The organism is Nocardioides sp. (assembly GCF_047606145.1).
Lineage (GTDB): Bacteria > Actinomycetota > Actinomycetes > Propionibacteriales > Nocardioidaceae > Nocardioides.
The window spans coordinates 1-57,671 of the sequence record NZ_JASGET010000011.1 but is presented as its reverse complement, the minus strand read 5'-3'; the positions used below and the strand labels follow the sequence as shown (position 1 = coordinate 57,671).

44 protein-coding genes (1 of these 44 running past the window's edge) are annotated in these 57,671 nt (G+C 71.2%); 17 read left to right on the top strand and 27 right to left on the bottom strand.

What is annotated here, in order from left to right:
- Positions 1 to 1,139, bottom strand: partial view of an MFS transporter gene (locus tag QM638_RS01585; protein ID WP_415140179.1) — the 5' portion only. It extends 190 nt beyond the left edge of the window; the window shows 1,139 of its 1,329 coding nt (coding positions 1-1,139); its start codon is at positions 1,137 to 1,139; the stop codon falls past the left edge of the window.
- Between the two features lie 156 nt (positions 1,140 to 1,295).
- Here QM638_RS01585 and QM638_RS01580 point away from each other — a divergent pair, with 156 nt between their 5' ends.
- Positions 1,296 to 2,924: a helix-turn-helix domain-containing protein gene (locus QM638_RS01580; RefSeq protein ID WP_415140178.1), complete on the top strand. Its 1,629-nt coding sequence runs from the start codon at positions 1,296 to 1,298 to the stop codon at positions 2,922 to 2,924.
- Between the two features lie 48 nt (positions 2,925 to 2,972).
- Here QM638_RS01580 and lepA read toward each other — a convergent pair whose 3' ends face one another.
- Positions 2,973 to 4,853, bottom strand: coding sequence for a translation elongation factor 4 (lepA, locus tag QM638_RS01575; protein WP_415140177.1), 1,881 nt, complete (start codon positions 4,851 to 4,853; stop codon positions 2,973 to 2,975).
- A gap of 80 nt (positions 4,854 to 4,933) precedes the next feature.
- Positions 4,934 to 5,926: a hypothetical protein gene (locus QM638_RS01570; protein ID WP_415140176.1), complete on the bottom strand. Its 993-nt coding sequence runs from the start codon at positions 5,924 to 5,926 to the stop codon at positions 4,934 to 4,936.
- 99 nt (positions 5,927 to 6,025) lie between these two features.
- Between QM638_RS01570 and QM638_RS01565 the strand changes: the two genes are divergently transcribed.
- The 4 genes from QM638_RS01565 (at position 6,026) to rpsT (ending at position 9,299) form a co-directional block, all read left to right on the top strand.
- On the top strand, positions 6,026 to 7,615 hold the full coding sequence (locus QM638_RS01565) for an alkaline phosphatase D family protein (protein ID WP_415140175.1): 1,590 nt from the start codon (positions 6,026 to 6,028) through the stop codon (positions 7,613 to 7,615).
- Positions 7,616 to 7,693: 78 nt separating this feature from the next.
- Positions 7,694 to 8,620, top strand: a complete 927-nt coding sequence (locus QM638_RS01560) for a phosphotransferase (RefSeq protein WP_415140174.1) — start codon at positions 7,694 to 7,696, stop codon at positions 8,618 to 8,620.
- An 89-nt stretch (positions 8,621 to 8,709) separates the two neighbouring features.
- Positions 8,710 to 8,901, top strand: a complete 192-nt coding sequence (locus tag QM638_RS01555; protein WP_415140173.1) for a hypothetical protein — start codon at positions 8,710 to 8,712, stop codon at positions 8,899 to 8,901.
- Between the two features lie 137 nt (positions 8,902 to 9,038).
- Positions 9,039 to 9,299 carry a 30S ribosomal protein S20 gene (gene rpsT, locus QM638_RS01550; protein WP_415140172.1) on the top strand — a complete coding sequence of 87 codons (261 nt, stop codon included), beginning with the start codon at positions 9,039 to 9,041 and terminating at the stop codon, positions 9,297 to 9,299.
- A gap of 127 nt (positions 9,300 to 9,426) precedes the next feature.
- On the opposite strand, the gene holA is transcribed toward rpsT, so the two are convergent.
- The 4 genes from holA to QM638_RS01530 form a co-directional block, all read right to left on the bottom strand.
- The gene (gene holA / locus QM638_RS01545) at positions 9,427 to 10,410 is read right to left on the bottom strand and encodes a DNA polymerase III subunit delta (RefSeq protein WP_415140171.1); all 984 of its coding nucleotides are present in this window, start codon (positions 10,408 to 10,410) and stop codon (positions 9,427 to 9,429) included.
- A gap of 91 nt (positions 10,411 to 10,501) precedes the next feature.
- A complete protein-coding gene (locus QM638_RS01540; RefSeq protein WP_415140170.1) occupies positions 10,502 to 12,814 on the bottom strand; it encodes a ComEC/Rec2 family competence protein in 2,313 nt (770 codons plus the stop codon).
- 35 nt (positions 12,815 to 12,849) lie between these two features.
- Positions 12,850 to 13,926, bottom strand: a complete 1,077-nt coding sequence (locus QM638_RS01535) for a helix-hairpin-helix domain-containing protein (protein WP_415140169.1) — start codon at positions 13,924 to 13,926, stop codon at positions 12,850 to 12,852.
- A gap of 168 nt (positions 13,927 to 14,094) precedes the next feature.
- Positions 14,095 to 14,964 (bottom strand): DegV family protein, encoded by an 870-nt coding sequence (locus QM638_RS01530; RefSeq protein WP_415140168.1) that lies wholly within the window; start codon positions 14,962 to 14,964, stop codon positions 14,095 to 14,097.
- A gap of 477 nt (positions 14,965 to 15,441) precedes the next feature.
- Between QM638_RS01530 and QM638_RS01525 the strand changes: the two genes are divergently transcribed.
- From QM638_RS01525 to QM638_RS01510, 4 genes are all read left to right on the top strand, one after another.
- Positions 15,442 to 16,602, top strand: coding sequence for an ROK family protein (locus QM638_RS01525; RefSeq protein ID WP_415140167.1), 1,161 nt, complete (start codon positions 15,442 to 15,444; stop codon positions 16,600 to 16,602).
- A 188-nt stretch (positions 16,603 to 16,790) separates the two neighbouring features.
- Positions 16,791 to 18,251 carry a sugar porter family MFS transporter gene (locus QM638_RS01520; protein WP_415140166.1) on the top strand — a complete coding sequence of 487 codons (1,461 nt, stop codon included), beginning with the start codon at positions 16,791 to 16,793 and terminating at the stop codon, positions 18,249 to 18,251.
- A 28-nt stretch (positions 18,252 to 18,279) separates the two neighbouring features.
- A complete protein-coding gene (locus tag QM638_RS01515; RefSeq protein WP_415140165.1) occupies positions 18,280 to 19,302 on the top strand; it encodes a carbohydrate kinase family protein in 1,023 nt (340 codons plus the stop codon).
- Entirely contained in the window at positions 19,299 to 21,668 is a 2,370-nt protein-coding gene (locus QM638_RS01510; protein ID WP_415140164.1) for a glycoside hydrolase family 65 protein, read from the top strand. Before QM638_RS01515 ends, QM638_RS01510 begins: the two co-directional genes overlap by 4 nt.
- A gap of 120 nt (positions 21,669 to 21,788) precedes the next feature.
- Here the strand turns inward: QM638_RS01510 and leuS are convergent, their stop codons facing one another.
- The 5 genes from leuS to QM638_RS01485 form a co-directional block, all read right to left on the bottom strand.
- Positions 21,789 to 24,272, bottom strand: a complete 2,484-nt coding sequence (gene leuS, locus QM638_RS01505) for a leucine--tRNA ligase (RefSeq protein ID WP_415140163.1) — start codon at positions 24,270 to 24,272, stop codon at positions 21,789 to 21,791.
- A gap of 388 nt (positions 24,273 to 24,660) precedes the next feature.
- Entirely contained in the window at positions 24,661 to 25,095 is a 435-nt protein-coding gene (locus QM638_RS01500) for an imelysin family protein (RefSeq protein WP_415140162.1), read from the bottom strand.
- Between the two features lie 130 nt (positions 25,096 to 25,225).
- Positions 25,226 to 27,517: an alkaline phosphatase family protein gene (locus QM638_RS01495; protein WP_415140161.1), complete on the bottom strand. Its 2,292-nt coding sequence runs from the start codon at positions 27,515 to 27,517 to the stop codon at positions 25,226 to 25,228.
- A 66-nt stretch (positions 27,518 to 27,583) separates the two neighbouring features.
- Positions 27,584 to 28,849, bottom strand: coding sequence for an iron uptake transporter deferrochelatase/peroxidase subunit (efeB, locus tag QM638_RS01490; protein WP_415140160.1), 1,266 nt, complete (start codon positions 28,847 to 28,849; stop codon positions 27,584 to 27,586).
- Positions 28,846 to 30,102 (bottom strand): imelysin family protein, encoded by a 1,257-nt coding sequence (locus tag QM638_RS01485; RefSeq protein ID WP_415140159.1) that lies wholly within the window; start codon positions 30,100 to 30,102, stop codon positions 28,846 to 28,848. The genes efeB and QM638_RS01485 overlap by 4 nt, the downstream gene beginning before the upstream one ends.
- 177 nt (positions 30,103 to 30,279) lie before the next feature.
- Between QM638_RS01485 and QM638_RS01480 the strand changes: the two genes are divergently transcribed.
- Positions 30,280 to 31,899 (top strand): arylsulfotransferase family protein, encoded by a 1,620-nt coding sequence (locus tag QM638_RS01480; RefSeq protein WP_415140158.1) that lies wholly within the window; start codon positions 30,280 to 30,282, stop codon positions 31,897 to 31,899.
- A gap of 134 nt (positions 31,900 to 32,033) precedes the next feature.
- On the opposite strand, the gene QM638_RS01475 is transcribed toward QM638_RS01480, so the two are convergent.
- Entirely contained in the window at positions 32,034 to 33,095 is a 1,062-nt protein-coding gene (locus tag QM638_RS01475; RefSeq protein ID WP_415140157.1) for a DUF3533 domain-containing protein, read from the bottom strand.
- A gap of 271 nt (positions 33,096 to 33,366) precedes the next feature.
- Between QM638_RS01475 and cls the strand changes: the two genes are divergently transcribed.
- On the top strand, positions 33,367 to 34,827 hold the full coding sequence (cls, locus tag QM638_RS01470) for a cardiolipin synthase (protein ID WP_415140156.1): 1,461 nt from the start codon (positions 33,367 to 33,369) through the stop codon (positions 34,825 to 34,827).
- 14 nt (positions 34,828 to 34,841) lie between these two features.
- On the opposite strand, the gene QM638_RS01465 is transcribed toward cls, so the two are convergent.
- From QM638_RS01465 to QM638_RS01450, 4 genes are all read right to left on the bottom strand, one after another.
- The gene (locus QM638_RS01465; protein WP_415140155.1) at positions 34,842 to 35,900 is read right to left on the bottom strand and encodes an ABC transporter substrate-binding protein; all 1,059 of its coding nucleotides are present in this window, start codon (positions 35,898 to 35,900) and stop codon (positions 34,842 to 34,844) included.
- A 116-nt stretch (positions 35,901 to 36,016) separates the two neighbouring features.
- Positions 36,017 to 39,253, bottom strand: coding sequence for a glucan 1,4-alpha-glucosidase (locus tag QM638_RS01460; RefSeq protein ID WP_415140154.1), 3,237 nt, complete (start codon positions 39,251 to 39,253; stop codon positions 36,017 to 36,019).
- A gap of 140 nt (positions 39,254 to 39,393) precedes the next feature.
- Entirely contained in the window at positions 39,394 to 40,308 is a 915-nt protein-coding gene (locus QM638_RS01455; protein ID WP_415140153.1) for a LysR substrate-binding domain-containing protein, read from the bottom strand.
- A 34-nt stretch (positions 40,309 to 40,342) separates the two neighbouring features.
- Positions 40,343 to 41,479 carry a YeiH family protein gene (locus QM638_RS01450; protein WP_415140152.1) on the bottom strand — a complete coding sequence of 379 codons (1,137 nt, stop codon included), beginning with the start codon at positions 41,477 to 41,479 and terminating at the stop codon, positions 40,343 to 40,345.
- A gap of 160 nt (positions 41,480 to 41,639) precedes the next feature.
- Here QM638_RS01450 and QM638_RS01445 point away from each other — a divergent pair, with 160 nt between their 5' ends.
- The 4 genes from QM638_RS01445 (at position 41,640) to QM638_RS01430 (ending at position 46,050) form a co-directional block, all read left to right on the top strand.
- Complete coding sequence (locus QM638_RS01445; protein ID WP_415140151.1) at positions 41,640 to 42,002, top strand: thioesterase family protein; 363 nt, start codon at positions 41,640 to 41,642, stop codon at positions 42,000 to 42,002.
- Positions 42,003 to 42,135: 133 nt separating this feature from the next.
- Positions 42,136 to 43,185: an intradiol ring-cleavage dioxygenase gene (locus tag QM638_RS01440; RefSeq protein WP_415140150.1), complete on the top strand. Its 1,050-nt coding sequence runs from the start codon at positions 42,136 to 42,138 to the stop codon at positions 43,183 to 43,185.
- Positions 43,186 to 43,399: 214 nt separating this feature from the next.
- Positions 43,400 to 44,710 carry a DUF3500 domain-containing protein gene (locus QM638_RS01435; protein WP_415140149.1) on the top strand — a complete coding sequence of 437 codons (1,311 nt, stop codon included), beginning with the start codon at positions 43,400 to 43,402 and terminating at the stop codon, positions 44,708 to 44,710.
- 11 nt (positions 44,711 to 44,721) lie between these two features.
- A complete protein-coding gene (locus QM638_RS01430; protein WP_415140148.1) occupies positions 44,722 to 46,050 on the top strand; it encodes a HupE/UreJ family protein in 1,329 nt (442 codons plus the stop codon).
- A 43-nt stretch (positions 46,051 to 46,093) separates the two neighbouring features.
- Here the strand turns inward: QM638_RS01430 and QM638_RS01425 are convergent, their stop codons facing one another.
- From QM638_RS01425 to QM638_RS01385, 9 genes are all read right to left on the bottom strand, one after another.
- On the bottom strand, positions 46,094 to 46,789 hold the full coding sequence (locus QM638_RS01425) for a helix-turn-helix transcriptional regulator (RefSeq protein ID WP_415140147.1): 696 nt from the start codon (positions 46,787 to 46,789) through the stop codon (positions 46,094 to 46,096).
- 2 nt (positions 46,790 to 46,791) lie between these two features.
- On the bottom strand, positions 46,792 to 47,151 hold the full coding sequence (gene fdxA / locus QM638_RS01420) for a ferredoxin (protein WP_415140146.1): 360 nt from the start codon (positions 47,149 to 47,151) through the stop codon (positions 46,792 to 46,794).
- A 415-nt stretch (positions 47,152 to 47,566) separates the two neighbouring features.
- Entirely contained in the window at positions 47,567 to 48,421 is an 855-nt protein-coding gene (locus tag QM638_RS01415; protein ID WP_415140145.1) for a helix-turn-helix domain-containing protein, read from the bottom strand.
- Positions 48,422 to 48,571: 150 nt separating this feature from the next.
- Complete coding sequence (locus QM638_RS01410; RefSeq protein WP_415140144.1) at positions 48,572 to 49,468, bottom strand: TIGR03619 family F420-dependent LLM class oxidoreductase; 897 nt, start codon at positions 49,466 to 49,468, stop codon at positions 48,572 to 48,574.
- A gap of 73 nt (positions 49,469 to 49,541) precedes the next feature.
- On the bottom strand, positions 49,542 to 50,333 hold the full coding sequence (locus QM638_RS01405) for an alpha/beta fold hydrolase (RefSeq protein ID WP_415140143.1): 792 nt from the start codon (positions 50,331 to 50,333) through the stop codon (positions 49,542 to 49,544).
- A gap of 29 nt (positions 50,334 to 50,362) precedes the next feature.
- Positions 50,363 to 51,829, bottom strand: coding sequence for an aldehyde dehydrogenase family protein (locus tag QM638_RS01400; protein ID WP_415140142.1), 1,467 nt, complete (start codon positions 51,827 to 51,829; stop codon positions 50,363 to 50,365).
- A gap of 45 nt (positions 51,830 to 51,874) precedes the next feature.
- Entirely contained in the window at positions 51,875 to 52,267 is a 393-nt protein-coding gene (locus QM638_RS01395; RefSeq protein ID WP_415140141.1) for a nuclear transport factor 2 family protein, read from the bottom strand.
- Positions 52,268 to 52,321: 54 nt separating this feature from the next.
- On the bottom strand, positions 52,322 to 53,077 hold the full coding sequence (locus tag QM638_RS01390) for an enoyl-CoA hydratase/isomerase family protein (protein WP_415140140.1): 756 nt from the start codon (positions 53,075 to 53,077) through the stop codon (positions 52,322 to 52,324).
- On the bottom strand, positions 53,074 to 54,315 hold the full coding sequence (locus QM638_RS01385; protein WP_415140139.1) for a CaiB/BaiF CoA transferase family protein: 1,242 nt from the start codon (positions 54,313 to 54,315) through the stop codon (positions 53,074 to 53,076). The genes QM638_RS01390 and QM638_RS01385 overlap by 4 nt, the downstream gene beginning before the upstream one ends.
- A gap of 71 nt (positions 54,316 to 54,386) precedes the next feature.
- Between QM638_RS01385 and QM638_RS01380 the strand changes: the two genes are divergently transcribed.
- A complete protein-coding gene (locus QM638_RS01380; RefSeq protein ID WP_415140138.1) occupies positions 54,387 to 56,261 on the top strand; it encodes a helix-turn-helix domain-containing protein in 1,875 nt (624 codons plus the stop codon).
- A 42-nt stretch (positions 56,262 to 56,303) separates the two neighbouring features.
- On the opposite strand, the gene QM638_RS01375 is transcribed toward QM638_RS01380, so the two are convergent.
- On the bottom strand, positions 56,304 to 56,855 hold the full coding sequence (locus QM638_RS01375; RefSeq protein WP_415140137.1) for a TetR/AcrR family transcriptional regulator: 552 nt from the start codon (positions 56,853 to 56,855) through the stop codon (positions 56,304 to 56,306).
- 141 nt (positions 56,856 to 56,996) lie between these two features.
- Here QM638_RS01375 and QM638_RS01370 point away from each other — a divergent pair, with 141 nt between their 5' ends.
- Entirely contained in the window at positions 56,997 to 57,509 is a 513-nt protein-coding gene (locus QM638_RS01370) for a GNAT family N-acetyltransferase (RefSeq protein WP_415140136.1), read from the top strand.
- Positions 57,510 to 57,671: the final 162 nt, after the last annotated feature.

Here is a 57,671-nt window from a genome sequence, read left to right as displayed (position 1 = left end):
AGCGAGCCGATGCCGAAGACCCTGCCGAACCTCTCCCGGGCCGAGTGCCGAGAGACGAAGACGCCCAGGATGTCGGTCTCGCTTCCCAGCGCGAGCCCCAGCGAGAGCACCGCCACCGGGGCGGCCTCGACCCCGACTACGGCGAGCGAGGCGAGGCCGACGGCGCACAGCCCGAGCGCACCGGCGGCCACCCAGGCGACCGGGAGTACGTCGAGGAGCAGGCCGACGCACAGCCGGACGACGAGCATCACCGCCCCGAGCGAGCCGAGCAGCGCGACCGCCTCACCCTGACTCGTCCCGATCTCCAGGAGCAGGCCGAAGAGGATCTCGATGAGGCCGATCGTGGCCAACGCCATGAAGAAGAAGGCGACGAACATGACCACGATCGTCCGGTCGATGCCCGCCCGGGCGGCGGCGTTCGTGCTCACCGGGCCATCCGTGTCCCTCGCATGACCCGGGTGACCCGGCTGATCCGGGTGATCCGGGTGACCCGGACCACCCGCGTCGACCCGGCCGTCCGGACCGTGCGCGGCGTCCGCCCGGCCCGGCACGAGAGCGTAGGAGAGGATGCCGCCGACGGCGACGACGGCGGCGAGGGTGACATAGGCACCGCGGACACCGCCCGAGCCGAGCGCGGAGGAGGCCACTCCGGGCAGGATCATGGCCGCCAGCGCCGGCCCGGTGTTCATGATCCCCATCGCGATCCCGCGCATCCGATCGAACGAGCCGCTCACGATGCGCGCATAGCCGACGGCCACCGAGCCGGCGGCGGCGACATAGACCACGATCTGCGCCACGACATAGAGCGTGAAGCTGCCCGGGGCCAGCGCCATGACCGCGTAGCTGGCCGCCAGGACCAGCGAGGAGACCAGCGCCGGCATGCGTGATCCGACCTGGTCGATGATCCGGCCCGCGAACGGAGAGACGACGGCGAGCAACAGATTGCAGATGAGGAAGACCAGAGTGAGCGAGCTCGTCGTCCAGCCATAGTCGGAGCCGAGAGATTCGAAGAGCACCGAGTTGGTGTAGAGCGGGACGGAGCCGAGACCGACGGCGAGACCGACCATCGATCCCGTCAGCGGGCGCCATCCCGACTTCGCCTCCGCAATGCGGACGGCCAGTGTGTCGGCTGTGGTCATGGTGTGACCTTTCGGAAAAAGGTGGGGAAATCCTGAATCGGCGCCTGAGCCAGGATCTGGGATTGGAAAGATGCTAGAGACCGACCAAGAATCGCGGTATGTCATGCCAGCCATAACTTGCGCAATTTCGATGGCTCATCGGACATAATCGACGTCGTGACCGACAACGAACCGGGCCGGCATCTCGATGTGCTTCTCGAGGTGCTCGTCGACCGCGACACGCTCCGTGCACCGGACGGACTCGAGGCCGCCCTGCTGACGAAGGTCACCGAGATCGTGCGCTGCGACATGGCGGCGATCCGCCGCCCGGACCCGACGCGAACCGTGCTGCGGATGGGCCACATCCACGGCGCGTGGCGGTTGCGGCCCGAGCATCGCCGCGCCATGCGCGCCGAGCGGCTCGATCTGGCGACCCTCGACGGCAGTGTCGTGCGACCGGGGCCGCGCAGCCCGAGCGTCGAGGCGTTCCTCAGCGGCACCATCGACGTGGTCGCCGACATCGAGCAGGACCCATCCGGCTTCGTCATGCACTCCATGACCGCCGTGCCGCTGGTCCGCGGCGGCGGTGTGTCGGGCGTGCTGACGCTGTACTGGATGGACCGTCACGTCCCCGACCACGCCGAGCAGACCCTGCTGACCCGCATCGGACACCACGTCGCCTTCGTCCTCGACGTGGGTGGGCGGGTGGCGACCACGATCGAACGGGCGCGACTGCTGGCCGAGTCGGAGACGGCCGCCCGCGTGGATCAACGCGATGCCGAGAAGGCCATCGCACTGCTCACCGCGGGACTGTCCACCCTCGACGAGCGCGACGGCCTGTCGACGCTGTTGCGCGATCTGGACGACGGCTCACCGGACTTCGCGGCCCGGGTGACGGTGGACGGAGAGGTGGTGGCCGATCGGGGGTCGGGCGACCCGACCGGCTGGGGCCTCATGGTGCGGGCCGACGCCGAGGAGGCCGTCTTGGCCACCTCGCTCCCGGCCCCCTCGGCGCGATGGGCCGCGGCGGCCGACGTACGCCTGCGAACCGTCCTGGATCGGGCCGCGGCCGCCCGCGCCACCGATGGGGCGGCCACCGGCGAGGCGCTGCGCACCTTGTGCGAGCCGGGCACCTCGCGTGCCGCACGTCGCACCGCCGGCACCGACCTCGGCCTGGCCCACGCTCCCGCGGTGCCGGTCGTGGTCGCCTGTCCCGACGCGGAGACCGCCTACCACGCCATGCGCACCCTGCGGCGATCCTCGGCGCAGGTCCCCGCGATCGCGGTGGCCGATCACGTCGTCGTCCTGCTGCACGGCGAGGGCGGCGACCTCGACCGAGCGCTGAGCCGGCTCCAGCGTCTCCCGGGATGTCGCGGAGTCGGGGTGGCGCGCCGTACGGCGGATCCGGGCCAGATGGCGCGAGAGGTGGAGCGCGCGCAGACCGCCGCACAGCTCTCGGTCGCCCGCGGTACGCCGGTGCACGCCGACGAGTCCGGGAACATCCTCGATCTCGCCGCCCTCGTCCCGGGGCCGGCCGCCCGGGAGATCCTCGGGGGCGTCCTCGCTCCGGTCCTCGACTACGACCGCCGACGTCACACCGACCTGCTCGCCACCCTGCGCGCCCTCCTGGACGCCGACGGCAGCCCGACGCTGACGGCGCGGCGGATGCACCTGCACGTGAACACCGTCAAGCAGCGGGTGGCACGGATCGAGAGCCTGCTGGGCTGCACGCTCGGCGACTACCGCACCGTGACCCGGCTCTCGCTCGCGATCACCTGGCTGGACATGACCGAGACCGCACGGTAGCTCCGCGACCGTTCCGCGGCGACGGATCGGCCGGCGCCCCGGGTGCCGCTACTTCTTGCCCGACTTCTCCCCGGGCTGGGTGGTGGAGAGCGCGGCCACGAACGCCTCCTGGGGGACCTCGACGCGGCCGACCATCTTCATCCGCTTCTTGCCCTCCTTCTGCTTCTCCAGCAGCTTGCGCTTGCGGGTGATGTCACCGCCGTAGCACTTGGACAGGACGTCCTTGCGGATGGCGCGGATCGTCTCCCGGGCGATCACCCGGGCGCCGATGGCGGCCTGGATCGGCACCTCGAACTGCTGGCGCGGAATCAGGTCCTTGAGCTTGCCGGCGAGCATCACCCCGTAGGCGTAGGCGGCATCGCGGTGCACGATCGCGGAGAAGGCGTCCACGGGCTCGCCGTGCAACAAGATGTCGACCTTGACCAGGTCGGCGGCCTGCTCCCCGGAGAACTCGTAGTTCAGCGACGCATAGCCCTTGGTCCGCGACTTGAGCTGGTCGAAGAAGTCGAACGCGATCTCGCCCATCGGCAGGGTGTAGCGCATCTCGACGCGGTCCGAGGAGAGGTAGTCCATGCCCTGCAGCGTGCCGCGCTTGTTCTGGCACAGCTCCATGATGGTGCCGATGTAGTCCGAGGGCGACAGGATCGTGGCGGTGACCACCGGCTCCCGGACCTCGGCGATCTTGCCGTCCGGGTACTCGCTCGGGTTGGTCACCTCGATCTCACTGCCGTCCTCCATCACCACGTGGTAGACCACGTTCGGCGCGGTGGAGATGAGGTCGAGACCGAACTCGCGCTCCAGCCGGTCACGGGTGATCTCCATGTGCAGCAGGCCGAGGAAGCCGATCCGGAAGCCGAACCCGAGCGCACCGGAGGTCTCCGGCTCGAAGGTGAGCGCGGCATCGTTGAGCTGCAGCTTCTCCAGCGACTCGCGCAGCGTCGGGTAGTCGTCACCGTCGATCGGGTAGAGCCCGGCGTACACCATCGGGTTGGGGTGCTCGTAGCCCCCGAGCGGCTCGGTGGCGGGCCGGCTGTTCGAGGTGACGGTGTCGCCGACCCGGGACTGGCGGACGTCCTTGACCCCGGTGATCAGGTAGCCGGTCTCGCCGACGCCGAGGTGGTCCGCCTTGACCGGCTCGGGGCTGATCACGCCGAGCTCGAGCATCTCGTGGGTGGCGCCGGTCGACATCATCTTGATCCGGTCCCGGTGGGTGAGCCTGCCGTCGAAGACCCGGACGTAGGTGACCACGCCACGATAGGTGTCGTAGACCGAGTCGAAGATCAGCGCCCGGGCGGGCGCGTCCGGGTCGCCGACGGGCGCCGGCGTCTGGGCCACGATCTCGTTGAGCAGCTCCTCCACGCCATGGCCGGTCTTGGCGCTGACCCGCAGCACCTCCGCCGGCTCACAGCCGACCAGGTTGGCCAGCTCGGCGGCGTACTTCTCCGGATTGGCGCTGGGCAGGTCGATCTTGTTGAGCACCGGGATGATGTGCAGGTCCGCGCCCATCGCCAGGTAGAGGTTGGCGAGCGTCTGCGCCTCGATGCCCTGCGCGGCGTCGACCAGCAGGATGGCCGCCTCGCAGGCCTGCAGCGACCGGGAGACCTCGTAGGTGAAGTCCACGTGGCCGGGCGTGTCGATCATGTTGAGGACGTACGTCGTCCCCTCGACCGCACCGTCCTTGCTCGCGGTGACCGTCCACGGCATCCGCACGGCCTGGGACTTGATGGTGATCCCGCGCTCGCGCTCGATGTCCATCCGGTCCAGGTACTGTGCCCGCGCGGCCCGCTCGTCCACCACGCCGGTCAGCTGCAGCATCCGGTCGGCGAGGGTCGACTTGCCGTGATCGATGTGGGCGATGATGCAGAAGTTGCGGATCCTGTGCACATCGGTCTGGCCGGGGTCGGTCGAGCCGGGCTGCGGGGCACTCATGATGTCGCCATTGTCCACGCCCGGGGTTGGGGTTGTCGAAACCGGAGCACCGGGGTCGGCACCGGCCCGCGAACGCGTTCTCAGTACTGATGGAACCACGCCGTCAGATAGGTCGACTCGCCCGGACAGGTGACGTCCCGGTCGCGTCCGTCCTCGACCCACTGGACGAGCACCGGCGCGCCACCCTGGACGTCCCAGTCGCTTCCGCAGCGGCGCAGCGCCTCCGCCCGGCCGGCGCTCCCGGCCGGGCGCCACTCCGGCAGCCCCAGGTTGAGATCTCCGACGATCGCCTGCCAGGAGGAGGGGATCGAATAGACCCCCGGCTGCAGGCCCGCCTGCCGATAGCCGCGCACGGCACCACGCAGGACCGCCTGGTTGCCGCCGATCGCCTCACTCCCCCGCGGCCAGTCGAAGCCCGGGACGGTCTCCACGTCCAGCCAGATGATCGGACTGGTCAGGCCGGCCCTCCTCATCGTCCGCAGGTTGAACCTGGCCTGCTGGTAGCCGACGTTGGCGAGCCGCCCGGCGGTCGTCTCGCCGTCGAAGGGACCGTCGTCGCCATAGCGGTCCAGCTGGTCGTCGTACGGGTAGCTGATCACCGAGTACGCCGCCGCCATCAGCCCCCGCTGCCTGACCCAGTCGACCTGGTCGGCCAGGCACGGGTTGGGCGTGAAGCCGGGACCGTTGGTCAGCCCGAGGATGACGAACTCGGCGCTGTCCAACGGCATCGGACTGCCCTGGCCCTGCTTGCTCGGGATGCCCATCCCCCGGGGGCACTGCGGCCAGCTGACATCGCCGCCGGTGACCAGGCCGCGGTCGGTGGCGGTGGGCAGGTCGGGGACCGAGATGGAGAACGTCGGGCTGGGCGAGGCGGACGTGGCCTGGCTCGAGCCGGTCGCGCTCGCGCTCGAGGGGCTGGTGTTCGAGGGGGTGGTGTTCGGGCTGGTGCTCGTGCTGGACAGGCCGCTCGGAGTGCCGGCCGCACTCGTCTCGGCGGGCGCCGAGGAGTCGGTCGAAGCGCCGCAGGCGCTGAGCAGCACCACGAGCGCGACACCGACCGCGAGCCTGATCACGCCCGCCATTGTGCCCGGCGGTGAACTCGTCGGTTGCCGTTCGCACCCCGGTCATCTCAGATCACCGGATGTTGCGGTGGCTTCGCCACGGTGGTCGACATGCCTACTCCGTCTCGGTCCCCCTTCACTCGCCGCACCCTGCTCCGCGGCTCCGCCGTGGCCGGCTCCGGCCTCGCCCTGGCACCGCTGCTCGACGGCGCCGCCTCACCGGCCTTCGCGGCGCCCGCTCACGTCCGCTCGGGACGTCCCGTGCTCACCCATGGAGTCCAGGCCGCGGACGCGGTCTCCGGCCAGGCGACGCTGTGGTCGCGCGCCGACCGGCCGGCCAGGCTGATCGCCGAGATCTCCCGCGATGCCTCGTTCCGCCGTACCCGCCGGGTCACCGGCCCGGTGGTGACCGCCGACAGCGACCTGACCGGCCGGATCCCGGTGCGCGGGCTGCCGTCGGGCGAGCAGTTGCACTACCGGATCACCGCCGTCGACCTCGACGACCACCGGCTGGTCTCGAAGCCGGTCGAGGGCAGGTTCCGCACCGGCGTGACCAGCCGCAAGGACATCAGCTTCCTCTGGTCCGGCGACATCGCCGGTCAGGGCTGGGGCGTCAACCCCGACCTGGGCGGCTACCGGATCGCGGACGCGATGCGCGCGGCGAACGCGGACTTCTTCCTCTGCTCCGGGGACAACTGCTACGCCGACGGCCCGGTGAGCGAGTCGGTGACGCTGGCCGACGGGCGGGTGTGGCACAACCTGGTCACCGAGGAGAAGACTCATCAGGCGACCACGCTGGCGGACTACCGCGGCCAGTACAAGTACAACCTGCTCGCCGACAACTACCGGGCGCTGCTCGCCGAGACCACCCTGATCGCGCAGTGGGACGACCACGAGGTGCTCAACAACTGGTACCCCGGCGAGATCCTGGAGGGCGTCACCGGCTACCCCGACGGCACCGCCGTCGACGAGCTGGTGCCCCGAGCCCGGCAGGCATTCCGCGAATACGTGCCGGTCGGCGACGCCTCCCCGGACAGGCTCGGCCGGGTCTATCGCAAGCTCTCCTTCGGCCCGCTGATGGACCTGTTCATCCTCGACATGCGCACCCACAAGGATCCGAACACCGCCGACCTGGAGACCAGCGACGACGGCGGTCTGCTCGGGGAGGAGCAGACCGGGTGGCTGCTGCGCGAGGTGGGCAGGTCGAGGGCGACCTGGAAGGTCATCGCCAACGACCTGCCCCTCGGGCTCGTCGTACCGGACGGCGACCTGCAGGAATCGGCCTCGCAGGGCGACGACGGCGCTCCGCTGGGCCGAGAGCTGAACATCGCCCACATCTTGCGCTCGTTCCAGCGGATGGGGGTCAAGAACCACGTCTGGCTCACCGCCGACGTGCACTACACCGCCGCCCACCACTACGACCCCGAGCGGGCCGCCTTCACCGACTTCGACCCGTTCTGGGAGTTCGTCTCCGGGCCGCTCAACGCGGGCGCCTTCGGCCCGAACACGCTCGACGGCACCTTCGGGCCGGAGGCCGTCTTCGTCTCCGCCCCACCGACGCAGAACTACTCGCCGTTGGAAGGCGCCCAGTTCTTCGGCCAGGTCGACATCGAGGCCGCCACCGAGCAGCTCACCGTCACCCTGCGCGACGTCGAGGGTGCGGCACTGTTCACCAAGACACTCGATCCCGAACGCCGTTGAGCCTGAATCCGCCGATCGCCCCAGGCTGAGCCTGGCGCTGGTTGACCGGCACGGCCGGCGATGGCCGAAGATGGAGCGGTGAGTACGGCGATCCCGACGACCCTCCCGCACGGCAACACCGCCCGCCGGCTCGACTGGGTGCACCTGCCGGCGCCGGTGCGCACCGCGGTGGAGAAGCGGCTCGGTGCACCGGTGGTCCAGGCGGTCTCGCAGGACGCCGGCTTCACCCCGGGATTCGCCTCCGTCCTCACCGACGCCACCGGAGCCTCGACGTTCGTCAAGGCGGCCTCGGTGCAGGCGCAACGCGGCTCGGCGGCCTCCTACCGCGCCGAGGCGCGGCGGCTGAGGACACTCAACGGATGGGTGCCGGCTCCGCGGCTGCGCTGGGCCGAGGAGGTGGCCGACTGGGTCGTGCTCGGCATCGAGTACGTCGACGCGCGGCCACCGCGGCGCCCCTGGACCGAGCCGGATCTGACCGCGGCCACGACGATGCTCACCTGTCTCGCCGCCAGCGCCACCCCGCCGCCCTGCCTGGGACTCTCCGACGTCGGCGAGGAGCTCGCCGACCTGGCCGGCTCCTGGCAGGAGCTCGACCATCTGGCCCATGCCGAGGAGGCGACGGCGCTCGCCGACCGATTCGCCGAGCTGGTGGTCGGTGACACCTTGGTGCACACCGACGTCCGGGACGACAACCTGCTGCTGCGTGCCGACGGCACCGTGCTGCTGTGCGACTGGAGCGAGCCGATGCGCGGTCCGAACTGGCTGGACTCGCTGCTGCTGCTCGCCGCCGCCCGCGGGGACGGGCTCGAGGTCGACCCGACCACCCACCCACTGCTGGGCGCGGCCGAGGACGAGGCGATCGACTCGGCGCTCGCGCTCTTCGCCGGCTACGGGCTCGAACGCAGCGAGCTGCCGGCGCCGCCGGCGATGCCGCACCTGCGGGAGTTCCAGCGCTGGCAGGGCGAGACCTGCTGGGCCTGGCTGGCCGAGCGGCGCGGCTGGTGAACGCCCCTCGTGCCATCGGCGTACGGATCTCGTATCGCGACGTGCCTGCTCGAGTACGGGACTGGGTCGATGCCGTCCTCGGTTCGCCGGTGGCCGAGGCCGTGGGTCAGATCGGCGGCATGTCGCCAGGGTGCGCGGCCCGGGTGCGCGGTGCCGACGGCACGCGCGCATTCGTGAAGGCGGTCGGCGCCGACCTGAACCCCGACACTCCGACTCTCTTCCGTCGAGAGATCGGTGGCGTACCCTCGGCGGAGGCCCTCGATCGGGATACGACGATTTGAGCGCCCCGGAATCCCGCTGATAGCCTTGCTGACCGCGTGTTCGCAGTCAGGCCTCTCCCCTCTCACCGCCCCACGAGAGGCCCCGGGAGAGCGCGCCACGCACTGACTCATCCATCGAGCACGAGGAAAGACGCACCATGGCGAACATCAAGTCGCAGATCAAGCGCAACAAGCAGAACGAGAAGCGCCACGAGCGCAACAAGGCCGTCAAGAGCGAGCTCAAGACCGTCATCCGCAAGTTCCGCGAGGCCGCCGAGGCCGGCGAGAAGGAGACCGCGGTGGAGCTCAGCCGCTCGGCGTCGCGCAAGCTGGACAAGGCGGCCTCCAAGGGTGTCATCCACAAGAACCAGGCCGCCAACCGCAAGTCGGCGATCGCCAAGAAGGCCGCCTCGCTCTGAGCGACAGCACCGACGCACAGGCTTCGGGCCCGTCTCCCTCGTGGAGGCGGGCCCGTCTTCGTTCTCCCGTCCTGTTCCCCGGGCGGTACCTCCCCGGCGTGCCCATCGCCGCCCGAGACGACCGGCCTCAGGAGCGAGCGGAATTCCGCAGGGCGGCGATGGTGAGCACCAACCGCTCCAAGGTGTACGACGGGTCGCTGGCCGCGCCCTTGAGGTCGGCGTCGGCCCGGGCGACCGCGCGCAGCGCCTCGCCGATGCCGGTCGAGGTCCAGCCGCGGGCCAGTGCCGCCAGCGACCTCTGCTTCCACGGCGGCACCTTGCCATCACGCACCCCGGCCACCTGCTGGGCCACCGACCGGGTCTGGCCGGCGATCGCGGAGAGGACGTAGACCGGCGACGAGCCGGTCTCCAGCGCCCAGCGCAGTTCCTCGAACGCCTTGACCCGGTTCCCGGCCAGGATGGCGTCGGCGATGACATAGTTCTTCACCTCGGCGCGGCCGCCGAAGTAGCGCCGCACCTGCTCGTCGGTGATCCTGGCGCCCGGGAAGTCCCCGGCGAGCTGATGGGCCGCAGCGGCCAGCCCGCGCAGATCCCCACCGACCGCCTGGACCAGGAAGGCCGCGGCCTCCTCCTCGATCTGCGCACCGTGGGCGCGCACCTCCGCCGCGATGAAGCGCGGGAGCTCCGCGGGTTTGAGCTCCTCGGACTTGTGCTCGGTGACGGTCTCGAGCTTGCGCAGCTTGGTGAGCGTGCCGCTGCCCTTCACCCCGCCGGTGTGCACCAGCACCAGAGCGACGTCGTCGACCGGCGCCGCGGCGTAGTCGAGCAGCCCGGCGACCGACTCGTCGGGCAGATTCTCCAAGGCGCGCACGACCACGCATCTGATCTGGGAGAAGAGCGACGGCGCACTCAACTCACCGAGCGTGCCGAGGGTGAGGTCCGCGGCGAGCGCCTCGGACAGCTCAGCCTCCGGGTCGTGACTGCGCACGGCCGCCCGGACCGCGGCGACGGTCCGCTCTCCGAGATACTCCTCCTTGCCGGTCACCAGGGTGACCCGGCCGAGCACGTCGGCGGCGGTGGCGGCATGGGGTCGATTCCGGGTGGTCGCCATGATGCGGCCAAGCCTGCCACACGCCGCGGACAGTCGGGCTCCAACGGTCCTCCAGCAGTCCGGGGCGGTCTGCCGGGGACCTTCGCTCGGCTCAGTCCGTGACGACCCGCGGTCCCGCCGCACCGCCGAGCACCGCGATCGCTCCGTCGGTGTCGGTGCGATAGACCGCCGTGCCCGCGGCCGCCAGCGGATCCAGCGTCGACGCGGCCGGGTGCCCGTAGTCGTTGTCCGCGCCGACCGAGGTCAGCGCGACCCGCGCATGCAGCGACAGCAGCCAGTCCTCGTCCTGATACTTCGAGCCGTGGTGCGGCACCTTCAACACGTCGACGGTGAGGCCCGGCAGTCTCGACGCGAGGACGCGCTGGCCGTCCGGATCGACGTCGCCGGTGAGCAGCAGGGTCAGACCGTGACTGCGCACCAGCAGCACCACCGAACTGCCGTTGGTGTCGGTCCCGGCCGGCAGGGCTCCGCTGGGCCACAGCACCTGCAGCTCCACCGGCCCGATCCGGCCGGTGGCGGCGTACGGCGCAGGTGTCGGCTCGACGCCGGCGTCGGCCGCGGCGTCGGTGACCTTGTCGACCCCGCTCGCCGGCTGATACAGGGTGGTGGTCCACACCGCTCCCACCCGGCGACCACTGAACACCCCACTGGCGCCGGTGACATGGTCGGCGTCGAAGTGGGTGAAGACCAGCAGCGGCACGGTCGTGATGCCCAGGTCGTCGAGGCAGCGGTCCATCGGCTCCGGTGCCGGTCCGCTGTCGACCACGATCGCGGCGTGGTCCCCCGCGGAGACGACCAGCCCGTCGCCCTGGCCGATATCGCACATCACCATCACCCAGTCGTCCGGCGGCCATCCGAACCTCGACATCCGCACCAGCAGCACCAGCGTCAGCAGCAGCGCGCAGCCGACGCCGAGCAGCGGACGACGCAGCAGCCGGGGCCCGAGCCCCACCACGGCGACGCAGCCCAGCACCAGGAGGGCCAGCGCCACCGGTCCGCTTCCCCACCCGATGGCCGGGGTGGGCAGATGCGCACAGTGTCGGGCCACCGCGATGATCCACCCCACGCACCACCCTGCCGGAGTGGCCACCAGGCGACCGAGCGGCGCCGACACCAGTCCGCAGACGCCGGCCAGCAGGCCGAGCACCGTCGCCGGCGCGACGGCCGGTTCGGCCAGCAGGTTGGCGAGCACCGCCACCAGGCTGACCTGGCCCGAGATGGCCGCTATCAGCGGCGTGCAGGCCAGCTGCGCCGCCGCCGGTACGGCGATCGCCTCGGCCGCCCAGCGCGGCAACCAGTGACACAGCGCGTCGCGCCACGGCGGACCGAACAGGAGGATCCCAGCGGTGGCGAGCGCCGAGAGCGCGAACCCGAGGGACGTGGCCAGGCCGGGGTCGAGCAGCATCAGCGCGCACACCGCGGCACCGAGCCCGCGCAACGCCCGGCCGCGTCCGCCGCGGGCCATGGCGAGGAGCCCGACGGTGCCCATCGCCGCTGCCCGCACCACGCTCGGCTCGGTCCGGGCCAGCAGCACGAAGCCGACGATCCCGCCCGCGCCGACCAGGTAGAGCCATCGACCGCGCACCCCGCACCAGCGGGCCACGATCAGGGCGAAGCCGACCAACAGGGTGAGGTTGGTGCCGCTCACGGCGAGCAGATGGGTCAGACCGGTGGTGCGGAAGTCGTCGGCCAGGTCGTCGGCCAGACCGGTGTCGTCGCCGTCCACCAGCGCCGGGACCAGCGCCCGCTGGTCGGCCGGCCGGTCCGCGACCGCGGCCCGGATGGCCGATCGCACGGCACCCGCCGCCCGCCACCAGGGCCCGGGGCCCGCGACCAGCCTGGGCGTGTCGGCCACGAGCAGGGCGGCCACGTCGCTCTCGTCGGCGGTCACCAGTCGACCCGAGGTGACGACCGTGGCGCCGAGCGGCACCTCTGCCCATTCCGAGTCGCCGATCGCCAGGACCGGGGCACCGAGCCGGAAGTGCTGGCCACGACCGGTCAGATCGGTGACGCGGAGGGTGATCAGCACGTGCTCTCCGCTGACGCCGATGACGCTGCGCGCGTCGCTGCTGACGCTCGCGGTCAGGTGGACCCGAGCGCCGTGTGCGGCCAGGTCGGCGACCGGGTTGTGCTGCACCTGCGCGGCCCGCAGCCCGGCCACGGCGCCGGCGCCGAGCGCCATGATCAGCAGCGCGGCGGCAGTGCGCCTCGAGGCAGAGCTCGCGACCGACGGCTCGTCCCGGCGCCGGCGACTCCGGCCGATCGAGCGGCCCAGAGCGGCACCCAGCACGAGGACGATCGATGCGACGATGCCCCCACCCACCGGCCAGGCGGCCACCTGCGGACCCAGCAGCGCGCCGATCCATGCCGCCACGCCCAGCAGCGGCAGTCGCAGGTCCCGCATCACCGCTTCCCTCGCCGCCGCTCATCGACCGGGCGTCACGACACGGTCACCAGCGGAGTGAGCTTGGCCAGGGTGATCTCACCGATCCCGTCGACCTCCAGGAGCTCGTCGACCGAGCTGAAGCCGCCGTTCTCGGTGCGCCAGTCGAGGATGGCCTGCGCTGTCACCGGCCCGACCCCGGGCAGCGTGTCGAGGTCCGCGGCGGTGGCCGTGTTGAGATTCACCAGTGTGCCGGCTCCCGTCGCGGTCCCGGTCGAGGTGCCGGTCGAGGTGCCCGTCGAGGTGCCCGTCGCCGCGAGCTGCTGCCCGACCACTATCTGCTGGCCGTCGACCAGCACCGCAGCCAGATTCAGGCCATGGAGCCGTCTGCGGTGACGGACACCGCCGGCCTCCTTGATCGCATCGATCACCCGCGACCCGCTGGCCAGCACCACGATGCCGGGCCGCCGCACCGCGCCCTCGACGTCGACGGTCACCTGACCGCCGATCGAGGTCGCCGTCGGCGTGCCGCTCGCCTCGACCCCGGCACCCCCGGACGCACTTTCCGACATGCCGGCAGACACACCCGCGGCGGCGCCGCCGGCCGAGGACTCCTCGGCCGCCGGCGAAAGCGTCACCAGCGGCGCCGCGGTGCTCACCGCGGCCACCGGCTCGGCGTGTGCGCGCGAGCGGATGATCCACCAGCAGGTCACTCCGAGCCCGACCGCGATCGCCAGCGCGACCACGGTCAGCTGCCAGGCCCCGATGGCCGTCCGGTTGCGCTCGCGCCAGCGCTCCCGCCAGTACTCCGGCACCAACGCCGTGACGGAGAGCCGCCGGCGTGCGGCATGCCTGCCCGGCACCGGCACGCCGGTCCGCGGAGCATCGGTGAGCACCGCGCTCCGCTCCGGCGCGGCCGACCCACCCACCGCGCGCCGCTCGGGATCGGCGAACCTGGTGTGTCCCTCCCACCAGTCCCGCTCACCCTCCCCGGCCGGCGCCCCGGGGGCAGGCTCCTCCTCCGACTCCGCCCGGGCCGAGTCCGGCGTCGTCCACTGTGCGGCGAGCTCGGCGCGCAGCGACTCCAGGCGTCGCTGGACGTCGGGATGGTCGGGTGCGGATCGGGAGCGCATGAGGCGACGCTAGGCATCCGGGTGCCGTCGCACCGCCCGATCGCGCTCGCCTGTGGAGAACTCGCGTCCGGACCTGCGCTGTGGACCGAACCGGGTCGATCGGAGCTCACATCATCGCGGCTCCGCCGATCGCGGCGGCGCGAGCCGACCGGAGTCGGTGGAACCGAGTCACCCAGGGTCGAGCGCCGGGCTGACCACCACCGCCAGCAGCCCCGGCCCGACATGCGCGGCCAGTGCGGCGCCGAGCTCGACACATCGCACCGATCTCGACTCCAGCCCGGCGGCCAACCGCTCGTCCAGATGCTCGACCAGCGCACCGGCCCGGTCGGCGGCGCCCAGGTGGGCGACCACCACCTCGACTCGCTGGTCGCCGGCGAAGTCGACCGCCAACTCCTCCAGCCGGCCCAGTGCGCGCGCCGCGGTGCGCACCCGCTCGTGCACCACCACCTGCCCGTCCTCGATGGCCAGCAGCGGCTTGACCGCCAGCGCGGACCCGAGCAGCGCCGCCGCCGGGCCGATCCGCCCGCCTCGGCGCAGGAACTCCAGGGTGTCGACGTAGAAGAACGAACGGGTCGCCTCGGCCCGTGCCCGAGCGTTCGCGACCGCGGTGGCGGCGTCCGCTCCGCCGAGGATCGCCGTCGCCGCCGCCAGTACGGCGAAGCCGACGCACGGCCCGACCGCACGGGTGTCGAGCGTCGTGACCGGGATGGGGGCCGAGCCGGCGGCGATCTGGGCCGACTCCACGGTGGCGCTCATCTCGCCGGAGAGATGGATCGAGACCACCTCCGTGTAGCCCCGCGCGGCGAGGTCGGCGTACACCTCGGCGAACAGCGCCGGGGCGGGACGCGAGGTGGAGACCTGACGCTTGGCCGAGAGCGCCACGGTGATGGCCTCCGGGGAGGTCTCCGGGGTGCCGTCCTCGTGAGCCTCGGCGTCGATGATGACCTGCAGCGGCACCACCGTGATCAGCTCGCCCGCGGCGCCGAGATCGTCGGGAAGGATCGCTGTCGAGTCGGTGACGACGGCTACCTTGCCCATGCCGCGCAACCTTAGACGACGTGCGCCGAGCTCTCGCGCACCGCACGATCCCTCGGCACCACCCGTCCGAGGACGCCCCCGGCCCGGCGTGGCGACCGGCGCGGCCCGGCCGCCACGCCGGGCCGGTGCCGTCATATCTGCCGCCGAAGCGCGTTAGATAGTCAGAGGCCGTACCCGGCGGCCCGAGGGGGCAGAGCATGACAGCGGACCTGCGCGAAGATCGGAAGAGCCCGCCGCCGGAGCTGGCCGGAGTCGTCCTGGTGCTGGTGATGCTCGCCGCCCTGGTGGTGGTCGCCCTGCTCACCGTCTGAGCGAGGCTCGCCCACCGGAGGGCATCCGCGCGGCGTCCGTCGGATGCTCGTGGGCGACGCGAGGGCTGCCCGACCTCTACGCTGATCCAGGCGGCGGAGCATCGACCCCGATGCCCGCGCCGGCGTCGAGACGCCGTCTACCGAGAGCTATCGAGAGGACGCCGCGGTGAACCACGACCTTCGTCCCGGTTCGCAGACCGCCCTTCGGATCGCCAACCGGGATCGCCTCATCGCCCAGCTGCGCGCGAAGCCCGCCTCCCAGGCGGACCTCGCGCGTGCGACCGGACTCGCTCCGGCGACGATCTCGAGCCTGGTCCGCGAGCTGCAGCGCACCGGTGTCCTCGGCGTCGACGAGGGGTCCGGACGCCGCCTGATCCGGCTGCTGCCACGGCGCGGGCTCGTCGCCAGCATCGACTACGGGCACGGACACGTCTCGGTCGCGATCGCCGACGACGAGCCGTGCCTCCGCGCCGAGCGGCGGCTCCGGCTGGAGCCCGGCATCGAGGCCGTCGAAGGTCTGGCGGTGGCCAACCGGCTGCTGGAGCTCGCCCTCAGCGACGCGGATCTCACGCTTGACGACCTCGTCGGCGTCGGCATGGGGCTGCCGGCGCCGATCGACCACGGCACCGGCAAGGTGGGCTCACCGTCGATCCTCCCGGGGTGGCGCGGGCTGCGTGCCGCACAGCTGGCGACCGAGGCGGTCGGCCGGCCGGTCGTGATCGACAACGACGCCAACCTCGGTGCGTTGGCCGAGTTCCGGTGGGGCCACGGGCGCCGCGGCGACATTCAGAACCTCGCCTTCCTCAAGCTCTCCGACGGTGTCGGAGCCGGACTCATCATCGACGGCGCGCTCTACGCCGGCCCCGACGGCACTGCTGGCGAGATCGGCCACACCACGGTGGAGGAGTACGGCTCGATCTGCCGCTGCGGCAACCGCGGCTGCCTCGAGACGCTCGTCTCGACCGGCGCCGTCCTCGAGACCCTCCGGCCGGTGGTCGACGTCCGGGGCGAGCTCACCATCAGCGAGGTCGTACGCCGGGCCGGGGACGGCGATCGCGCCTGCTCACGCGTGCTGCAGGATGTCGGGACCCAGGTCGGGCGCTCGATCGCCGACCTGTGCAACCTGCTGAACCTGCAGACGATCGTGATCGGCGGCGAGCTCGCCCAGGCCGGCGGCATCCTCCTCGACGCGATCGGTCAGGTCGTGGAGCGCTACGGCATCCCGAGTGCCGTGCAGCGGGTCCGGATCGTCGTCTCCGATCTCGGTGCGCACGCTCCCCTCCTCGGCGGTATCGCCCTGGCCTTCGACGCCGTCGAGCCGCGCTGATCTCGCCGCCGATGTCGGCCGGAGCAGCCGCCGTACGCCGCGCTCCCCGTCGCCGCGCCGTTCACAACTCGAACACCCGAGCACGAATCTGCGGCTCCCAGCGGCCAGCCCATTGCCCGGCCCCGACGGACTCCTCCACTGTGTGACTCGCATCACATCTAGCGAGATGGGCGGGATGAGGAGGACCCATGAGCGAGCACGGACCGATCGCCGAGACAGCATCGGTGTTCGACGACGACGATGAAGGGACTGGCCGCGGGATCATTCGGATCGCGTCGGTCGCGGCCCTCGGCGGGCTGCTGTTCGGGTACGACAGCGCCGTGATCAACGGTGCGGTGGACTCCATCAAGCACGACTTCCACGTCAGCAACGGCGTCCTCGGCTTCGCCGTCGCCTCCGCGCTCCTCGGCGCGGCCGCGGGCGCGATGACCGCGGGCCGGATCGCGGACCGGATCGGTCGCCTGCGGGTCATGAGGATCGCGGCCGTCCTCTTCCTCATCAGCGCCCTCGGCACCGCGGTGGCGCCCAACCTCGGCATCCTGATCGTCGGTCGTGTCGTCGGCGGATTCGGCGTCGGCGTCGCCTCGGTCATCGCGCCGGCCTACATCGCCGAGACCTCCCCGGCACGGATCCGCGGTCGTCTGGGCTCCCTGCAACAGCTGGCGATCGTGCTCGGCATCTTCTTCTCCCTCCTGGTCGACTGGCTGCTCGCCGAGATGGCCGGCGGGGCGGACGACGTCCTGGCGCTGGGCCTGGAGGCGTGGCGGTGGATGTTCCTGGCGATGGCGATCCCCGCGATCGTCTACGGCGTGATGGCGACCACGATCCCGGAGTCGCCGCGCTACCTGATCATGAAGCACAAGATCCCCGAGGCCCGCACGATCCTCAGCACGCTGCTCGGCGAGACGAACCTGGAGATCAAGATCGAGCGGATCAGGAACTCGCTGAACCGCGAGACCAAGCCGTCGTGGTCCGACCTCAAGCGCCCCGGCGGCGGCATCTGGCCGATCGTGTGGGTCGGACTGCTGCTCTCGATCTTCCAGCAGGCCGTCGGGATCAACGTGATCTTCTACTACTCCAACACGCTCTGGCAGGCGGTCGGCTTCGGCGAGAGCGCCTCCTTCGGGATCAGCGTCTTCACCTCGATCGTCAACATCGCCAGCACCCTGATCGCGATCGCCCTCGTCGACCGGATCGGCCGGCGGCCGCTGCTGGTCTTCGGCTCGGCAGCGATGATCGTGACACTCGGCGCCCTCGCCGTCTGCTTCGCCACGGCCACCGGCTCGGGAGACGACCTGAAGCTCCACGGCGCCGCCGGCCCGATCGCGCTCGTCGCCGCGAACCTCTTCGTCGTCGCCTTCGCGATGTCGTGGGGCCCGATCGTCTGGGTGCTCCTGGGCGAGATGTTCCCGAACCGGATCCGCGGCGCCGGCCTGTCCCTGGCGGCGGCCGGTCAGTGGGCGGCGAACTGGGCCATCACCGTCTCGTTCCCGGCACTGGCCTCCTTCTCCCTCGGGTTCTCCTACGGCCTCTACACCCTCTTCGCCGCGCTGAGTCTGGTCTTCGTCCTCCGCTTGGTCCGCGAGACCAAGGGCATGTCCCTGGAGGACATGGACGCCCAGATCGCCGCCGACGTGGCCTCGTCCTGACGCCCGGATCGCACGACAGGAGCGTGACATGAGCCTCCCCGAAGCGGACCACGAGCCGACCCGCCCCCGCAAGGTCGCCGTACTCGGCCCGGTGCCCCATGACCACGTCGTCACCCACCGCGGCGAGGTCTTCGAGAAGTACGGCTGCGTGCTCTACACCGTCGCCGCACTGTCGGCGCTGCTGGGACCCGACGACCTCGTCGTCCCCGTCGTGCACGTCCGCAAGCAGGACGAGGAGCCGATCAAGGAGCAGTGGTCCCACCTCGCCAACGTCGACTCCTCCCTGGTCCGCTCCCACACCGACCGAGGTGACCTGATCGAGCTGACCTACCTGGACCAGAACGCGCGCCAGGAGTCGCAGACCGGCTTCATGCACCCCATCGTCCCCGGCGACGTCGCCGCCGTCGTGGACGCCGACGCGTTCGTCTGCGTACCCATCTCGGACTACGAGGTGCCGTCCCAGACCCTCGCCTTCCTACGGGAGTACGGCACCGGAACGATCATGCTCGACGGCCACGGTCCGACGGTCAGCCTGACACCCGGCGGCGCCCGCGTACGCCGGATCTGGCTCGACCGGGACGCCTGGCTGCCGAACATCGACATCCTCAAGCTCAACCTCGAGGAGGCCGGCTGCAGCTGGTTCCCGCCGCCCGGCAGCGACATGAGCCGGCTCGGCACGCCGCTGACCAGGGACGAGCTCCCGGAGTTCGCGGCGCACTGTCTGGGCAAGGGCGTCCAGGCCGTCTGCGTCACGCTCGACGCCGAGGGGTGCGCGGTCTACTTCCGCGGGCCCGGCGGGACGATGGAGGAGCACCTCGTCCCGCCGGTGCCGATCCCCGAGGTCGTCGACACCACCGGTTGCGGCGACTCCTTCGCCGCGGGCATGGCGTTCGGCTATCTCGCCTCCGGTGACTTCGTCACCGCGGCCCGCTACGGCAACGCGATGGGCTCCCAGCGGGCCTCCGGCTCCGATCTCAGCGTCTACCTCGACTACGCGGGGACGACCGGGCAGATCGAGGCCGTCTACGGCGGGGCCCGGGTCGGCGCATGACCGGCGCGAGCACCACCGTGTCGCTCGACACCGAGAGCTCCTCGGCGACCTGGGAGATCCGGGAGGACGGCTTCGACCGTGAGCGCGCCGGCTACCACGAGTCGCTGATGACGGTCGGCAACGGGCGTCTCGGCACGCGGGCGAGCCTCGAGGAGGGCCATCTGGGCGCTCTCTCGGGGACCTACCTCGCCGGCGTGTACGACGCCCACGACTCCCCCGTGATCGACCTGGTCAACGTGCCCGACTGGCTGGCGACCCGGGTCTGGGTGGAGGGCCGCAGTCTCGACGTCGACACCCTCGAGGTCGTCGAGCACGAGCGGGTCCTCGACCTCCGCACCGGCGTGCTGACCCGCGCCACGGTCTTCATCGATCCGGCGATCGGGCGCGTCCGGCTCGCCAGCGCCCGACTGGCGAGCATGGCCGACCGCGACCTGTGCGCCCAGCGGATCGAGGTGACGGCGCTGGACCGGCCGGTCGAGATCACCGTGGTCACCGGCATCGAGACCGAACGGCGCAACCTGGACCGGCTGCCGGCCTACACCGAGGAGCCGGTGCTCCCGGCGAGCCGGCGCTGGGAGAAGTGGGCCCGCTCCAACCACCTCCGCGAGCGCGAGCGCCACCTCGCTCCCCGCGCGGGCGACGTGGTCACCGAGACCCTCGGCAGCGGGGTCCGCATCGCGGTGGCGTACGACGTCCGGCCGCAGAGCGAGCCGACGCACGACGGCGTACAGGCGCAGGGCGGCACGCTGGCCACGGCGCTGACCTTCGAGGCGGCGGCCGGCGAGCCGATCGTCGTGGAGAAGGTCGTCGCCTACGCCACCTCACGCGACCCGGGCAGGACGACCGAGCCGCGGGTGCGTGCCCTCGAGACCATCGCCCGTCACCGATCGAGCGACTTCGCCGCGCTCGCCGCGGCCAGCCGCGAGGTCTGGGCCCGGTTGTGGGCCGACAGTGAGGTCCGGGTCTCCGGTCACCGGAAGGACGCGCTGGCGCTGCACCTCGGCACCTACCACCTCCTCATCGCGGCGAACCCGGAGGATCCCACCGTCAGCATCGGCGCGAAGTCGCTGTCGGGCGAGGGCTACCGCGGGCACGTCTTCTGGGACTCCGAGATCCTGCTGCTGCCGTTCTTCCTCTACACCCAGCCGAGCGCCGCGAGGGCACTGCTCAGCTACCGCCATCACACCTTGCCGGGCGCCCGGAGGCTCTCCGCGGCCAACGGCACCCGCGGCGCCCGCTACCCCTGGGAGGCGGCCGACACCGGAGCGGAGGAGTGCCCCCGGTGGACCCCTGACGGGCAGCACCGGTTCTGGACCCGGGACGAGGAGCTGCACGTCACCGCGGACGTCGCCTACGGCGTGATGCAGTACGTCGCCGCGACCGGGGACACCGACTTCCTCCTCGAGGCGGGGGCCGAGATCCTCGTCGAGACCGCTCGCTACTGGGTCTCCAGGCTCGAGCGCCGCGACGACGGGACCCTCAGCCTGAGCAGTGTGATGGGCCCGGACGAGTTCCACTCCCACGTCGACGACAACGCGTTCACCAACCAGCTGGTGCGCTGGCACCTCGAACAGGCCGGTGCGGTCGCCTCCCAGCTCGCCACCGCGGCACCGGAGCGCGGCGCGATCGTGGCAACCTCGCTCGGCCCGGATCTGGCCGAGGTCGAGGAATGGGCCCGGGCGGCCGCGGCGATCAGGCCCGGGCGCGAGTCCGACGACGGCGTCATCGAGCAGTTCGCGGGCTACTTCGAGCGGCAGGAGCTGCCGATCTCGACCTGGGACAAGCACAACATGCCGCAGTACCCCGCCGGCTACCACCACTTCAACCTCGAGGACACCACGCTGCTCAAGCAGCCGGACGTGGTGATGCTGATGTACCTGCTCCCGGACGAGTACTCCGTGGAGAGTCAGCGGGTGAACTTCGAGTTCTACGAGGCCCGCACGCTGCACAAGTCGTCGCTGAGCCCGCCGATCCACGCGATCGTCGGACTCCGCACCGGGGACTCGGCGATGGCGGTGCAGTACTTCGAGCGGGCGGCGTACGTCGACCTCGACGACAACCAGGGCAACACCGCCGAGGGGATGCACATCGCCGCCGCCGGCGGCACCTGGCAGGTGGCCGTGCTGGGGTTCGGCGGCATGCGCCTGCACGACGGTCGGCTCTCCTTCACACCGCACCTGCCCGAGCGCTGGGACCGGTTGGAGTTCACCGTCGGCTGGCACGGTCGACGGGTCGCGGTGGACATCGACCACGACGGGATCGGCCTCACCCTCTGCGACGAGGGCGCCGAGGTCGAGGTCGAGGTCGGCGGCCAGCGCACGAGGCTACGGCCGGGCACCCTCCACCGAGTTCCGAACCCCTGCTGACGCCCGTCCGTGCGGGTCGGGACCGGCGCAGAGGACGCCACCCACCGGCGGGGACGACTCGCCGCCGGTGGGTCGGCCATCTCCGGCTCGGCGCGGTCGCCCGGGATCGGACCGGTCCGGTCAGACGACGACGTTGACCAGCTTCGGCGCGCGCACGATCACCTTGCGCACCGCGCGACCGTCGATCGCCCTGCGGACCGTCTCGTCGGCCATGGCAAGCGTCTCCAGGTCGTCGTCGCCGATGGACGGCGAGACCGCCAGCCGGGCCCTGACCTTGCCCTGGACCTGGACCACCGCGGTCACGGTGTCCTCGACGAGCAGCTCCGGGTCGACCTCGGGCAGACCCGCACGGGCGACGGTGGGCCGGTGCCCCAGCCGCTCCCACATCTCCTCGGCGGTGTACGGCGCCACCAGTGACAGCAGGATCGCCACCGCCTCGCTGGCCTCGCGCACCGCCGGGTCGGCCGGACCGCAGCCGGAGTCGATCGCCTTGCGGGTCGCGTTCACCAGCTCCATCACCCGGGCCACCATGACGTTGAATCGCTGCGACTCGATCAGCTGCTCGGTGTCGGCGACCACCCGGTGGGTCACCCTGCGCAGCTCCAGGTCACCGCCGGAGACGTCGACGCCCGGCGCCGATTCGACGTCGCCGGCCAGCCGCCAGGCACGCTGGAGGAACCTCAGCGATCCGGCCGGCGACACGTCGGCCCAGTCGATGTCGGCCTCCGGTGGGCCGGCGAAGACCATCGTCAGCCGGACCGCGTCGACGCCGAACTCGTCGATGGTGCTGCTCAGGTCGACGCCGTTGCCCAGGGACTTCGACATCCCGCGACCCTCGTTGATGACCTCGCCCTGGTTCATCAGGGCGCTGAACGGCTCGACGAAGTCGATCATGCCCAGGTCGTAGAGGACCTTGGTGAAGAACCGGCTGTAGAGCAGGTGCAGGATCGCGTGCTCGACGCCCCCGACGTACTGCGCCACCGGCATCCACTCCCGCACGGCCTCGGGGTCGAAGGGACCCTCCTCGAAGTGCGGCGAGACATAGCGGAAGAAGTACCACGAGCTGTCGACGAAGGTGTCCATCGTGTCGGTGTCCCGCGTCGCGTTGCCGCCGCAGGAAGGGCAGGCGACGTTGACCCACTCCGCGGCGGCCGCCAGCGGCGAGACGCCCTTGGGCTTCAGGTCGGCGCCCTTCAGCTCGGGCAGCACCACCGGCAGCTGGTCCTCGGGCACCGGCACCTCGCCGCACGACGGGCAGTGGATGATCGGAATCGGGGCACCCCAGAAGCGCTGCCGGCTCAGCAGCCAGTCGCGCAGCCGGAAGTTGACGGTGCCCTGGCCGCGACCGTCGGCCTCCAGCTTCTCGATGATCGCCCGGATGCCGCTGGCCTTGTCGCTCAGCCCGGAGAGCAGGGGTGAGTTGACGTAGGCCCCGTCACCGGTGGTGGCGACGTAGGTCTCCTCGGGGTTCTCCGCCCCGGGGACGTCGATGACGGTGCGCACCGGCAGCCTCATCGCCTTGGCGAAGTCGAGGTCGCGCTGGTCGTGCGCCGGCACCGCCATGATCGCGCCGGTGCCGTAGTCGGCCAGCACGTAGTCGGCGGCCCACACCGGCATCGACTCACCCGTGACGGGGTTGGTGGCGACCACGCCCAGATCCACGCCCGTCTTCGGCCGGTCGGTCGCCATCCGGTCGATGTCGGAGCTCTTGCGCACCTCGACCAGGTAGCCCTCCAGCGCCTCGCGCCGCGCCGGGGCCACGATCTCGGCGGCCAGTCCGGCGTCCGCGGCCACCACCATGAACGTCGCGCCGTACAGCGTGTCGGGACGCGTGGTGAAGACGGTGATCGTCCTGGTCGAGCCGTCGGCCAGGGTGAGGTCGAAGTCGACGTGGGCGCCCTCGGAGCGACCGATCCAGTTGCGCTGCATCGCCAGCACCTTGGCGGGCCAGCTCTCCTCGAGCGGCTCCATGTCGTCCAGCAGCCGCTGGGCGTAGTCGGTGATCTTGAAGTACCACTGGTTCAGCTCGCGCTTGGTCACCTCGGCGCCACAGCGCTCGCAGCGACCGTCGACGACCTGCTCGTTGGCCAGCACGGTCTGGTCGTTCGGGCACCAGTTGACCGGGCTGTTCTTCCGGTAGGCCAGTCCCTGCTCGCGGAACTTCAAGAACAGCCACTGGGTCCACCGGTAGTACTCCGGGTCGGAGGTGTGCAGCCGCCGGGACCAGTCGAAGCTGACCGCGTAGCGGCGCATCGACTCCGCCTGGGTCTCGATGTTGTCGTAGGTGAAGATGGCGGGGTACTGATCGCGCTTGATGGCGGCGTTCTCGGCGGGCAGGCCGAAGGAGTCCCAGCCGATCGGGTTGAGGACGTCGTAGCCCTTCTGCCACCAGTAGCGGGCCAGCACGTCGTGCAGGGCGAACACCTCGGCGTGGCCCATGTGCAGGTCGCCGGAGGGGTAGGGGAACATGGTCAGCGCGTACCTGCGCTCGGCCCCCGGCAGCTGGCCGGCACGGAACGGGTCGAGGCGCTCCCAGACCGGCCGCCACTTGCGTTGCAGCGCCTCGGCGTCGTACGTCGCCTGCTCGGCCTGCTCCTGCGTCATCTCGATCTCCTGCTCACCGCGCGTCGTCACATCCTCCGGCGTTGGTCCTGCCGGGTGGCTTCGGGTGCCGTCGGCGGCCCTTCTGACATGAAAAAACCCCTCGCATGGAGGGGTTGCCGCGTGACCTGATCGTCGAGATTCCGGTCAGCGCGGCGAGTCAAGAAGCAGCTCGGCCGTCAGCACGCCCGAAAGTCTATCGCACCCTCAGGCGTGTCGCGGTGTTGCCCGGCTCCCCCTCGCATGACAAGATGTCAGCGCTCCGTTGCCCGCGACGACAGTCAGCGGATGGGGACCCCCCCATCTCATCCGCCAGACGCTCCGGGCAACGGAGTGCTTCATCTCTCGGCATGGTCCGTTTCTCGCCCTGGCTCAGGAGAGCCGCGCTTCGTCACGGTCCGCCGGGCTCTCCTCCCTCGAGTCGGCTCCCACCCTCCTGGTCGATCAGGGTGGTGACCAGGTCGGCGATCTGGGCCAGCCCAGAGGCGGTGCCGTCGAGCCGGCCACGGATCTCCGCGAACCCCGTGTCCACGGTCGCGAGTCCTCGATCCATCGCAGCGAATCTCGCGTCTGTCTCGGCGAAGCCCTGCCGCATCTCGGTCCGCATGTCAGCCATGTCCGCACGCAGCGCGTTGAAGCTGCCGGTGGCGGCGCGGCGGAAACCGCGCAGGTCGGTGCGCAGATCGGCAACATCCCGATCGCTCGCCGCGGCCAGCTGCCGGGCCGCGGAGGCGTCCTCACCGGCGACCCGGGTCTCCGCACCGACGTCGTCGACACGCGCCTCGAGGTCGCCCACCCGGGCCTCGATGTCCTTCGGCTCCCCCATGGAGCCAACCTACCCGCGCGTTCGGGTCGCCGTACGACGTCGTGCACAGGCGATGGCGTCCGCACCACGGCGCCCGCCCCGAGACGGGGCGGGCGCCGATGGGCAACCGAAGCGCGGAGGCCGGAGCCTCTCAGTCGCGCACGGTGATCTTGCCCGACTTCGCGGAGGTGTGGTTGGCGTCGCCGGCGTAGGTGAAGACGAGCACGTTCCTGCCCTTCTTCACCGTCACGGAGAAGGTCGCCTTCCCGTGCTTGAGCGACTTGGCGGCGATCCTCTTGCCGTTGACGGTGCCGGAGACCTTGCCGCCGGGAGCGAGCGAGGAGCCCGGCTCGGTGACCTTCACCGTGACGACGGTCCTGTTCTTCTTGACCTTGCCGGCCTTGGCGCTCACCTTGCTGCTCGCCTTGGCGACGGTGATCGTCTTCGACACCGTCGCACCGGCCTTGGTGTCGGCCGAGCCCTGGTAGGCCAGCTTGAGGGTGTGCTTGCCCGCCGTGAGCGTGGTCGGGAGCTTGATCTTGGCGCTGGTACCCTTCACCGCGGTGTCGCTGACCACCTTGCCGTCGATCTTGGTCTCCACCACGCCGCCGTTCGGGTCGCCGTCACTGGTGACCTTGGCGGTGACCGTGCCGGCCTTGCCGTAGGTCAGGCGCGGCACCGAGGCCGACATCGAGGCGGCGTACCCGCCCGCCGGTGTGACCTTGATGTCGGTGGCCGAGGCCACCGTGCCGTCGTCGTTGAAGCTGACCGTGCGACCGGTCGGGTCCTGGAAGTCGAACATCGAGGTCAGGTCGCCGATGGTCGAGTCGGTGTCGAAGGAGTCGTTGACGGCTCCGTCGCCGTAGTCGTCACTGATCTGGCCGAGACCCCAGTTGTCCTCGATGAACTTGACCACCGAGGCCTGGGAGAGCTTGGTGTGGTCGATGTAGTTGGTCCGGGCGTACGGCGAGATGACCAGCATCGGCAGCCGCTGGGAGGGACCGCAGCGGTCCTCCTCCCCGGCGATCGGGTCGGCGGTCTGCGCGGCGGCGGTGCAGATGTCGGCGTCGTCGCTGGTCGAGGACGGGTTGACGATGGTCGGCGCCTCGTGGTCGTACCAGCCGTCGGAGTCGTCGTAGGCGATCACGATCGCCGTCGACTTCCACTCCGGAGAGGACTCGATCGCGTTGATCTCACGGATCAGGAAGTCCTGCTCGTCGATCGGGTCCGAGTTCGACGGGTGCGCGTCCTCGTAGGCCGCGGCCTTGACGTAGGAGACCGCCGGCAGCTCGTCGTTCGCGACGGCGTCCTCGAAGACCGACAGGTCGTAGTTGTGGTTCGCCCCGGTCTTGGTGTCGTCGTTCGTCGGGTCGTCGGCGCCGATCGTGACGCCGTCGGTGCCCGGGTAGTGGTGCGGGTTCGAGGTCGACTTGTAGTAGGCGAACGGGTTGTGGTGCGGGCTGTAGTCGGTGACCGTGTTGCCGTTGATGTTGGTGTGCGTCGAGCCGCAGACGGCGTAGTTGACGTCGCTGTCGGGGTCGTAGTCGGCGGTCGGGGTGAAGCCGCCCTGGAACCAGCCCCAGGTGATGTTCTTCTCGTTGAGCAGATCGCCGACGTTCTCACCCTGCATGCCGACGGTGTTGCTGCTGGCGGTGTGGTTGGTGTCCGAGCAGTCGTCGTAGACCGGGTCCGGGTCGCCGATCACGGTGCCGATGCCGGTGCTCGAGTCGACCGCCGAGAAGCCGCTGGCGGTCTGCGAGCTGGCTGCGGTCGGGTCGCTGTCGTCGCTGGTCGAGTCGTAGGCGATGCCACCGTAGGTCTGGCCGGAGACGACGTTCAGAGCGCCGGGGGTGGACGGTCCGAAGGTGACGTCCCAGGAGTTGTCGCCGAGCGCGTAGTTCTGCGCCAGGTTCCACATCCCGGTGACGACGTTGCCGTCGTAGTAGCCCATGTTCTCCGCGGCGCCGGAGGGACCGCTGCTGGCGGTGCAGCTGCCGTTGGTGTTCTCCGGGAAGAGGTCCATCTTGCCGCCGTCCACGGCCTCCTGCTCGGGGGTGTAGTTGTGGTTCTGCGAGCAGGTCCACCGGTCGTCCCAGCCGAGCCGGAACGGCTTGGTGCTGTTCGGGTTCGCCGAGATCAGCGTGGAGTCGGCCTTGTAGTTGTTCGGCACCTCGGTGCCGGTCGCCGCGGTGAACGTGGGCGCATCGGTCTCGTCGGCGTCGTTCTTGGCGTACGGGTAGGTGCCGAAGTAGTGGTCGAAGGAGATGTTCTCGTCGAAGAGGACCACGACGTGCTTGATCGGGGTGGTGGTGCTGACGGCATCGTCTGCCGAGGCGTTCTGTACGGCCAGGTAGGTCAGCGAGCTTCCGACCAGACCCGCACCGGCGAGCACCAGCCCTGTGCCCGTGAGGGCGCGAGGCAGCCGTAGCTTGGGCTTTCTCATCCCGGGGTTCCTTCCATCAGTGTTGGCTTGCGCAGTGTTGGCTTGCGTGGGTCACCGGGCGGTCCGTCAGGCGAACATGGCCCGGCCCAACCAGTCGCCGGCCGACTTCACGCCGGGAAGCGCGAAGAAGTAGCCGCCGCCGACCGGCGAGATGTAATCGACGAGGGGCTCGTCGGCGAGGCGCTTCTGGATCGTCACGAACTGACGCTCCAGGTCCTGGTTGAACGCGGTGAAGATCAGCCCCATGTCGAGGTCGCCGTTGACGTCGGTGCCGGCGTCGTAGTTGAACGAACGGCGCAGGAACTGCTGGTCCGCGGTCGCGGCGGTGCGCGGGTTGGCGAGCCGGATGTGGGCGTCCATCTTGATGGCGTCGCCGCCGGCGTCGTTCGCGTAGTCGGGGGTGTCGAACTCGTCGGTCCCGGTGAGCGGCGCCCCGGTGTCCCGGGAGCGGCCGAACATGTTCTCCTGCTCCAGCAGGGAGACCCGGTCCCAGAACTCCACGAACATCCGGATCACCCGGACGACGTGATAGCTGCCACCGCTCACCCAGTCGGGCTCGTCACCACCGGCGACGGTCCAGGTCAGCCGGCTCATCGCGTCGGCATCGCTGACCGAGGGGTTGCCGGTGCCGTCCTTGAAGCCGAGCAGGTTGCGCGGCGTGCCGCTGGGACGGGGCGGTGAGGAGAAGCCGTCCTGGCGCCACCGGACCTGCAGCGCGCCGCGGGTGTGCCGGGCGATCAGGCGAAGTGCACTGGCGACGGTGTCCGCGTTGTTCGCTCCGACCTGCAGCAGCAGGTCGCCGTCGCAGCGCGAGCGGTCCAGCGCGTCGTTGGGGAAGGCCTCCATCCGTCGCAACCGGGCGGGCTTGCGGTCGGCGAGCCCGTAGCGGTCGTCGAACAGGCTGGCGCCGACGCTGGTGGTCACGGTGAGTCCGTCGGCCGGGATCGTCGGGCCGAGCACGCCGTTGCTCCAGGTGGTCTCCAGGAGGCCCTGGTCGGGCGGCGTACCCCCCTTGGTGAGGAAGCGGGCCACCTCGGTCACGCTGCGCAGCGCCTCGCGGAGCTCGCCACGGTTGGCGGCGGTGACGTCGAAGGCGACGTACGCCGCCGAGCGCTGTACCGGGGTGAGGATGCCGGACTGGTGCTCGCCCTCGAACGGGTAGGACTCGGCGACCGCCGTGTCGGCGGCCTCGCCGCTGGCCTGGGCCGAGCTGGTGTCCGCGGCCATCGCCGCTGCTCCCCACAGCGCCGGCGCCGCCGCGGCGGCGCCGACGGCCCCGCCGAAGAGTCCTCGTCGGCTCAGCCGTCCGCTCACCGGACACTGCCCTGTCATCGGCTCCTCCTCGGGTCGGTGATGACCGCGACCTCGGAGAGCAGCTCCACGGTCTGGTCGAGAGTGGCGTTCAGCTCTTCGCGCTGCCGCTCGGTCAGGGAGTCGAGCCCGCGCCAGCGACCATCGGTGTGGTAGCTCTCGACGAGCTTGCGCGAGCGCGCGATCCAGGCGTAGGTCTCGGCGAGGTCGGGGTCGCGGGACGTCAACAGCGATCGGATCGGCTTCAAGGCGTGCACGGTGCCGTCGAGGTTGGCGTCGATGGTCGCCAGACCGGTGCCGCTGCCAGCGTCGTTGAGCCCGGTGAGCTCGAACTTGACCGCGTCCTCCAGGATCTCGTGGGCTCGCAGGCCGATCATCTGGGTGGTGAGCACCGGGTTGACCAGATCGTGGTGCAGATGGTCGATGGCGGTGACCAGCGCCGCGGTGTGAGGCCTGATCGCCGCCGCCGGGCGGCCGGCCCACAACAGCGCCTCGATCTTGTGGAAACCGGCGAGGTCCGGGTCGGTGACCGGGTCGACGCCCACACTCGGCGAGGCGTCGATGGCATCGCCGTCGTCGCCGAACGCGTCGTAGGCGGCCCCGAGGGTCTCGTAGTGCAGGTGCGCGGTCAGCCAGTCACCCTTGGCGGCGGCGAGGTCGCCGGCGCGCACGTCGGCGTCGAGCCGCTTCGCCTGGCGACGCAGCGACGGCAGCTGACCGCGCACCCAGGCGATGTAGTCGTCGAGCCGTGGGATGAGGTCGTTGACGGTCACCGGGACCATGCCCGGCGTGGTCTGGCCGGAGTAGCTGCCGGTCAGCTTCCAGGTCTGGCCGGTCACCGGGTCGGCGTCCGAGGGCATGCAGTAGAAGCGATAGGTGCCCGGGCCCAGGGTCACCGTGTAGTGCCGGGTCGCGCCGGCACCGAGGTTCTCGGCGTCCAGATAGACCTTCTTGGTGGACGGCTGCTCGAGGTAGACCTCGATCGGCTGGATGGAGTTGTTCCACAGCGCCAGCGACAGGGGACCGGCCTCACCGCCGTCCCACTGCCCGCCGCAGGTGTCCACCCCGACGGTCACCGCCTCCCCCGCGATCGACTCGTCCGCGTGCGGCGCCTCCGCCTCGGCCGAGCTGCCCCCGTGCGTGGCCCGTACGACGATCGCCACCGCGGTCAGCACGACCACCGCCACCAGCACCAACGCCGGCCAACGACGCCATCCGGCCCGGTCGCGACGTTGCTGCGACGACCCCGCCTCCACCGTGTCCTGCTCGTCCACCCGTACCCTCTCCCGGTGCCCGATCAGGCACACTCGGAGGAAGTCTGGGGAGCACGGCGGACCGGCGAGCGCCGGTTAGATAGATAGACGATGAACAGATCTCTAATCCGAGCACCCGCCGCCGCCCGGTGGCGGGCCCGTTGGTGATCCACAACTCGCCGTTCTACGGTGCTGGGCGTGCCTCCCCACGACGCCGGCGACCAGATCCCCGACAGCGCCCGACCCGACAGCGCCCGACCCGACAGCGCCCGACCCGACAGCGCCCGACCCGACAGCGCCCGACCCGACAGCGACGACCGCTCGGCCGATCGACCGCGGACCGGTGGTGGACATGCGACCCGCCGCACCCTCCTGGTGGGCGCCGGCGGCATCGCGCTCGGTGCCACCGGCAGCTGGGCGGCGATCCACGCCGAGGACGACTCGGCGGACTCCTCCAGCGACGAGGGTACGACGCCGACGGTGCTGCACTACCGGAGCACGGCAGCCACGGCGGCACAGGTCACGGTCACCCGGTTGGCTCCGGGCGAGCTCGACGCCGGCCTGCTGTTCGCCACCCCCAAGCTGGACGACGTCTTCCGCGGCGTCATCTACGACGCCGACGGTGAGCCGGTGTGGATCGCCCCGGACGGCGGGACCGCCACCGATCTGCGCGTGCAGACCTACCGTGGTGAGCCGGTGCTCACCTATTGGACCGGCCTGGTCGCCACCGGCAACGGTCAGGGACGGGGCGTGATCCTGGACCGCTCGTATCGGCAGATCGCCTCGGTCAGGTGCGGCAACGGCCTGCTCGCGGACCTGCACGAGTTCGAGCTCACCGATGCCGGCACCGCGTTGCTGACGTCGTACCCGTCGGTGAGCCGGGACCTGACCGGCATCGGCGGCCCGGCCGACGGCTGGATCTTCGACTGCCACGTGCAGGAGATCGATGTCGCCACCGGGGCGGTGCTGCTGGACTGGACGGCGAGCGACCACATCGAGCTCACCGAGAGCTACCAGGAGGTCGGGGACACGGTCACCGCCGACGACCCGTACGACGCGTTCCACATCAACGCCGTCTCCGCCGACACCGACCACACCCTGCTGGTCTCGGCACGCCACACCCACACCGTCTACTCGCTGGACCGCGACAGCGGCCGGGTGCGCTGGCGGATGGGCGGGAAGCGGAGCGACTTCGAGATCGCCGACGACGCGACCTTCCTCTGGCAGCACCACGCACGGCGACGCTCCGCGACCACGTTCAGCGTCTTCGACAACCACACCGACTCCACCACCGGCTCCTCGCGAGGCCTCGTGCTGGCGGCCGACGAGGACGCGAAGACGGTCACGCTGAGCGCCGAGTACACCAGGTCCGGCATGGTCTCGCCGACGATGGGCAGCGTGCGGCCGCTCGGCGGCGGCAACGTGCTGGTCGGCTGGGGCTATCAGCCGGTGATCACCGAGTTCGCCGGCGACGGCACCGCGTTGTGGGAGGTCTCCGGTCTGGGGGTCAGCTGCTACCGGGCCGCCAAGCACGCCTGGACCGGTACGCCGAGCACCGATCCCGACATCGCCGTCACGGCGACCGAGGCGGGTGGGCTGCAGGTGAGCGCGAGCTGGAACGGCGCCACCGAGGTGGCCGGCTGGCGGGTGCTCGGCGGCAGGTCGAGGAAGCGGATGCGGCAGCTGACCACCGTGCGGCGGACCGGCTTCGAGACCGACATCGACGTCGACTCGCGCCCGTGGATCCGCGTCGAGGCGCTCGACTCCGACGGGCAGGTGCTCGGCCGCTCGCGTGCGGTCGGCGCGCCGTCGGCCTGAGCCGGGCTGAGTCAGCGAGCTGGGCCATCGGGTTGGGCCATCGGGTTGGGCCATCGGGTTGGGCCATCGGACCCATGGGGGCGCTGTGCACGAGACCCTGGCTCGCCCCGGCGTGGCGGCCAGCAGACGCACCGTCAGCCGGCCGCCAGGTGCCGGTGCGCCTCACGCCGGTGGGCGTGCCGCAGCGAGGCGAGCATGGTGATCGCCGCCCCGACCACGACGTAGCCGGCGACCAGCCAGAGCTCGCCGGCGATGCCGTGTCCGCCGAAGTAGACGATCCGCCGCACCGCGTCGGTGCCGGCGCCGTTGGGGATCCACCCGCCGACCGCCCGCCAGAACTCGGGCAGCAGCTGGCTCTGGTAGGCACCGCCGGCGCTGGGGTTGCCGAGCACCACGAAGAGCAGCACCGTCAGCCCGATGCCGATGACGCCGAAGAGTACCTGGAACGCCATGGTGACGGTCGCCGCGGAGAGCACCAGCAGCGCGCCGAGACCCGCCAGCGGCCAGAAGTGACCGGTGAGTGCCCCGAACCACTGGTCGACCACCAGCGCTCCGCCCAGGCCGGAGCAGATCGCGTACGGCACCGTCGCGCCGAGCCTGATGGCCGCCCGCTTCGGGTTCGCCGGTCGCGAGCCCTTGGCGACGCCCAGCAACGAGGAGACCAGATAGCCGCCGACCAGCCATCCGATGACCAGGTAGAAGCCGGACAGGCCACGGGCGTCGCCGGACTGCAGCGGCACCACGTCGGTCACCTTCATGCGTCGGCCCTGCGCGGACTCGTACTGCTTGGCGATCGTCTCCACCGCCGTCACCAGCGAGGCACCGCCGCCGCTCGCGACCAGGAGCTCGTCCTTGCCGCTCGATCTGACCACCAGCGCCGCCGACAGGTCGGCCCGCTCGATCCGCGCGGCCGCGGTGGCGCGATCGGCGACCACCTCGGCACTGACCGGGTGTCCGTCCTCGGCGTTGAGGCTGCTCGCCAGCTGCGCCGCCGACGAGGTCGGGGCGACCACCCCGAAGGAGATGTCCTTCGGGCTCTGGTGGTGGAACGCGCCGACGTAGGAGGCGACGAACGCCACCTGCACGAACAGCACCCCGACGACCAACGCGACGGTCCGTGGCGAGACCGCGTCCTGCAACTCGGCCCAGAACGTCTTCGACTCCTCGACCCGGTCCTGCGGTGCTTGTTCGGTCATCGGCAGCCTCCTGGATCACCATGAACGAGATGGGTCGAGCCGCGTTGCTCGTCCGCGCCGGTGCGCGTGCCTCCACACGTTATCGGGATGACGAGTTCCGCCGGTACCGCGGAGTCTTTCGTTGGTCGAGCTCGTCGAAACCAACGGATACGCCCGATCGGCAGTTCTCGGACGTGTCGGTCGTTCACACACCCCGGCCTGCGGCGACACGACGGACCAGATCCGCTACGGTCGGCCGCAACATCGCCGCGTCGCCGCCGAGGAGCCGCCCGTGCACGTCGTACTGGTCATTCTCGGAGCCCTCCTGCTGACCCTGGAGATCGCGCTGCGGCTGGTGGCGCTGGGCATCATCCCGGGCAACCGCAAACCGTCCACCGGGATGGCCTGGCTGCTGCTGATCCTGGTCGAGCCGATCATCGGTTTCGCGATCTTCGGCCTCTTCGGCCGTCGGGACCTCGGCCGACACCGGCTGGCGAGGCAGCAGGAGGCGACCGCGGCGATCCGGGCCGTCGTCACCGCGCTCCCGATGCCCCACGACGAGAGCCGGTTCGACCCTCCGGTGCGCACCATCGTGGCGCTCAACACCGAGCTCGGCGCGCTGCCGATGGTGGAGGGCAACCAGATGCGGCTCTGTCCCGACTACGGCGAGCTGATCGCCCAGCTGGCGGCCGAGATCGATGCCGCCACCTCCTACGTGCACGTGGAGTTCTACATCACCGCCTGGGACGACGTGACGGCTCCGGTCTTCGAGGCGATGATCCGTGCGACCGAACGAGGGGTGCGGGTGCGGCTGCTCTTCGACCACCTCGGCTCGCGCGGCATCCCCGGCTACCGACGCATGCTCGAGCGCCTGCGCGAGACGGCGCTGGAGTGGCATCCGATGCTGCCGATCGACCCGCTCCGCGGTCGGTTCCGTCGGCCGGACCTGCGCAACCACCGCAAGCTGGTGGTGGTCGACGGGGCCGTCGCCTTCACCGGATCGCTCAATCTGACCGAGCCCGGCTACAACAAGCCGAAGAACCACCGGGCCGGCCGGCGCTGGGTGGAGCTGATGGTCCGGCTCGAGGGTCCGGTGGTCGGCGCGGTCAACACGGTCTTCGCCTCCGACTGGTACGTGGAGACCGGCGAGCTGGTCGAGATCGGCCGGCGGCGTGCCGAGCTGGACCCGGCCGCGCCGGCCCGGACGCCCTGCCAGATCGTGCCCAGCGGCCCGGGTTATCCGCAGGAGAACAACCTGCGGATGTTCACCGCGCTGCTCTACAGCGCCACTCGGCGGATCTCGCTGACCTCGCCGTACTTCGTGCCCGACGAGTCCCTGCTGTACGCCGTCACCACCGCCGCCCAGCGTGGCGTCGAGGTCGAGCTCTTCGTCAGCGAGACCTCGGACCAGTTCATGGTCGGCCACGCCCAGGCCTCCTACTATCGCGAGCTGCTCGAGGCCGGCGTGCGCATCCATCTCTATCCCTCGCCGGCGATCCTGCATGCCAAGCACTTCACCATCGACGACACGGTGGCGGTGGTCGGGTCGAGCAACATGGACATGCGCTCGTTCGCGCTGAACTACGAGATCTGCCTGATGATGCCGGACGTGGCGGCGGTCCGCGAGCTGCGCAGGGTCGAGGACACCTATCGCAGCCTGTGCCGGGAGCTGACGCTCGCGGAGTGGAACGCGCGCTCACCGCTGCGCCGGTACGTCGACAACGTCATGCGCCTCACCGCCGCCCTGCAGTAGCGGCGCCGGTCGGCTCAGCCGTCCCCGCGGTAGTCGTCGAAGATCGAGGTGAGGTCGGTGACGGCCTGCTCGGCCCAGCGATAGGTGCACACGTCCGCCCAGCCGATGGGATAGGTATGGCCGGCCTTGACCGCCGGCAACTCCTTCCACGCGCTCAGCCCGACCACGTCGTCGAGGCCATTGGTCGGCGCGCCCTTCGCGTCGGCGCGGAACAGGATGATGTCGGAGTCGGCCAGGTCGCCGATCCGCTCGAGCGACAGCTCCCGGGTGCTGGTGCCGTTCGCGGCACTCGCCTTCCCGAAGCGGACGCCCAGATCGGCGAGCACCACGCCATCGGTGGACGCCGGCAGGTCGAGGGCGAAGCTGCCGCTCTGGCTGTAGTCCACCACCGAGACGACGGTGCTCGCCAAGAGGTCGGCGTAGGTCTGCTTGGCCGCCGCGATGCTCGCCCGGTACGAGGCGATCAACGGCTTCAGCTCCGCCATCCGGCCGACGAGCTCGGCGGTCTGCCTCAGCGGACCGCGCCAGTCGCCGGTCTGGCCGAAGTCGACCGAGGCGACCGGCGCGACCGAGCTCAGCTTCGACATGGCGCCCTTGGAGTTGTCGTAGCGGCTCCCCGGGGTCGGCCCCAGGATCAGGTCGGGGTCGAGCGCTGCGACCTTCTCGAAATTGGTCGAGGAGATCTGGCCGATGTTCGCCAGCTTCTTCAGCGCCGGGACGTAGCCGGCGTACATGCTGGCGGCATTCACCCAGGAGTAGTCGATCCCCCCGATCGGGGTCAGGCCGAGCTCGACCAGGAAGATGGCCGTGAAGTAGTCGATGCACACCACGTGCTCGGGGTTACGCGGCACCGTGAAGGTGCCGGCGGTCGTGGTCACCGTGCGCTCCGTGTCGGTCGCACCCGAGGACGCCGTCGCGCTCCGTGGATCGTGGCCGGCACAACCCGCCACCGCCCACAGGGCAGCACCCCCGGCGCCACCGGCCAGGAGACCACGGCGGGTCAGCTCGTCGACGATCCGGGCGAACTCGTCGTCAACGTCGGGTAGAGAGATGCTCGATTGCGGGTCGGTCATCGGATCCTCCTCGGATGCCATCAGCGGGGAACAGGCTCGCGCCGACGCCCCGAGGCCCGCGCAGGCCACACTCTATGAGGTAAGGCTTAGCTCATGAAGTGCCGCCCGCTCACCCCTTACCCGCCCGTCTGCAGCGCCACGTAGGGCAGCACCACCGGTGAGCCGGCCGTCCAGTCGAGTACGTCGCCCTGCGACTCGCCCGCCGGCACCAGGATGTCGAGCACGTTCGGGTCGCTGGTGTCGGTGTCCCACGGGCTCGACCCCGTCCACTCCCCTGCACCGCCACCGAAACGGTAGTCGTGGATCCAGGAGTCGTCGGTGCCGACCGTCCCGGACCAGTAGGCGAGGTCGTAGACCGGCCGGATGCCGCCCACCCCCTCACTGCTGGGGTCGGCGTGGCTCATCGAGGTCAGCGCGACGCCGCTGCCGGCCAGGTCGATCCCGGCCAGTGCCGAGGCCGGCACCGAGGCGACGATCTGATGTCGCGCCGGGATGGCGGTCAGGGTGACCGCGCCGAGGCTGGTCCCGTCTTCGTCGACCAGCGCCGAGCTCCACCCGTCGATGGTCAGCACCGCCTGGTAGGGACCGGCGAGATCGGCGTTCGTGCCCGGTAGCGCCGAGGTCGCCGTCCCGGACGAGGCCGAGCCGCCCAGGTAGACGTCGAAGCGCTGCACCGAGAGCTGGTTGCCGCCCCACGGGTTGGTCAGGTCGCCGTCGATGGTGACCGCGATGTTGACCGTCGCGTCGTCCCCCTCGCCCTCGTCGTAGACGCCGAGGTCGGTCACGTCGAAGGCACCGGGGGCGAAGTCCCCGCTGGCCGGGTAGACGTAGCTGCCCGGGCCGTCGTCGTCGCCCACCGGGTCGCCGACGCTGCCGATCTCGGTGCCCAGGTTGGTCGAGACGACGGAGCGCTGCACCCACGAGGTGCCGCCGTCCGCACCGACGGCGGCCACCGTGATGCTGGTGGTGCCCAGGCTCAGCGGGACCTCGGTGGAGAAGGAGCCGTCGGCCTCGACGGCGACGGCGGTGGTCCGGTCGCCGGCATGGACGTAGACCGAGGCTCCCTCGGCGACGGTGCCGCTGACGGTCACGGTGGCGGCGTCGGTCTGGGCGCCGTCGGCCGGACTGGCCAGGTTCAGGGCGGGCCCGTCGGGCAGACTCCCCCGGTAGCGGTCGGCGACCACCGTCGGGGTCTCGACCGGACTCCCGGCGTCGATGGACCGGGCCAGCCGGACATACTGCGCCATCGACCAGGCCAGCGGCGTCGCCGAGCCGGTCCCCTCGCCGAAGGTGAGGCCCTGCGAGGGGTCGGAGCTCGAGTCCTGGTCCCAGACCTGCTCGGGGATCATGTATCCGTCGTTGGCCGCGTTCGCCATGGTCCTCAGGTACGACGCCCCCGACCGGCCGGCCGCCAGCTCGTATTCGCCGCGCTCGCCGGAGAGCAGTGGCCAGAGCCGGCCGACACCGGTGCCGTCGTACGGGCTGCCGTCCGCCTTCTCGCCGTACCCGTCGTGGCTGTAGCGGTACCACATGGCGCCGTGGGGGGTCTCGACCTCGATCGAGGAGTCGAGCTCGGGCAGCGACCCGACCACGTCGGCGTCGTCGGCGGAGAGCACGCCGAGCCGGACCAGCTCGAGGAAGCCGCCGTCGACCACGTCCCGTTCGTCCCAGGTGCCGCCGCCGTTGTTGATCTCCAGCTGGTCGCCGTCGTTCGGGTCGGTGTTGTCGTCGATGCGGAGGAAGTAGTGCCCGTCGCCGAGCGACCCGGTGTCGGTGACCGTCCATTGTCTCAGCGAGCGCCGCCAGGAGTCGGCGGTGGCCAGATAGAGCCCCGCGGAGGCCTCGTCCCCGGCGGTGCGGGCCAGATCGGCGGCGCTGACCAGGCCGGCGATCTCGGCGGCCAGGGTGGACGGGGAGTAGCCGCCCTCCTCCTCCCAGCGCTCCTGCGGCGTCGACGGCCCGTGACCGACCAGGAAGTCCGCGGCCGACTTCACCTGCGCCCAGACGTCGGTGCGGCCGAGCTGGTCGGCGAGCACGATCGGGAAGGCGACCTCGTCGAGCTGCAGCGAACCCCAGTAGGGGGTGCCGTCGAGCAGGGAGTTCTGCGGGAACGAGCCGTCGGCCTTCTGCTGCACGTCGAAGAGATAGTCGAGGGAGCGGTTGGCGGCCGCCTCGTCCCCGGCGGCCAGCTGGGCCGTCGCGACCTCGTAGAGGTCACGAGCCCAGACCAGGTGGTAACCGCCGACGCCGGCCTCGTCGGCGTCGATGGCCTGGCCCCACGGCACCGTCAGCGAGGCGATGTTGGCACCCCGGTAGGTCTTGTCCTCGTGTGCCTTGAGCGTCATCACCGCCACGTCGTACTGGGTGAGCAGCTCGGCCGATCGCGAGACGCTTCGCGGCGCGGTGGAGAGCGACCGCAGGTAGCGCCCCCAGCCGGCGTCGTAGTCGCGGGCGAGCCGGGCGAAGCCGGAGCGCAACGAGCCATGGGCGGCGCCGGCGGCCTCGTCGGGATCGGCGCCGAAGCCGAGGGCGACGGTGGCCGCCGAGACACCACGCCGGTTGCTGGCGAGGCGACCGATCTGGACCACGTTGCCGTCCGGCGCGCTGGCATAGGTGTGGTCCAGCCGGTGGTCGGCGGCGAGGTCGGTCCAGCCGTCGCTGGTCCCGGCGTACCCGCTGGAGGTCGCGGTGAAGGCCGGCTGGGCGACCAGCGCGCTGGCGACCGGGTCGTCGCCGCTGGTGTCGCTGGCCAGCAGCGTGGCGCCGCGGCGCGACGCCGAGTCGTGCAGCCCCGAGTTCGCCAGCGAGGGGTCGTAGAGGACGTAGGCGGTGTAGTGACCGCGATCCAGCGGCGTCACCCGTACGTCGGCCAGCACGGTGTTGCGCGACGGGTCGGTGGTGTAGGTGGTGGTGATCCGGTAGCGGCCGTCCAGGTCGGTGTCGGTCTGCCGATAGCGCAGCGTGGTGCGGTCCAGCAGGGTGATCTTGTGGCTGGTGTCGTCCTGGGCACGGTCGGTGAAGGTCCTGCCGTCGGTGACGACCAGCTGCAGGCTGGTCACGTTGGCCACGTCGACCCGCGGGTAGTAGACCTCCGACATCGCCCCCTGGGTCAGGCTGAACCAGACCTTGGAGGCGGTGGTCGTGCTGGTGCCGATGCCGTCCTTGGCGCCGGTGGTCCAGGTCGACCCGTCACCCGGGGCACCAGGCGCGGTGCCACCGCCGGTGGCGTGCAGCGAGGGCCCGTCGTGCGCCACGGCGGGCCCGGCGCTCAGGCCTACCGCCACCGCCACACCGAGGGTGGCGCCGGCGGCGACGGCGCGGGTGGAGACTCGTCGGAGGGAAACGGGGTTCATCTGGCTCTCCCGGTTCGGCAGGGTGATCGGTCTCTCGGGCCGACGCCGACCCGAGATGCCCCCAGTCTGAGTGACGCCAATCACTCATTCACAGACAAATCTTCCCCCCTGAGACGGGATCTTTTCAGATGTTCATCGGCCTATTCATGTCGAGACCCCGCGATCCCGATCAGCTCCTGGGCCAGCGGCGTCGGTCGACGACCGAGCCAGATCGCGGTCAGCGGGCGCTGCGCCGCGAGGTCGAGCACCCGGATCCGGACCAGGGTGCCGGCGGCGATGTCCGCCGCGGCCGCCCGGGCACTCAGCACCCCCACCCCGCCGCCGGCGCGCGCGGTCGCGAGGATGGTCGCCGTCGAGCCCAGGCTGATGGCATGCGGCAGGGACGGCGTACGCCGCAGCGCGACGGCGAGCGCGTGCAGGAACGTGTCCCGAGTGCCCGAGCCCTCCTCGCGCACCAGCAACGGCAGGTCGACCAGCTCCGCGGCCGCCAGGCCGGCGCGCGCTCGAGCGGCCAGCGGGTAGCGAGTCGACACCACGAGGACCACCTCGTCGGTGCCGACGTGCTGGCCGGTGACACCATCGGGGAGCTCGGGCGCCTCGATCAGCCCGAGGTCGACCTCGCCGGCGACCACTCGGGCGGCCACCTCGTGACTGTTCGCCACGGCCGCGGCCACCTCCACCTCGGGATGCCGGGCGCGCAGGGTGAGCAGCCAGGGCGGCAGCAGGTATTCGGCGATCGTCAGGCTCGCGGCCACCCGCAACCGTGCGTCGGCGGCGGTGCGCAGCGTGGAGACGCCATCGGTGAGCGCTCGCGCCGCCTCGACCACGCCGGCGGCCCAGGCGGCCACCGCCTCGCCGACCGGAGTGAGCCGGGTGCCGGCGCTGCTGCGCACGAAGAGGGTCACCCCGAGCCGCCGCTCCAGCCTGGACAACCGGGTGCTGGCGCTGGGCTGACTGATGCCGTGCACCTCGGCGGCGCTGGCGATGCTGCCCGTCTCGGCCACCGTCAGCAGCAGGTCCAGCGAGCCGAGGTCGGGGGTCCAGCCGGGCAGCATGGCCCTATCCTGCCGCCTCACCATCCAGGGCCGGTCACCAGAGCAGCTGCAGCGCCAGGCTGGTGAGACAGACCAGAGCCCACAGTGCGGCACCGAGCAGGAACGGACGCACGCCGGTACGGCGCAGCCCGGCGACGTCGGTGCCCAGTCCGATGCCGGCCAGGGCCACGGCGATGCCGAGGCCGGCCAGCCGACTGCCGGCCTCGCGCAGGTCGGCGGAGAGCAGTCCGGTGCTCGCGATGGCCGCCATCAGCACGAACCCGACCAGGAACCACGGCACCAGTCGAGCGGCACGGCGGTGGAGCGGGGCCTGGGGCTGTACGCCGGACCCGACACCGGACCCGACACCGGACCCGACACCGGACCGGGTCCGGTTCCGGCGGCCGACCAGCAGGCCGAGGGCGAGACAGATCGGAACGATCATCAGCGACCGGGCCAGCTTGACCACCACCGCATGCTCGCCGGCCTCGGCGCCATAGCTGGTCGCCGCCGCCACCACCGAAGAGGTGTCGTTGACAGCGGTCCCGGCGAAGAGCCCGAAGTCGGCCTGACTGAGACCGAGCAGGTGGCCGAGCGGTGGATAGAGCAGGACGGCGACGATGTTGAAGCAGAAGATGGTCGCCAGCGCGTAGGAGACGGCCGCGGCGCGGGGCCTGGTCACCGCCGAGACCGCGGCGATCGCCGAGGCGCCGCAGATGCCGGTGCCGCATCCGATCAGCAGCCGCAGCTCCGGGTCGATGCCCAGGAGCCGGCCGAGCAGCGCCGCACCCACCAGACAGACCGCCAGCGTGCCGAGCATGACCGGCAGCGAGCTCCACCCGACCCGCGCCACCTCGGCGAGCGAGAGCTGCGCGCCGAGCAGCACCACCGAGCACTGGAGCACGACGCCGGCGGCGAGACCGACGCCGGGCCGGAGTCGAGCCTCGGTTCGCGCCCGCCCGGCTCCGGGAAGCAGGCGCAGGCCGGTCCCGACGGCCAGCCCGAGCAACAGCGCCGTGACCGCCGGCCCGAGCAACGGCCCGATGCCCGGCACCAGGTGCGCGAACGCCGTACCGGTTCCGGCGAGCGCCGCCGCCAACCCCAGGCCGGGCGCGGCCACGGCTCCTCGTCCGGCCACGACCGGCCGAGCCGACCGCGTGAACGGACCCCGGATGCTGCTGGTGGTGGCCATGCCTCAAGGTTGTCGCCCGGACTCCCCCGGCGGCACCCATCAGTCGGCCATCGCGGTTATAGCCCCGTCCTATATCTCTCTGTCTGGTGGTGCCTGCATCGCGGGCGGCGCCGGGCGCCGGCTCTCCGGGCGACCCTCCCGGGCAGCTACCGTGAGCACCATGCGACACCAGGTCACCGTGCGGGACACCGCCCGGGCGGTGGGCAGCGGCGACGTACCGGTGCTCGCCACCCCCCGACTGATCGCCTGGCTCGAAGCGGCGACGGTGGTCGCCGCGGCGCCGTTTCTCACCGCCGGACAGACCAGCGTCGGTACGGCGATCCGCGTCGCCCACCGCCGGGCGACGCCGGTGGGCGGCTCCGTCGAGGTCGTCGTGACCGAGCCCGTCGCCCAGGACGGCCGCCGGCTCACCTTCGCGGTGCGCGCGCTCGATGCCGACGGCGAGATCGTGGCCGACGGCGAGATCGAGCGCGCCGTCGTCGACCGAGAGCGGTTCGTCGCCGCGCTCGGCACGCGCGACTGACGCCGCCCGAGTCCTGCGCGACAGGTCTCACAGTCGACACACAGTCGCCTCCTAGCCTACGGCATCCGACGCCGGTCATCGTTGCCGAGGAACGGATGAACCGACGCTTGCCGAACTCGGCTAGGAGACAGGCATGAACAGCCCAGAACCGACCTCGACCCCCCGCGGGCCCGCCTACCAGGGACGGCGCCTGCCGCGTCCCGACGACGAGGTGGTCGACCAGGGACTCTCCTTCGACATCGGCACCCTGCTTAGCCGACGTCGGATCCTGAGCGTCGTCGGAGTCGGCGCCGGCGCCGCGGTGCTGACCGCCTGTGGCGCCTCCAGCTCGACGTCGTCGTCCTCGTCTTCCTCGTCCGCGTCCTCCTCGACCTCGTCGTCGGGGGCCGCGACCTCGGACAGCCTGACCGAGATCCCCGACGAGACCGCCGGTCCGTATCCCGGCGACGGCTCCAACGGCCCGGACGTGCTGGAGGAGTCCGGGATCGTCCGCAGCGACATCCGGTCCAGCTTCGGCGACGCCTCGGCGACCGCCGAGGGGGTGCCGTTCGAGTTCGAGCTGACCGTCCTCGACATGGTGAACGACGGCGCGCCGTTCACCGGCGTCGCGGTCTACGCCTGGCACTGCAATCGTGACGGCAGCTACTCCATGTACTCCGACGGCATCGAGGACGAGAACTATCTGCGTGGCGTCCAGGTCGCCGACGACGACGGCAAGGTGCGGTTCACCAGCATCTTCCCGGCGTGCTACTCCGGCCGGTGGCCGCATGTGCACTTCGAGGTCTACGAGGACAAGAGCAAGATCGACGACTCCGCCAACGCGATCGCGACCTCCCAGATGGCGCTGCCGAAGAAGGTGCTCGACCTGGTCTATGCGACCGACGGCTACGAGGAGTCGGTCACCAATCTCAGCCAGGTCTCGCTCAGCTCGGACAACGTCTTCGGCGACGACTCCGCCGCACACCAGATGGCGGCGATGACCGGCAGCGTCGCGAAGGGGTACGTCGCCACGCTCACCGTCCCGGTGGACACCAGCACCGAGCCGACCGGCGGTACGGCGCCCTCGGGCGGTGGCGGCGACAGCGGCTCGGGCGACTCCGGCAGCGCACCCTCCGGGGCGCCCACCGGGACCCCACCCTCGGGTGCCCCGTCCGGCGCTCCCTCGGGCGCGGCGAGCAGCTGAGGCCCGCGGGCCGCGGCGGCCACGGTCGTTCGCCCGTGCGGCGGACCGTGGCCGCTCACCGCGTCTGGGCCACACCGGTTGGCGTGATCAGGCGCGCACCGGGGCAGAGCGGGGGTCGCGAAGACCGGGTTGCCGACATAGGAATCTCATGAATAATTGCTGAGTCTTCCACCGGGTCGGCCAGATCTCGGGCCACTGTCGCAAGGAGTCTTCGATGCCCACGTCCCGCATCCCCGCCCTCTCCGCCGGTCGCAGAACGAGATGTCAGGTCATGGCCGCCTCGGCGGTCGGCCTCATCGGTCTCGGCCTGGTGACCGCCTGTGGCTCGAGCTCGGACACCGACGCGTCGGACGGCTCCTCCTCGGGGTCGGTGAGCGCCACCGCCGGATCGGGCATGCCCAGCGGAGCGATGCCGAGCGGATCCGGCATGCCCAGCGGAGCAGCGCCCAGCGGCAGCGGCGCCCCGAGCGGTGGTGGCGTCGGCGGCGGCGACACGGACTGCTCCGACGCCGGGACGCCGACCGCGGCGGCCAGCGGCGCGGTGCCGGAGAACGACGACGCCGACGAGGTCGCCTCCGTCGTGAAGAGCGCGAACGCCTTCTTGGACACCCTGTCCAGCAGCGAGAAGTCCTCGGTCTCCAACGACTACACCGACCTGGCGACCAAGGAATGCACCTGGTCGAACTTCCCCGACGGCCTCTTCAACGGCCGCAACGGCCTGCGGATGGGCGATCTCACCAACGCCCAGGTCAAGGCCGCCAAGAAGGTGGTCGAGACCGCGATGAGCTCGGCCGGCTACACCTACGTCACCGAACAGCTCAACGCCGACGACCAGCTCTCCAGCGGCGACGACGACACCACCTACGGTCAGCAGAACTACCACATCGCCTTCTACGGCGATCCCTCCACCGACAGCGCCTGGTCACTGCAGTTCGGTGGCCACCACCTCGGCATCATGGTGAGCATCGGCGGCGACACCTTGAGCCTCTCGCCGTACTTCAAGGGCACCCAGCCGGTCAGCTATACCTACGAGGGCAAGACCGTGGAGGCGATGGGCGACCTGTCGGACGACTTCTTCTCCATCTTCACCTCGATGGACGACGACGCCCAGTCCGCGGCCGAGCTGGACGGGGAGTACACGGACCTGGTGATGGGACCCCAGAACGACACCGGCTACCCCGACACCGAGGGCACGGCGTACGGCGATCTGACGACGGCGGAGCAGAAGCTGGTCAAGAGCGTGATCGAGGGATACGTCGCCGACTACGCCGGAGCGCTCTCGGATCCGCTGGTCTCGCTGTACGAGTCGCAGCTCGACGACACCTACGTCGCCTGGGCGACCGGACTGGACACCGACGACAACGCCTACCTGCGCATCGACGGACCGCGGCTGTGGATCGAGTGGGTCAACACCGACAACCCGGGCGAGAGCGGCATCCACTACCACACCATCTATCGGGACAAGGAGCTCGACTACGGCACCGGCACCGGTGACAGCTCGTCGAGCAGCTCCTCCGGCTCCTGAGTGGCGCTCGGATGAGAGCGGCCCTCCTCACCGCGCTCGCCGCCGTCGTCCTCGGTCTGGCGGGCGGCCTCGCCGGCGCCCTGACGCTGGCGCCGCCGGCCGGGGCGCACAGCCCTGCCTCCACCCTGGTCCGCATCTCGCTGGCCCAGGCGTCGACCGACGCCTCCGGCCCGGTGCTGCGGATCGTGGCCGAGGTCGCCCTGCAGCAGCTCGACATCGCCTACGGCAGCGATCTGATGACCGAGGCGAACGACACCACCGCCGAGGAGACCGTCGCGGCCCACGCCAACCGGTTGCGCTCGACGTTCCTCGATCGCGTCCGGCTGACCACGCCGGAGGGCACCGAGTGGCCGATCGCGGTGCAGCGCGTCTCGGCGGGTCGCGACCAGGGTCAGGACGCGGTCCGGGTGGTCCTGCTCGCCACCGGTCCGGTCGACGGCGACACCGCCACCGCCGAGTTCAGCTGGCAGGTGGTCACCGACGTGGTCGTCACCCACAACGTCTACGTCGGCGGCGTGGACGAGTCCGGGAGGACCGAGCTGCTCGCCACCCTCACCCGCGCACAGCCGACCACGACGCTCACCGTCGAGGACCCCGGCGCCGCAACCGAGCCCACGATGTGGGCGGTGGGATTCCGGCACTTCCGAGAAGGCGCCGACCATCTGCTCTTCCTCAGCCTGGTCGCGCTGGGCGCCGCCCGTCGCCGGCTGGGCTGGGCGAGGACCCTGCGCCGGCTCGCCCTGCTCACGCTGACCTTCACCGTGGGTCACTCGGCGAGTCTCGCGCTGGCGACCCTCGGCCTGGTCTCGGTGCCGTCGCGCTGGGTCGAGGTGGCCATCGCGGCGACCATCCTGCTGGCCGCCGCACACGCGGTCCGGCCACGGCTCGCCGTCGGCACCGAGGTCGCCGTCACCGGTGCCTTCGGGCTGATCCACGGCTTCGGCTTCGCCGGCACCCTGACGGAGCTGTCGCTGCACGGCACGGACCTGCTGGTCCCCCTGCTCACCTTCAACCTGGGATTGGAGGCAGCCCAGCTCGCCGCCCTGGTGCTGGTCATCGTGCCGCTGCTGGTGATCGCCCGCTCGAGGATCGCCACCCGGATGGTGGCCGGAGTGGTGGCCGCGGTGGCGCTCTCCTGGATCGTGCAACGCGCCTTCGACACGGCCGATCCACTCGATCCGGTGATCTCGGTGGCGTTGGCGAGCCCCGAACGGCTGGCGGCGATCCTCGGCGTCGTGGCGATCGTCGTGGCGATCGTCTCGCGCAGACACCGGGCACGCCCGGTGCACCAGGCCGTCCCGGTGCCGGCAGCGGCCGATCTGGAGGACTCACGTTCCTGACCCACCAGGCGTGGGGAACCAGGAGACGACGCGTCGCGACCCGTCAGACCGTGCCGGCCGGCGCCAGGTGCGCCAGGCAGAGGTCGGGCCGCACGAAGGGGTCGAGCCGATCGACGGAGACCGAGGAGCCCCACGACGACATCGCTCCCTGCATCAGCCCCAGATGGAGGGAGCAGACGACATCGGGGCGATCGAGCGCGAGGTCGAGGAACGGGCAGTGTCGCAGCCCGATGCCCGATGTCTGATCATCGCCGACGCGCTCCGGCGCGAAGCCCAGCTCGTCGAGCAGCTCGATCAGCATCACCGTCGAGGAGGTCGCGTCCGGACCCGCCCCGCTCGGATCCCGCCCGTCCCCGTCGTCGGCCGATCGGTCGGCCGACGACGCCTGCTGCCGGCCCCAGACCCGGCCGGCGGCCACGGCCCGATCGCGTGAGTCCGGATCGGCGCTCAGCCCCGTGGCCAACGCCTCGGCGAGCACCTCGTAGCGCCGTGGGCCCGTCGGATCCATGCCACGCACCACGCGGAAGACCTGCGCCGGGCGGCCGGGTCCGTTGCCCACGGTCGACGCCTGTTCGACCCGGCCGCTGTCGACCAGCGTCTTGAGGTGGAACCGGACCGTGTTGACGTGGACCCCGAGGAGATCGGCGATCTCGGCGATCGCCATCGGACGCGCCGACTCGCGCAGGACCTGCAACACCTCCAGTCGACGCCCCGGCGTGCGTCGACCTCGTGCCGCCATCCTCACCCTGCTCCTTCGGCCGCGTTCTGCGGCGGCAGGTCGGCGACCAGCGGTGTGTCCACTCCCAATGGCCCCAGCCCGGCCGCACCACCAGGCGATCCCAGACCCGACTCGCGGCCCGGCAGGGGAGCCGAGAAGAAGGCAGCGTTGTCCGCCAGATAGGGCGCCCACTCCCCCGGCAGATCGTCCTCGTAGAAGATCGCCTCGACCGGACACACCGGCTCGCACGCGCCGCAGTCGACGCACTCGTCGGGATGGATGTACAACGACCGGCGCCCCTCATAGATGCAGTCGACCGGGCACTCGTCCACACACGCCCGGTCGGTCACGTCCACACACGGCTGAGCGATCACGTAGGTCATGGCCCTAGTTTATACAAGTGTCGATTGGGTAAACTGGGCGGCATGGGCTCCCGCCAGGGGTCGCCGCCGGCGGCACGGCCGCGACATCGAGCAGGATCGGGCGCGCACGACGCGTGTGGGCCGAGGCGGGCTCGCGCCGGAGCCGGGCCACGCAGGCGGATGCCATGACCGACGTGACCGGCGCCGTGTGGCTGTTCGTCGCGGCCGTGGTGATGACGGTCGTCGTCATCGGGGGAAGCGTGTGGCTGTCCTCGCGCGCCAACGCCCGCCCTCGCCCGACCGGCCGCGGTGGTCCTCCCGCTCGGCCGGATCCCGCTCGGCCGGATCCCGCTCGGCCGGGTCCCACACGCCCGGGACCTCACGACGAGAGGCCCTGACCGGGACACCTGGGCACGACGGCGCCGCGGGCGCCGCGTCACAGCGACCGTGCGAGCTCCTGGAGTCGCCGGTACGAGGTGGTCTCCGACTCGGCTGACCACAGGACCAGTTGCTGGTCGGGGGCGCCGGCATACCGGAAGCTGTCCCAGTCGAGGATCAGCTCGCCCACCGCGGGATGGGCGATCCGCTTGCTGCCGAAGTCCTGATGCGCGACCCGGTGCTCGGCCCACCAGGCGCGGAAGTCCGCGTCGGCGATCGAGAGCTCACCGACCAGCTCCGAGAGTGCCGGATCGGTGGGGTTGGTGCCGGCCTCCATCCTCAGCACCTCGACACAGGTCCGCGCGACGTCCTCCCAGTCGGGATAGACCGCACGCATCGCGGGGTCGGTGAAGACCATCCGCACATAGTTGCGCTCCCGCTCGGGCACGGCCGCGAAGTCGTGGAGCAGCGTCGCGGCCAGCCGGTTCCAGGCCAGGATGTCGAGCCGTGGCCCGAACACGAGGGCCGGCGTCTCGACCAGTTGCCCCATCAGCCGCACGAGGTGCGGATGCACCCGCGGCCGGGGCCGGCGCCGCCGGGACCCGGGGCGACGACCCGCCTGGGCGGCCTGACCCACCAGCGCCTCGACGTACGCCGCCTGGTCGGAACTGAGCCGAAGCTCGCGCACCAGCGAGGCCAGCACGGACGGCGACGGCGCGAGCCGGCCCTGCTCGATCCGCATGTAGTAGTCGGTGCTGATCGCGGCGAGCTGGGCCACCTCCTCGCGGCGCAGTCCCGGGACGCGGCGCGGGGCGTGGCCGTGCTCGGGCAGTCCGACCTGGGCGGGGCGCAGCTCACCGCGGCGCAGCTTGAGGAACTCGCCAAGCTCGTGCAGATGAGCGGACTCGACCATGCCGCCAGCCTGACATGTCCGCATCGGGTCGACCTAGCGAGGCTGGACGGATCCTTCCCAGGATCCCGCTCCGATCCGCCTTCCGGTCGGGACGACACATCGTGGAACCACCGCCCGAGGGGAGGCTGGCGCCACGACCGACGTGCCGGCTCAGGTCGACGGCGCCAGGGTCGCTCCCATGATCTCCGCGGTCGACCGGTGCACCGTCTCCGCCTCACCGGTGAAGGTGGTCACCGCCTCCTCCCAGCGATCGAGCGAACGCTCCACGCCGGCCTTGCCGGTGGCAGGGATCCAGTGGACGGCCCGACGGCATCCTGCCTTCGCGAGCCGCTCGAGTACCGCCGGGTCGGCCGGAGTGCTGACCACGACGACGTCGATGGTCCGATCGGCGCGAGCCTGCAGCTCCTTGATCCGCTTCACCAGCTCGAGGCCACCGCTGGGGTCTCGCGCCACATTCGGCAGCCAGGCGTCACCGAAGCCGAGGACCCGGTCGAAGACGGTGGGGCCGTCGCCACCGACGAGGATCGGCGGGTGCGGCCGCTGGATCGGCTTCGGCCAGGAGACGATCTCGTCGAACCTGACGAACTCGCCGTGGTAGCTGGCGACGTCCTCGGTCCAGATCGCCTTCATCGCAGCGATGCGGTCCGCCATCAGCCGCATCCGGGTCCGCGGGTCGGTGCCGTGGTTGAGCATCGACTCGCGCAGCCATCCCGCCCCCACGCCGAACTCGAATCGCCCGCCGGAGAGGTGGTCCAGTGACGCGACCTGCTTCGCGGTGATGATCGGGTCTCGCTCGACGACCAGACAGATGCCAGTGCCGACGCGCAATCGGGAGGTCACCGCCGCGGCCGCGGTGAGGGCGACGAACGGATCGTAGAGATGACCCAGCCGCCGCGGCACCTGACCCGCACGGTAGGCCGCGGCAGGCAGGTGGGTGTGCTCGGCCAGGAAGAGCGAGGTGTTGTGACCCCGCTCCTCGACCAGCCTGGCGAGCACCCCCGGATCGACCGAGTCGTGCGTCGGATAGGTGCCGATCCCGAACTCCATGGATTCTCCTCCTTCATCGCAATGCCGGACCGGGGCTGACGGAGCCGACAAAGGGAGACGGCCCGGGCAGCCCTCAGGCGGCGCCCACGGGGGCGACGTCGTCGGCGGTGAGGAAGTCCTCGACCGCGCTCGCGGTCTCCTCATAGGCGGAGATCAGGACGGCATGCTGGCCGGGCACCTCCACGACTCGGCTCACGTGCGGCTCGAACGCCGCGCGCTGCTCGGGGGTGACCAGGCCGAACGCGGGGGCGTAGAGGAGCAGCGTCGGGCGGGTGATCTCCTCCGGCCTGGCGGCGGGGATCGCCATCTCGCTGAAGATGGACACCAGCGCGGGTTGGCAGGTACGCCGCCGGACCCGGCCGTCCGGGAGGGTCTCGAAGTGGCCGGCGTAGGACTCGACGTACCGCGCCATGTCGACGTCACCGGTGTTCCAGCGGGTGCCGAAGAAGGCCTCCAGGCTGTCCCAGGTGCCGGCGGTGAGCTCCTCATGAGCCCGCCGGGAGGCGAGCTCGGGAGAGGCCTGGATGACCGGCTCGAGGACCGCGGCCCGGTGCACCCGGTCCGGATGCTGGGCGAGGATCTCGAGCAGCAGTCGCCCACCGAAGGAGATGCCGACCCAGTCGGGTTGATCGAGCCCCAGGTCGTCGATCGTGTCGATGATGTCCTGCACGTAGGTCGCGTTCGTCCACGGTGGCGCCCACGAGGAGTCGCCATGGCCGCGCAGGTCGAACGCGACGACCCGGAACCGCGTGCCCCAGCGCTCCCGCGCGACCCGGTCGAACATGCCATGGCTGCCACCGACACCGTGGATGCACACCAGCGGCGGTGCCGAGGGGTCACCCCACTCGAAGGTCTCGAGTCGCACGGTCATACTCCTTCGCGTCGTAGATCCGGTCAGGCCAACCCGACGGTCACGGCCTTGACCTGGGTGAAGCTGTCGAGCATCCCGTCGAGGGAGTACTCCTTGCCGAGACCGCTCTCCTTGTAACCCCCGTAGGGCTGGCCGAGCGACTGGCCACCGCCCCGGTTGACCTGGACCCAACCGGTCTCGAGCCGGTGCGCCGTCGAGAGCGCCTTGGTGATGTCGTGGGTCCACACATAGCCGGCCAGCCCGTAGTGGGAGTCGTTGGCCATCGCGATGACCTCGTCGTCGTCCTTCCACCGGATCGCGACCAGCACCGGGCCGAAGATCTCCTCCCGGGCGAGCCGCCACTCGTTGGAGGCCTGGGCGAGGACCGTCGGCCGGGTGAAGTAACCGCGAGCCAGCGGGCCGTCGGCGGGCGGGAGCCCACCGACCAGGAGCTCGGCGCCGGGCTGGGCCAGACCCTCCTCGAGGTATCCGCAGACCCGGTCGAACTGGGTGCGGTTGATCAAGGCCCCGATGTCGGTGGTCTCCTCGAGCGGATCGCCGATGACGTAGCTCTGGACCCGGTCGGCCAGGGTGGCGAGGAAGTCGTCGTAGATGTCGGCATGCAGGAAGAGCCGCGAGCCGGCCGTGCACGACTGGCTCTGCCGGGTGAATCGCATGCCCGCCATCACGCCGTCCACGGCGGCCGAGAGATCCACATCGGGAAACACGATGCACGGGCTCTTCCCGCCGAGCTCCAGCGAGACCGGGATGATCCGGTCGGCCGCCGCCGCGTTGACCAGCCGGCCGACCTCGGTCGAGCCGGTGAAGGTGAGCTTGGCCAACGCCGGGTGACGCGCCAGGGCGGCGCCGCACTCCTCGCCGAGTCCGGTGACGACGTTGACGACGCCCGGCGGGAAGACCTCGTCGAAGAGCGCGGCCAGCTCGAGCACGCAGATGGAGGCGTCCTCCGCCGCCTTGACGACGATGGTGTTGCCCGCCGCGACCGCCGGGGCGATCTTGAGCGCCGCGAGGCCGACCGGGCCGTTCCACGGGATGATCGCGCCGACCACGCCGAGCGGCTCCCGCCGGGTGTAGCTCAGCACGTCGTCACCGAGCGGCACGGTCTGTCCCTTGAGCTCGCCCGCGACACCAGCGAAGTAGTGGAGCGTGTCGACCGCGAGCCGGGCCTCCCCGCGGGCCTGGGTCCGCAGCGCGTTGCCGGTCTCGCGGGCGATGCTGCGTGCGGTCTCCTCCACCCGGGCGGCGAGCCGGTCGGCCACCTCGCGCAGCAGCCGAGCCCGCTCGGTCGGAGTCGTACGTCGCCAGGAGTCGAAGGCGGCCGCCGCCGCCTCGACCGCCGCGTCGACGTCCCGCGCACCGCCGCGCGGAATCTCCCCGAAGACGGTGCGGTCCCCCGGCGCCTCGACCGGCAGCACCCGGCCGTCGACGGCCTCGCGCCACTCTCCCCCGATGAGCATCAGGGCGTGGATGGTCTCGGTCGAGCCGGACATCTGGTTCCTCCTCAAGAAGTGGGTACGTCCATCGTGGCGTGGAGCTCAGGCGGGTCTGCGCGGGGTCGGCGAGGAGTGCCAGACCAGGTGCACCGGGCCGGCACCGCGGTCGACCCACACCGAGGTGTAGGCGATCAACCCGTCCACCGACCCACGGGCCGAGGTCTCGGCACGCCAGGCGAGATCGCCGGTCACCACGCCGGTCGAGCCCTCGGCCCAGACCCGCTGCTCGCCGTACGGCTCGAGTGCGACGTAGCGGACCTCACCGCTTCGCAGCGGCGCGAGGTAGGTGGCCTTGTCCTCGCGTCGGCCGTCGTAGTGGATGTGCACCCGGTCCGCGGCGTACAGACGGTCCAGGGTGTCCAGGTCGTTGCTGCTCAGCGCGACCAGATGGCTCTGCTCGAGCTCTCGCACCCGGTCGGGGGTCAGGTCCGCCACGTCGGTCTCCTCCTGTGTGCGGATGGAAGGTGGGATGGGTCGGATGGTCGGGGTTCACCGCCCGGTGAACATCGGGGTCCGCTTGTCGAGGAACGCGGCGACGGCCTCGGCGTGGTCTCGCGATGCCCGCAGCCTGGCGAAGGTCTCCCGCTGGTGCCGTTCGGCCGCGGCCGGGTCCATGTCGGGCGAGGCGCGCAGCGCGTGGGTGAGCGCGCGGACCGAGAGCGGTGGCCGGCTGGCGATCCGCGCGGCGATCCGGGCCGCGACCTCGTGGACCTCGTCGGGGTCGGCGAGGCGGACCAGGCCCCAGCGGGCGAGCTCCTCGGCGGCGTATCGCTGGCCGGTCAGGATCATCTCGCTGGCCGCGGCCTGCCCGATCAGTCGTGGCAGGTGGTACCAGCCGGCGAAGAGGCCGACGTTGACCGCCGACGCGGTGAAGGTGGCCGAGACCGCCGCGACCCGCAGGTCACAGGCGAGCGCGATCTCGACGCCGCCGCCCGCGGCCGGGCCTTCGATCGCGGCGATCACCGGCACCGGCACATGTCTGATCAGCTCGACCAGCTCGCTCAGCGGCGTGGTCGGGTCGAGCCCCGCCCTCAGCTCGGCCAGGTCGGCGCCCGCGCAGAACGCCCGCCCGGCGCCGGTGACGATCAGCGCCCGCAGCTCGTCCTCGACGAGGAGGGTGCGCAGGTGCGCGACGGCCTGCTCGCACATCGCGGTGGAGAGGGCGTTGTGGGGTGGGTTGGCCAGGACCAGCCGGCGGATGCCGGAGCCCAGGCTCTCGAGGCGGACCTCCGCGCGCCCGCTCACGAGTCCGCCACCGAGGGGTCGGACCACTGCTGGACGATGCCGCTCTGCACGAGCCGGTCGACCTCGGCGGCGGCGAGACCGCAGTCGCGGAGCACCTCGCGGGAGTGCTGGCCGAGCATGGGCGAGGAGGCCCGCACGTGAACCGGCTCGCCGTCGATCCAGAGCGGACCACGGATCATCGGCACCTGGCCGAGCGCCGGGTGCGCCACCTGCTCGACGAGGCCGAGGGCACGGACCTGGGGGTCGGCGAAGGTTCCGGCCAGGTCGTGGATCGGGCCGGCCGGCACCGAGGCCTCGCCGAGCGCCGCGAGCCACTCGGCGGCGGGCCGGGTGCGCAACACCTCCTCGATCAGCTCGCGCAGGGCGTCCCGGTTCGTGCGGCGCCCCTCGGGCCGGGCGAACCGTGGATCGTCGATCAGCTCCGGGTGCCCGAGCAGGTCGCACAGGCTCTCCCACTGCTTGGCGGTGCCGGCGGCGACGTTGATCGGGATGTCCGCGGTCGCGAAGACGCCGTACGGCGACACCACCGGGTGGTCGTTGCCCGCCGGACCAGGCACCTCACCGAGGCTGACCTGACGCTGGGCCTGGAAGATGAGGAGCCCGACCATGCTCTCGAGCAGCGAGGTGTGCACCCGGTGCCCCGGGGTCCGGGCGGCGAGCGCGGCGCAGACGCCGAGGGCCGCGAAGACACCCGACAGCATGTCGGCCAGCGGCACCCCGGCGCGTACCGGGCCCGACTCCACCGTTCCGGTCAGGCTCATGAAGCCGCTCATGCCCTGCGCCACCTGGTCGAAGCACGGGTCGTTCCGCATCGGCCCGACATGACCGAAGCCGCTGATCGAGGTGACCACCACCTGGGGCGCCTGCTCCTTCAGCCACTCCTCGTCCAGCCCGAGCGCGGCCAGCACGCCCGGGCGGAAGTTCTCCACCACCACGTCGCAGGCGCGGACCAGGCGCCGGAGCAGCGCCCGGCCCTCCTCCGACCACAGCCGCACGGCGAGCGAGCGCTTGTTGCGGTTGGCCGCGACGAAGTAGAGGCTCTCGGTGCCGTCGAAGGGGCCCCAGCTGCGCACGACGTCGCCCTGGTCCGCACTCTCGACCTTGACCACGTCCGCGCCGAGGTCGCCCAGCAGCGCCGTGCAGAAGGGGCCGGCGAGCGCCCGGGTGAGGTCCAGGACGCGCACCCCGCCGAGCGGAAGCGGGGAGGTCGGCGTCGGGTTCGCCTGAGGCTCGGGCACGCGATCACGCTAGGGTGGTACGCCGTGGGCCACAATGTGCCCCACCACACTATTGAGCGAAGGATGAGGTGTTGGACAACCTCTCGGCCGCCGTCTGTGACCTGCTCCGGTCGGTCGTCGGCCCGGCCGATGCACCGGACCTCGACGACGCCGTCGGCCGACTGGCGGCGCATCTTCCGACCGGCGACCTCGACGCCGTCCGTGATGTGGCGGCGCGGATCCGTGACCAGTCGAGCGCCCTGCTCTGGCGGGAGCGTCGACAGCGTGACGTGCTGGCGACCACGGAGCGGCTGCTCGCCGCCACCCGGACCGACGAGCTCCTCGAGGAGGTGATCGCGACCGCACGGCGACTGGTCGGCAGCGACGTCGTCCACCTGAACTACGGCTTCGATCCCGACACCAGCCAACGGGTGATCCGCAAGTCCGAGGGCGAGATCTCCCGGGAGTGGCGGGACTACCCGACGCGTCAGGGCACCGGCGTCACCGGCCGGGTCGTCGACGCCGACGCACCCTATGTGTGCGAGGACTACCTGCGCGACGCCACCCTCAAACACACTCCCGAGGCCGACGAGCGGGTACGCCGCGACGGGATCCGGGCCATGGCCGGCGTACCGCTGCGCCACCGGGGCCGCGCCGTCGGGGCCCTGCTGGCGTCGTGGCGTACGCCTGTCGCCGTCACCGGCGACCAGCTCGACGACCTACGGACGATGGCGACGCTGGCCGGTCGCGCCCTGGAGCGGATGAACGAGGAGAGCCTGCGACGCACGGAGCTGGAGCGGCTCGCCACCGCGCACGCCGAGCTCGACGAACGGGTGGCCGAGCTGGAGTGGTCGGCTGAGCTGGACCGCCGCCTGGCGGAGGTCGTCCTCGCCAAGGGCGAGGTGGCCTCGGCGATCGCGCTGGTCGCCACCGCGTTCGGTGGCCGGGCCGCGCTCCTCGACCGCGACGGCTCCGTCCTCTCCACCTCCGCCGAGGACTTTCCACCGGCCGGGCTCCCGTCCGACAGCCCGGCCGAGCGGGAGCCGTGGACCGTCGAGCACCGCGGCATCTCCCTGACCGGATGCACGGTCCCGGTGGGCGGGGTCGTGCTCGCCACGCTCGTGCTCGATCAGGGCGAGGGCGGCGTGCGCCACCGCGATGCGGTGGAGCGGGCCGCGGCGCTGTGCGCGTTGCTCCTGGCGAACGAACAGGCCGACTACGAGCGCGACATCCGCAGTGCCGAGCGGGTCATCGCAGGCCTGGTGGAGGCGCCGCCCGGCCCGCCCGATGCCTCGACTCGGGCGGTCATACGGTCGTGGCGACGAGCGAACCACCTGGGCGTCGTCGTCGCACGAGGGTCGGACCGAGGCGACGCCCTGATCGCGCGGGCACACCGCATCGCCCGGGAGCACGGCGGCGTGGCCGGCGAGTTCCGGGGCCGGGTGGTGGCGATCGCCCCCGACATCAGCGCCACCGACGTGGCCCATCAGCTGATCTCCCCCGGCGAGGCCGGAGGCTCGTGGCATGCCGGCGTCGACCAGGCCGATGGACCGGCGGGGCTCGCCGAGGCCTACCGGCGGGCGGACCTCGCCTGCGCTGCCGTCACCCACCTCGGCCTGGAGACCTCCGTGGCCGCGCACGCCGACCTCGGGTTCGCCGGGCTGCTGGCCACCGACCCGTCGCCGGAGCGACTGCGCGCCTTCGTCGATCTGACCCTCGGCCCCGTCGTCTCGTACGACCAGCGCCATCGCACGGAGCTGCTCGACACCCTCGAGTCGTACCTGCGGAACTCGTCCAGCCTGCAAGCCGTCGCCCACGAGCTGAGCATCCATGTCAACACGGCGTACAAACGGGTCCAGCGGGTCACCGACCTGCTCGGCCCCGGCTGGAACAAGAGCGGCACCCAGGCGGAGATCCAGGTGGCACTCCGCCTCCACCGGCTGCTCGGCTCGCGGGCCGAAGCGTGACGCGCTGAACGTCTCGGTGCCGGGCCGAGCGGTGCCCGGCGCTCACCCGGGGCCGCCACCCACCGACGGGAAACTGCTCGATCCGTGCCGGATCACGCCGCGCAACTCGCCGAGCCGCAACGCGACGGCGGTCCCCACCCTCTCCTCGTCGCCGGTGGCGAGCAGGTCCAGCAACCCGCCACGCAAGACCGCCAGCGCGAGGGTCCGCTGGGACTGGGCTGCGGCGAGCTCGCGCTCGTGGGCGGGCTGGAACTCGGCGAGTACCCCTAGCCACTCCCGAACCGTGCCCTGGGCGAAACCCGCCCACGCACCCTCGGGTTCGATCAACGACCGCGAGTAGGCCTCCACCCACAGCCGCAACAGGGCCCGATGTCGCTCGTCGGCAAGCCATGCCCACACCTGCTCGAGGGCGTCCGCGAGCCCGAACGAGGAGGCGTCGGCGACGCCGCGGAGACCGTCGAGCAGCCGGAGCTCGTCGGTGCGCGCCCGATCGAGCAACGCCCGGACCAGCCCGTCCTTGCTGCCGAACAAGAACATCAGCACCCGTGGACTCGATCCGATCGCCGTCGCGAGCGGCCGCAACGACAGGTCCACCAATCCATGCTCAAGGACGTATCGATAGGCGGCTTCCAGAAGCTCGGTCTGCCGAGCAGACGGCGCTGGCGAATCCGGTGGCACAGGGCTAGCATAACTCAACTGAAACAGTCGTGTCAGTCACGAGAGAAGGGAGCCCCGATGTCCGACGAGCCGGAGCGGAAGGTCCTCGTTCGTCCCGCCGACCGGCCGGGAGACCTGGGGTGGGTCGTCCAGGCGCACGGTGAGGTGTACGCCGAGCAGTTCGGCTGGAACACGGACTTCGAGGCACTGGTCGCGCGGATCGTCGCTGACTACGGCGCCGATCACGACCCGAGGACCGAGGCCGGGTGGATCGCCGAGGTGGGCGGCAAGCGCGCCGGATGCGTCTTCCTCGTGCGCGGCGACTGTCCCGGGGTCGCCAAGCTGCGGATCCTGCTGGTGACTCCGCGGGCGCGGGGCCTGGGGGCCGGCACGGAGCTCGTCCGCGAATGCCTCGACTTCGCGAGAACCGCCGGCTACCAGCGCGTGACCCTGTGGACGAACGACGTACTCGTGGCCGCCCGCAGGATCTACCAGGGCCTAGGATTCACACTCACCAGCCAGGAGCCCCACCACAGCTTCGGACAGGACCTGGTCGGCCAGACCTGGGATCTCTCCCTGAACGCGTGCTAGCGCCGACCCAGCAACGGTGATCCCCGAGGAGAGCTCAGCCATGACGAAGCGCATCTTGAACGTCGTCACGAACGTCGGCCACTACGACGATCCCGATCATCGGACCGGTCTGTGGCTCTCCGAGCTCACCCACGCCTGGCACGTCTTCGAGGAGGCCGGCTT

Coding starts and splice junctions, on each gene's coding strand:
- QM638_RS01465 (WP_415140155.1), bottom strand. CDS start 35,900: ATGACCGACCCGCAATCGAGCATCTCTCTACCCGACGTTGACGACGAG.
- QM638_RS01370 (WP_415140136.1), top strand. CDS start 56,997: ATGTCCGACGAGCCGGAGCGGAAGGTCCTCGTTCGTCCCGCCGACCGG.
- QM638_RS01565 (WP_415140175.1), top strand. CDS start 6,026: ATGCCTACTCCGTCTCGGTCCCCCTTCACTCGCCGCACCCTGCTCCGC.
- QM638_RS01450 (WP_415140152.1), bottom strand. CDS start 41,479: ATGGCCACCACCAGCAGCATCCGGGGTCCGTTCACGCGGTCGGCTCGG.
- QM638_RS01495 (WP_415140161.1), bottom strand. CDS start 27,517: ATGAGAAAGCCCAAGCTACGGCTGCCTCGCGCCCTCACGGGCACAGGG.
- QM638_RS01430 (WP_415140148.1), top strand. CDS start 44,722: ATGAGAGCGGCCCTCCTCACCGCGCTCGCCGCCGTCGTCCTCGGTCTG.
- QM638_RS01475 (WP_415140157.1), bottom strand. CDS start 33,095: ATGACCGAACAAGCACCGCAGGACCGGGTCGAGGAGTCGAAGACGTTC.
- efeB (WP_415140160.1), bottom strand. CDS start 28,849: ATGACAGGGCAGTGTCCGGTGAGCGGACGGCTGAGCCGACGAGGACTC.
- QM638_RS01530 (WP_415140168.1), bottom strand. CDS start 14,964: ATGGGCAAGGTAGCCGTCGTCACCGACTCGACAGCGATCCTTCCCGAC.
- QM638_RS01535 (WP_415140169.1), bottom strand. CDS start 13,926: ATGCGCTCCCGATCCGCACCCGACCATCCCGACGTCCAGCGACGCCTG.
- QM638_RS01460 (WP_415140154.1), bottom strand. CDS start 39,253: ATGAACCCCGTTTCCCTCCGACGAGTCTCCACCCGCGCCGTCGCCGCC.
- QM638_RS01540 (WP_415140170.1), bottom strand. CDS start 12,814: ATGCGGGACCTGCGACTGCCGCTGCTGGGCGTGGCGGCATGGATCGGC.
- holA (WP_415140171.1), bottom strand. CDS start 10,410: ATGGCGACCACCCGGAATCGACCCCATGCCGCCACCGCCGCCGACGTG.
- QM638_RS01440 (WP_415140150.1), top strand. CDS start 42,136: ATGAACAGCCCAGAACCGACCTCGACCCCCCGCGGGCCCGCCTACCAG.
- lepA (WP_415140177.1), bottom strand. CDS start 4,853: ATGAGTGCCCCGCAGCCCGGCTCGACCGACCCCGGCCAGACCGATGTG.
- QM638_RS01455 (WP_415140153.1), bottom strand. CDS start 40,308: ATGCTGCCCGGCTGGACCCCCGACCTCGGCTCGCTGGACCTGCTGCTG.
- QM638_RS01500 (WP_415140162.1), bottom strand. CDS start 25,095: ATGGGGGAGCCGAAGGACATCGAGGCCCGGGTGGGCGACCTCGAGGCG.
- QM638_RS01515 (WP_415140165.1), top strand. CDS start 18,280: ATGAGCCTCCCCGAAGCGGACCACGAGCCGACCCGCCCCCGCAAGGTC.
- QM638_RS01410 (WP_415140144.1), bottom strand. CDS start 49,468: ATGGAGTTCGGGATCGGCACCTATCCGACGCACGACTCGGTCGATCCG.
- QM638_RS01445 (WP_415140151.1), top strand. CDS start 41,640: ATGCGACACCAGGTCACCGTGCGGGACACCGCCCGGGCGGTGGGCAGC.
- QM638_RS01400 (WP_415140142.1), bottom strand. CDS start 51,829: ATGTCCGGCTCGACCGAGACCATCCACGCCCTGATGCTCATCGGGGGA.
- QM638_RS01435 (WP_415140149.1), top strand. CDS start 43,400: ATGCCCACGTCCCGCATCCCCGCCCTCTCCGCCGGTCGCAGAACGAGA.
- fdxA (WP_415140146.1), bottom strand. CDS start 47,151: ATGACCTACGTGATCGCTCAGCCGTGTGTGGACGTGACCGACCGGGCG.
- rpsT (WP_415140172.1), top strand. CDS start 9,039: ATGGCGAACATCAAGTCGCAGATCAAGCGCAACAAGCAGAACGAGAAG.
- QM638_RS01425 (WP_415140147.1), bottom strand. CDS start 46,789: ATGGCGGCACGAGGTCGACGCACGCCGGGGCGTCGACTGGAGGTGTTG.
- leuS (WP_415140163.1), bottom strand. CDS start 24,272: ATGACGCAGGAGCAGGCCGAGCAGGCGACGTACGACGCCGAGGCGCTG.
- QM638_RS01520 (WP_415140166.1), top strand. CDS start 16,791: ATGAGCGAGCACGGACCGATCGCCGAGACAGCATCGGTGTTCGACGAC.
- QM638_RS01415 (WP_415140145.1), bottom strand. CDS start 48,421: ATGGTCGAGTCCGCTCATCTGCACGAGCTTGGCGAGTTCCTCAAGCTG.
- QM638_RS01510 (WP_415140164.1), top strand. CDS start 19,299: ATGACCGGCGCGAGCACCACCGTGTCGCTCGACACCGAGAGCTCCTCG.